The following is a 57,671-nucleotide window of genomic DNA, read 5'->3' as shown; positions in this document are numbered from 1 at the left end:
TCGAGACCACGGCGGCTCACGAGCACGACGTGCTCCGCGCCGCGCTCGACCAGCCATCGCGCCGCGTACGCACCCAGCTCACCGGTGCCTCCGGTGACCAGCGCCGTCCCGGACGTCGTCCACGACGGCGCATCGGATCCGGTCACCGGCGCGTGGACGAGTCGGCGACCGAAGACACCTGACGGGCGCACCGCGATCTGGTCCTCGCCGGTCGCCCCGGGCAGCGCGGCGGCCAGCCGGCGCGCGCTGCGCGGGTCGAGCACCTCGGGCAGGTCGGCCAGCCCGCCCCACAGCGCGGGCAGTTCGAGTGCGGCGACCCGGCCCAGGCCCCACACCCCGCCCTGTGCCGGGGCGGTCACCGGGTCGTGGGGCCCGACGGACATCGCGCCGCGGGTCACCACCCAGGTCCGGGCGGCGAGGCCGCTGTCCGGCACGGCTCGCAGCAACGAGGCCGTCGCCGCCAGTCCGGCGGTGATGCCCGGCTCCAGGGCGGCGGCCAGCGACACCACACCGGTCACGTCGGCACCGGACTCACCGGCCTGCTTCAGCTGCTCGGCCAGCTCGGCCCCGCCGTGGTCGAGCACGAGTGTGCCCGCGCCCAGGGCGTCGGCCACCTGCGCCGCCCAGGCGTCGTCGCGCGCGCCTTCCGGGACCACGACCAGCCACCGTCCGGCTTGCGGCGCTCCCGTGACGGCCAGCCGTTTCCACGCCTCGCGGTAGCGCCAGCCGTTCACCAGGGACTGTTCGTGCCGGCGGGCCCGCCATGAAGCCAGCGCGGACACGACCGGCGCCACGACACCGCCGTCGAGTCCCAGCATCGTGGCCAGATCCGGCACGTCCTGGTGTTCGACCGAAGCCCAGAACCGCCGGTCCGTCCGGTCCTCGGCCGGTCGCGGGGCGGCCTGCGCCCTGTCGGGCCAGTACCGCTGGTGTTGAAAGGCGTACGTCGGCAGCGGGACCCGGACCGCGCCACGACCGGCGAACGCCGTGGTCCAGTCCACTGCCACGCCGTGGGCGGACAACTGCCCGATCGCCGACAGCACCAGGCCCGAGTCGCACTGCCCGCCGGCCTTCTGCCGGCGCAGCAGCGGCACGGCGGCCACGGTCGAACTGTGCTGCGCCAATGCGCAGAGCGCTCCGTCCGGACCCAGCTCGACCATCGTGGTGACGCCCTGCTCGCCCAGCCAGCGCACGCCGTCGGCGAAGCGCACCGCCGACCGCACCTGCCGCACCCAGTACTCCGGCGAACACAACTCTTCGTCGGACGCCCGCATCCCCGTCAGGTTCGACACGATCGGGATCCGCGGCGGCCGGAACTCCACCGACTCCAGGACCGTGGCGAACTCGTCGAGCATCGGTTCCATCAACGACGAGTGGAACGCGTGCGAGACCCGCAACCGCGTCACCTTCGCACCGCGCTCGACCGCCACCTCGGCCACCCGGTCGACCTCGTCCCGGGGCCCCGAGACCACCACCGAGTCCGCGGTGTTCACCGCCGCGACCGAGACCCCGCCGGGGAGCAGGTCCGCGACCTCGGCCTCGGACATCCCGACCGCGGCCATCGCCCCACCCGACGGCAACGCCTGCATCAACCGGGCCCGCGCCGCCACCACCCGGCACGCATCACCCAGCGACCACACCCCCGCCACGTACGCAGCCGTCACCTCACCGATCGAATGCCCCAGCAGGTAGTCCGGAGTCACACCGAACGCCCGCAGCACCGCGAACAACGCCGCTTCCACGGCGAACAACGCCGGCTGCGCCCAACCCGTCTCATCGATCGACTCCGTGTCCTGACCCCACATCACCTCGCACAACGGCCGGTCCAGCAACGGATCCAACACCGCGAGAACCCCGTCCAACGCCGCCGCGAACACCGGCGACTCCGCATAAAGCCCACGCGCCATCCCCACCCGCTGCGCACCCTGCCCCGTGAACAACACGCCCAGTCGCTCCCCGCTGCGAGCCGGGCCCCGCACGACACCGGGCGCACCGCCGGCGACCGCACGCAGTGCGCTGATCAGCTCCTCCCGGTCGCCGCCCACCACCACGGCCCGGTGGTCGAACGCGGTACGCGAGACGGCCAGCGACCAGCCCACGTCGACGGGACGCAGCGCGGGGGCGCCCTCCACGTACTCCAGCAACCGGGCGGCCTGCGCCCGCACCGCCTCGTCCGACCGGCCCGACAGCGCCCACGGCACCACACCGCCGGCGCCGACCACACCGGTACCCGGCGCGGTCTCGTGCGGCGTGTCGGTTGCGGGCGGGGCCTCAAGGATGACGTGGGCGTTCGTGCCGCTGACGCCGAACGACGACACCCCGGCCCGGCGCGGACGCCCGGTCTCCGGCCACGGGATCGCCTCGGTCAGCAGCCGCACCTCGCCCCGCGTCCAGTCCACCCGCGTGGTCGGCCGCTCGGCGTGCAGGGTCTTCGGCAGTACCGCGTGCCGCATCGCCTGGACCATCTTGATCACGCCCGCGACACCGGCGGCCGCCTGCGCGTGCCCGATGTTGGACTTCAGCGAGCCCAGCCACAACGGGCGGTCTTCCGGCCGGTCCTGGCCGTACGTCGCCAGCAGCGCGTCGGCCTCGATCGGATCACCCAGCCGCGTACCGGTGCCGTGCGCTTCGACCACGTCGACGTCCGAGGTGGACAGCCCCGCCGCGGCGAGGGCCTGCCGGATCACCCGCTGCTGGGACGGACCGTTCGGCGCCGTCAGACCGTTCGACGCACCGTCCTGGTTCACCGCACTCGACCGGAGGACCGCCAGCACCTCGTGGCCGTTGCGCCGGGCGTCCGACATCCGCTCCAGCACCACCACGCCCACGCCTTCGGACCAGCCGGTCCCGTCGGCGTCGTCCGAGAACGACTTGCACCGGCCGTCCGCGGACAGCCCGCCCTGCATCGTGAACCCGACGAACGCCTCCGGGGTGGCCATCACCGTGACACCGCCGGCGAGAGCCAGCGAGCACTCACCGGCGCGCAGCGCCTGCGCCGCCAGGTGCATGGCGACCAGCGACGACGAACACGCCGTGTCCACGCTCACCGCCGGCCCCTCCAGGCCGAGCGTGTAGGCGACCCGGCCCGAGATCACGCTGGTCGCGCCGCCGGTGATCTGGTGTCCTCGCAGCTGGTCGTCGGACCGGGCGACCAGTTCGCCGTAGCCCATCTGGTAGGCGCCGGTGTACACCCCCGTCCGGCTGCCCGCCAGCGTTTCGGGGAGGATGCCCGCTTGCTCGAGCGCCTCCCACGACACCTCCAGCAGCAACCGCTGCTGCGGGTCCGACGCCACCGCCTCGCGGGGCGAGATGCGGAAGAACGGCGCGTCGAACTCGTCGGCGCCCGCGAGGAAGCCGCCCTCGCCGGTGGCCGACCTGCCGGTCCCGGCCGGGCCCACCAGCTCGTCCAGGTCCCAGCCGCGATCGACCGGGAACGGGCCGATCCCGTCCCCCGCCTCACTGACGAGCCGCCAGAGATCGTCCGGCCCCATGACCCCGCCCGGGAGCCGGCACGCCATCCCGACCAGCACGATCGGGTCGTCGGCCACCGACACCGGCTCCGGCACGGCGGTCGTCCCCGTCGTGGGCGGGTCGCCGAACCGGTCGGCCAGGTGCCCGGCGAGCCGGGTGACGGTCGGGTAGTCGAACACCACGCCTGCCGCCAGGGCGATCCCGGTCCTGGCCTGGAGCAGGTTCCGCAGCTCGACGGCGGTCAGCGAGTCGAACCCCAGGTCGCTGAAGAGCCGGGCCGGATCGATCCCGGCGCCCGAGCTGTGCCCCAGCACCGCGGCGGCGGATTCGCGGACCAGCTCGGCCAGCGCCCGCTCCCGGTCCACCGTGGACATCGAAGCGAGCCGCCCGCCCGGTCCCCCGCCGGCGAGGCGGCGGTTCGCGGCGGGCCGGCGCCTGCCCGTCAGCGTGCGCCACACGGGCAGGTCCTGCTGCTTGCGCAGGGCCGGCAGGTTCAGGCGGGCGAGTCCCAGTACCGGCTGCGCGGAACGCGCCGCCCGGTCGAACAGGTCCATGCCCTGCCGCGTGGTCAGCGGTGGCACGGCCGACCGCGCGAGCCGCTGGAGGTCGGTCCGCGACAAGGCGCCGGCCATACCGATCTCGGTGGTCCACGGGCCCCACGCCATCGACACTCCGGGCAGTGCGAGGTTCCGCCGCCGCTGCATCAGCGCGTCCAGGAACACGTTGCCGGCCGCGTAGTTCGCCTGGCCGGCGCTGCCGAGCACGCCGCTGAGCGACGAGAACACCGCGAACAGCGAGAGGTCCAGGTCCCGGGTCAGCTCGTGCAGGTGCCAGGCCGCGTCCACCTTCGGCGCCAGCACCCGGTCCAGCTGGTCCTGCGACAAGGAGCCGATCACCCCGTCGTCGATCACACCCGCGGTGTGCACCACCCCGGTCAGCGGATGCTCCGGGGCCACGGATGCGAGCGCGTCCGCCAACGCCCGCCGATCCGTCACGTCGCACGCGGCCACCGTGACCTCGGCGCCGTGGCGGGCCAGCTCGGCGACCAGTTCCGCCGCCCCCGGGGCATCGGGGCCGCGGCGGCTCAGCAGCATCAGGTGCCGGACACCGTGCTCGCCGGCCAGATGCCGCGCCACCACCGCGCCCAGAGCGCCGGTACCACCGGTGATCAGCACGGTGCCCGCGGCGTCCGGCTCGTGCGGGACGGTCAGTACCAGCTTGCCGACGTGCCTGGCCTGGCTCATGAACCGGAACGCCTGCGGCGCCTGCCGTACGTCCCACGTGGTCACCGGCAGCGGCCGCAGGACGCCGGCTTCGAACAGGTCGACGAGCTCGCGCAGCATGCGCTGGACGCGCTCGGCGCCGGCGTCGGTCAGGTCGAAGGCGCAGTAGCTCAGGCCGGGGTAGCGGTCGGTGAGGCTCTCGGCCGAGCGGACGTCGGTCTTGCCCATCTCCACGAACCGGCCGCCGGACGCCAGCACGTCCAGCGAGGCGTCGACGAACTCCCCCGCCAGGGAGTTGAGCACGACATCGACGCCCCGTCCGGCGGTGGCGGTGCGGAATGCCTCGCGAAAGCCCAGATCCCGCGAGGACGCGAGGCGGTCCGGCCGAACACCCCACGCACGCAGGGCGTCCCACTTGCCTTCGCTCGCAGTGGTGTAGACCTCCGCGCCGAGATGCCGCGCGACCTGGATGGCGGCCAGACCCACACCGCCTGCGCCCGCGTGGACCAGGACCGACTCCCCGGTGCGAAGACCTGCGAGGTCGGCCAGGCCGTAGTAGGCGGTGAGGAACGCGATCGGCACGGAGGCGGCCGTGGTGAACGACCATCCGTCCGGCGCCACCGCCAGGAGCCGGTGATCGGTCACCGCGACGGGCCCGAACCCGCCGGGGACCAGGCCCATCACGCGGTCGCCCACGCGCAGACCGGTCACACCGGGGCCGGTCCCGGTGACCACGCCCGCCGCCTCGCCGCCCAGCGGTCCCGCCTCGCCGGGGTACAGGTCCAGCGCGTTGAGCACATCGCGAAAGTTCAGGCCGGCCGCGTGCACCCGGATCCTGACCTGCCCGCGCTCCAGCGGCTCGGCGACTTCGGGGCACGGCAGCAACGCGAGGTTGTCCAGCAGGCCCTTCCCGGTGGACGCCAGCCGCCACGGCGTGTCCTGCGGGGCGGCCAGCTCGTCGGCCGGTCCGGTTCTCGCCAGCCGGGCCGCGAGGAGCCGCCCTTCGCGCACCGCCAGTTGCGGCTCGTCGGCGGCCAGGACCTGCCCCAGCACGTCGGCGTCCACGGCACGGTCGGCGTCGAGCAGGACGAAGCGTCCCGGGTGCTCCGTCTGCGCCGACCGCACCAGGCCCCACACCGCCGCGGCGGCCAGGTCGCGTACCGGCTCCCGCTCCGCCGCGACCGCACCCGAGGTCGCGATCACCAGCGGGACCGAGGTGAACCGGTCGTCCGACAGCCACTGTCGCAACTGCCGCAGCACGTGGCCCGTCAGCTCGTGTGTGGAGGCGACCACCGCCTGCGGGTCGCCGGAAACCGCCAGCACCACCGCCCGGGGTTCGGCGCCGGCCGCTGTCGCGGTCACGTCGGCGGGATCCGCGACCAGCCACTCGTCCACCGCGGCGGCGGCAGCGGTGATCGCGATCCACTCCGGCTTCAGCAAGGTGCCGCCTTCGCCGGCGGTGAGGCTGCCGCCGGCCAGCGGCCGCACGGCGAGCGAGCCGATGGACAGCACGGGCGCCCCGGTGTCGTCCGCGACCGCGAGGGTGACCTCGTCCGGACCCGTCCGGGTCAGCGCCACCCGTAACCGCGAGGCGCCCGAGGCCCGCAGCACGACGTCGGCGAAGCTGAACGGCAGCCAGCCCGCCCCGGCCGACGCCAGGTCCGCGAAGACCATGGCGTGCAACGCCGCGTCCAGCAGGGCAGGGTGGATGCCGAACGACTCCGCCGCACCGCGGCCGGGCTCGGGCAGCTCGATCTCGGCGAGGATCCGGTCGCCGTCCCGCCATGCCTCGCGCAGCCCCCGGAACGCCGGTCCGTAGGCGAACTCACCGCCGCCGAGCCGCTCGTAGAACCGCTCGGTGTCCAGTGGCGCCGCGCCCGCCGGGGGCCACTGCCGACCGAGGCCGTCGAACAGCGCGTGGTCCGCGGGCCCGGTCGCGGCCGGGCTCACGGTGCCTGTGGCGTGCCGGGTCCAGGTCTCTTCGCCGTCCGGCCGGGCGTACACCGCGACAGCGCGCCGGTGCGCGTCGTCCTCGCCGACGACGACCTGAAGCTGGGCTCCGCCGTGCGCGGGCAGGACGAGCGGGGTCTCCAGCACCAGCTCGTCGAGCCGGTCGCAGCCGGCGCTGTCGCCGGCGCGGATCACCAGCTCCACGAGACCGGCGCCGGGGAACACCACGGCGCCGCGCACCGCGTGATCCGCGAGCCAGGGGTGGGCGCGCACCGAGAGCCGGCTGGTGAACACCAGCCCGTCCGTCTGCGGCAACGACAGCATCGCGCCCAGCAGCGGATGCTCCGCCGCCGTCAGGCCGGCCGCCGGGACGTCGGCCGAACCGCCGGAGGTGCGCCAGTACCGCTGGTGCCGGAAGGCGTAGGTCGGCAGCGGCACCCGCGTGACGGCACGGCCGGCGAACAGCGTGGTCCAGTCCACCTCGACGCCCTGCGCGCACAGCCGAGCCAACGCCGACGCCAGGGCCGGCACGTCGTCCTGTTCGCGGCGCAGCAACGGCACGACGACGGTCTGCGGCGGGCAGCTCTGCCGTGCCAGGCCCGACAGCACCGCGTCCGGCCCGAGCTCGACCAGCGCCGTGACACCTTGTTCGCCCAACCAGCGCACGCCATCGGCGAACCGCACCGCCGACCGCACCTGACGGGTCCAGTACTGCGGGGAACACAACTCGCCGTCCGTCGCCCGGACCCCGGTCAGGTTCGACACCACCGCGATCCGCGGCGGCGCGAAGCTCACCGACTCCAGAACCTGCTGGAACTGCGCCAGCATCGGCTCCATCAACGACGAATGGAACGCGTGCGACACCCGCAGCCGCGACACCCGGTGCCCCTGCCCGGACACGACCTCGACGACACCGTCCACGGCTTCGCGCGGCCCGGAGACCACCACCGAATCCGCGGTGTTGACCGCCGCGACCGACACGCTCTCCGGCAGCAGCCCGACGACTTCGGCCTCCGGCAGCGACATCGCCGCCATCGCCCCACCCGACGGCAGCGCTTGCATCAACCGCGCCCGCGCCGCGACCACCCGGCACGCGTCACCGAGCGACCACACCCCGGCGACGTAGGCGGCCGTCACCTCACCGATCGAATGCCCGAGCAGAAAATCCGGGGTCACGCCGACGGCGCGCAGCACCTCGAACAACGCCGCCTCGACCGCGAACAACGCCGGCTGCGCCCACCCCGTCTCATGGATCAGCTCCGCGTCCCGGCCCCACATCACCTCACGCAACGGCCGGTCCAGCAACGGATCCAGCGCGGCGAGAACCTCGTCCAACGCTCCCGCGAACACCGGCGAACCGTCGTACAACTCACGGGCCATCCCCACCCGCTGCGCACCCTGCCCCGTGAACAGCACGCCCAGCCGGTTGTCCTCGGCCGCGATGCCGACCGTCACCCCCGGAGCGGATTCACCGGCCGCGACAGCCCTCAGCCCGGTCAGCAATGTGTCGCGCTCGGTGCCCAGCAGCACGGCGCGGTGCTCGAACCTCGCCCGTGCGGTGAGCAACGACCAGCCCACGTCGACCGGATCCGGCGCCGGATCCGCTGTCAGATGCGCCAGCAGTTTCGCCGCCTGAGCGCGCAACGCGTCCTCGGTCTTCCCCGACACGATCCAGGGCACCACGCCCGCGGCGCCGAAAACACCGGGGCCAACCGGGGCGGCGGCGGACGGGCCGGCGCCGGCGGGCGCTTCGAGGATCACGTGCGCGTTCGTTCCGCTGACGCCGAACGACGACACCCCGACCCGCCGGGGGTGGCCGCTTTCGGGCCAGGGCCGGGATTCGGTCAGCAGGCGCACGTCGCCCTGGGTCCAGTCGACCTGGGTGGTCGGCGCGTCCACGTGCAGCGTCTTCGGCAGCACTGCGTGCCGCAGCGCCATGACCATCTTGATCACGCCACCGACACCGGCGGCCGCCTGGGTGTGGCCGATGTTGGACTTCAGCGAGCCGAGCCACAGCGGCCGGCCCTCGGGGCGGTCCTGACCGTAGGTCGCCAGCAGCGCCTGCGCCTCGATCGGGTCACCCAGTCTCGTTCCCGTGCCGTGGGCCTCCACCGCGTCGATGTCCGAGGTGGACAGACCGGCGGCGGTCAGCGCCTGCCGGATCACGCGTTGCTGCGACGGACCGTTCGGCGCGGTCAGGCCGTTGGAGGCGCCGTCCTGGTTGGTCGCGCTCGAACGCAACACCGCCAGCACCTCGTGGCCGTGGCGGCGGGCGTCGGACAGCCGCTCCATCACCACGATCCCGACGCCCTCGGACCATCCCGTTCCGTCGGCGGCGTCGGCGAAGGACTTGCACCGGCCGTCGGTGGCGAGGCCGCCCTGCGCCGTGAACCCGACGAACGCGTCGGAGGCGGCCATCACCGCGACCCCGCCGGCCAGCGCCAGTGTGCACTCCCCCGCCCGCAGTGCCTGGGCGGCCAGGTGCATCGAGACCAGGGACGAGGAGCAGCCGGTGTCCACGCTGACCGCGGGGCCCTCCAGCCCGAGGGTGTAGGAGACCCGGCCGGAGATCACGCTCGGCGCGCCACCGGTGATCTGGTGACCGCGCAGTTGCTCGTCGGCACGCGAGAGCAGTTCGTTGTAGCCGGACTGGTAGACGCCGGCGAACACCCCGGTCCGGCTCCCGGCCAGCGACAAGGGATCGATCCCGGCGTGTTCCAGCGCCTCCCACGAGACCTCCAGCAGCAGCCGCTGCTGCGGATCGGTCGCCAGCGCCTCCCGCGGCGACATCCGGAAGAACGCCGCGTCGAAGTCACCCGGCCCGTCGAGGAACCCGCCCTCGCCCGTCGCCGAGATCCCGGAGCCGGGGCCGTCGGTGCCCAGCAGGGCGTCGAGGTCCCAGCTTCGGTCCCGGGGGAACGGGCCGATGCCCTCGGCTCCGTTGGCGACCAGCCGCCACAGGTCCTCCGGCCCCCGCACACCGCCCGGGAACCGGCACGCCATCCCGACGAGGACGACCGGGTCGTGCGCCACCCCGGTCAGGGTTTTGTTCTCCTGCTTCAGCCGTTTGTTGGCCAGCAGTGAAGCACGCAGGGCCTCCGTCAGTTTCTCCACAGACGCGGTCATCGTGAACTCCAGGTTCCGGTCAGTCCTCGCGCAGTGCGAGGTCGATGAGGTCGTCCGCGTTCGCGGTGAGCAGGGCCTTCTCGTCTTCGTCCGGCAGGGTCGGCGGCTCCGCGACGGCTTCGGCCTCCCCGGCCGTACCCAGTCCCAGGGCGCCGCTGAGGTAGTGGGCCAGCCGGGCCGCCGTCGGATAGTCGAAGACCACACTGGCGGGCAGCGCGGCTGCCGATTCCGATTGCAGCAGGTTCCGCAGCTCGACCGCGGTCAGCGAGTCGAAGCCCAGCTCGCTGAAGGGTTTCTCCCGCGGAATCCGCGTGCCCGAGCCGTGTCCGAGCACGACCGCGGCGGAAGCGCGAACCAGCTCGAGCACCGCCCGTTCACGGTCCGCCCCGGACAGACCGGTCAGCCGGCCCCGCAACCCGCCGGGTGCTTCGGCGTGCTGCCCGCCACCGTTCAACGCCGCCCGGACCTCCGGCAGGTCCGACAGGAGCGCGCTCGGTCGCATCGCGGTGAACACCGGCGCGAACCGCGCCCAGTCCATGTCCGTGACCACGAGCGAGGTCTCGCCCTCCCGCACGGCGTGCGCCAACGCGGTGACGGCGAGCTCGGGCCGCATCGGCAGCACGCCCAGTGCGGCCAGCCGGTCCCGTTGCGCCACACCCGAACCGCTCAGCATGCCGACCTCGTCCCACGACCCCCAGGCGATCGATGTCGCGGTCCGGCCCTGCGAACGGCGGTGCTGCGCCAGCGCGTCGAGGAAGGCGTTGCCCGCGGCGTAACCCGCCTGCCCTCCGCTGCCCCACGCCGCCGCGCCGGAGGAGAACAGCACGAACGCGTCGAGGTCCAGGTCACCGGTCAGCTCGTCCAGATGCCGTGCACCGTCCACCTTGACCCGCACCGGCCACTCGAGCTGGTCCCGGGTCATCGACGGCAGCGGCGCCGTTGCGCCCACGACACCCGCGGCGTGCACGACTGTCCGCAGGGGACGGTCCTCGGGAATGGCGGCGAGCACGTCGGCCAGCGCCGCCCGGTCGGTCACGTCGCACGCCACCACCGTCACGTCGGCGCCGGCGACCTCCAGTTCCAGCCGTAGTTGTTCCACGCCCTCGGCGTCGGGGCCGCGCCGGCTCACCAGCACCAGGTGGTCGCTGCCCCGCTCCACCAGCCACCGGGCCACGTACGCGCCCAGCCCGCCGGTGCCACCGGTGATCAGCGCCGTCCCCGAGGTCGTCCACGCCTCGGCACGGGGCCGGGGCGCCGGCGCGTGGACCAGCCGTCGGCCGAACAACCCCGACGGGCGCACGGCCACCTGGTCCTCACCCGAGGTGCCCGACACCACCGCGGTGGCCAGGCGCGCGCTTCGCTTGTCCAGGATCTCGGGCAGGTCGACCAGACCGCCCCACAGACCGGGCTGGTCCAGCGCGGCGACGCGGCCCAGGCCCCACGCGGCGCCCTGCCCCGGGGCCGTCACCGGATCCTGGCTGCCGACCGAGATCGCACCGCGGGTCGCCACCCACAGTGGCGGCGCACCGGTGTCGCGCAGTGCCCGCAGGAGGGCGATGGTGTCCGCGAGCGCGGTGGTCGGATCCGGTTCCAGCGCCGCGGTGAGGGACAGCACGGCGGTCACCGGGACGTCGGCGTCGAGCGCGGCCCGCAGCCCGCCGCTCAACGCCGCGTCGTCGCCGTGCTCCACCACGACGGTGTCCGTGCCGAGCGCGGCGGCCACGTGGCTCGCCCAGGCGTCGTCGCTCTTGCCGGCCGGGACCACGACCAGCCGGCGTCCGGAGATCACCGGGAAGTGGTTGCCACCGAGTGGTTTCCACGCCTCCCGGTAGCGCCAGCCGTCGGCCGCGTTCTCGTCCCGGCGGCGGGCACGCCACGACGCCAGCGCCGGCACCATGGCCGCGACCACGGTGCTGTCCAGCCCGAGCGTCTCGGCCACCGACCGCAGGTCCTGCTGCTCCACCGAGGCCCAGAACCGCTCGTCGGCCGGATCCACCGCGACCTGCGCGGCGAGCGGTTCGGGGTCGGGCCAGTAGCGCTCGTGCTGAAACGCGTACGTGGGCAGCGGTACCCGCACGGCGTCCCGGCCCGCGAACACCTTGGTCCAGTCCACGGCCACGCCATGGGCGAATACCTGGCCGGCCGCGGTGATCATGCGGTGCAAAGACCCCTCACCGCGCCGCAGCGTACCCACGACGGGTACCGCGCCCTCACGGCCGTCGACCACGTCCTGCATGGCCGGCACCAGAACCGGATGCGGACTCACCTCCACCACCACACGATCACCCACATCCAACGCAGCCGACAACGCCTCCTCGAACCGCACCGTCTCCCGCAAATTCCGATACCAATAACCCGCATCCCACTCCCCGGTATCCACCACCCCACCCGTCACCGAAGAAAACACCGGAACAACCGACGACCGCGGAACAACCAAAGCCAAATCCGCCAACAACCGCTCCTCAACCCCCTCCACCACACTCGAATGCGACGCATAATCAACCGCAATACGCCGCACCCGAACCCCCAACCCCTCACAATCAGCAACCAGACAATCCAACGCACCCGACTCACCCGACACCACCACCGACCCCGGCCCATTCACCGCCGCCACCGAAACCCCCACCCTCCCCACCAACAACTCCTCAACCCGACCCACCGACAACGGCAAAGCCACCATCCCCCCACCACCGGCAAGCTCCTCAGCAATCACCCGACTGCGCAACGCCACCACCCGCGCCCCATCACCCAACGACAAACCACCAGCAACACACACCGCCGCGATCTCACCCTGCGAATGCCCCACCACCGCCGCCGGCTCAACACCGAACGACCGCCACAACACCGCCAACGACACCATCACCGCCCACAACACCGGCTGCACCACATCCACCCGCCCCAACGCCACCTCATCACCCAACACCTGCTCCAACGACCAATCCACGAACGGCGCCAACGCCTCACCGCACTCACGCATCGCACCCGCGAACACCGGCGACGACACCAACAACTCCCGACCCATCCCCACCCACTGCGCACCCTGACCCGGAAACACGAACACCGGCCTGCACCCCACCCCCGCCACACCCCGCACCACACCCACACCCGACCCACCAACAGCACCCACACCCAACCCCGCCAACAACTCACCCCGACCAGCACCCACCACCACCAACCGATGATCGAACACCGCCCGCGAACCCACCAACGACCACCCCACATCCACCCCACCCACCAACGGACACCCCTCCCAGAACTCCACCAACCGCGCCGCCTGAGCCCGCACCGCACCCTCCGACTTACCCGACACCACCAACGGCACGACAGGGTCCGCGGCGAAGTCGCCGACACCGGACGGCTCCGCGGGCGGGGCGCCCGGTCCGGATCCGTCGCCGGCGGGCGCTTCGAGGATGAGGTGCGCGTTGGTGCCGCTGACGCCGAACGCGGACACCCCGGCCCGTCGCGGGTGATCGGTCTCCGGCCACGGGACGGACTCGGTCAGCAGCCGCACCTCGCCCTGGCTCCAGTCGACCTGCGTGGTCGGCTCGGCCACGTGCAGCGTCTTCGGCAGCACCCCGTGCCGCAAGGCCATCACCATCTTGATCACGCTCGCCACGCCGGCGGCGGCCTGGGCGTGCCCGATGTTCGACTTCAACGACCCCAGCCACAACGGCCGATCCGCCGGCCGATCCTGACCGTAGGTCGCCAGCACCGCCTGCGCCTCGATCGGATCACCGAGCTTCGTCCCCGTACCGTGCGCCTCCACCACGTCCACGTCCGACGTGGCCAGACCCGCCGCCGCCAACGCCTGCCGGATCACCCGCTGCTGCGACGGACCATTCGGCGCCGTCAAACCGTTCGACGCACCATCCTGATTCACCGCACTGGACCGCAACACGGCCAACACCTCATGGCCGTTGCGCCGGGCGTCCGACAACCGCTCCAGCACCACCACGCCCACACCCTCGGCCCACCCGGTCCCACCCGCATCATCCGAGAACGACCGGCACCGACCGTCCGCCGCCAAGCCACCCTGCATCGTGAACAAGGCGAACGCGTCGGCCGACGCCATCACGGACACGCCGCCGGCGAGGGCGAGCGAGCACTCCCCCGACCGCAACGCCTGCGCCGCCAGGTGCATCGACACCAACGACGACGAACACGCCGTGTCCACACTCACCGCAGGACCTTCCAGCCCAAGGGTGTAGGACACCCGGCCCGAGATGACGCTGGTCGCGGCACCGGTGATCTGGTGGCCCTGCAGTTGTTCACCGCCGCGGGCGACCAGTTCGCTGTACCCCATGTGATACGCGCCGACGTACACCCCCGTCCGGCTGCCCGCCAGCGAGTTCGGGTCGATCCCGGCACGTTCCAGCGCCTCCCAGGAGGTCTCGAGCAGCAGCCGCTGCTGCGGGTCGGTGGCCAGCGCCTCCCGCGGGGAGATCCGGAAGAACGCCGCGTCGAACTCGCCGACGCCGGCCAGGAAGCCGCCTTCGCCCGTCGCCGAGGCGCCGAGCGCCGCGTCGAGGTCCCAGCCGCGGTCGGCGGGGAACGGCGTGATGCCCTCGGCTCCGTCGGCGACCAGCTGCCACAGGTCGTCCGGATCCGCCACCCCACCGGGGAAGCGGCACGCCATCCCGACGAAGACGATCGGGTCGTCGGTGACGGGGACCGGTAGCGGCAGCGGAGCCGGGCCGGCCGGGCGGGTGTCGTCGAACCCGCCCGCCAGATACCTCGCGACGTGACCGACGGTCGGGTAGTCGAACACCAGGCTCGCGGGCAGGCTCGCTCCGGTCCTGGCCCGCAGCAGGTTGCGCAGCTCGACCGCGGTCAGCGAGTCGAAGCCCAGCTCGGTGAACGGCTGCGCGGTATCGATCTGCGTGCCCGACGCGTGGCCGAGCACCGCTGCCGCGGCCTCGCGGACCAGCTCGACGAGGGTCGCCAGCCCGTCCGCGGTGGACATCCCGGTGAGCTGCCGCGCCAAGTCGTCGCGGCCACCCTGCGTGTTGTCGGCGGAGCGCCGCGCCGCGTGGCCGGCCAGCGACCGCCACAGCGGCGCGATGTCCCGCTGGGCGCGCAGCGCCCGGACGTCGAGCCGGGCCAGCCCCAGCACCGCGGCGCCCGAGTCCCACGCCCGGTCGAACAGGTTCATGCCCTGCTCCACACCCAGCGGCGGCATGGCCGACCGGGCGATGCGGCGCAGATCCGTATCGGACAGGGTCCCCACCAGGCCGACGTCGGTCGTCCAGGCGCCCCAGGCCATCGACTGCCCGGGCAGCCCCTCGGCGCGGCGGCGCGCCATCAGGCTGTCGAGGAACACATTGCCCGCCGCGTAGTTGCCCTGCCCGCTGTTCCCGACCTGTCCGGCCAGCGAGGAGAACACCACGAACCGGGACAGGCCGTGCGCGCGGGTCAGTTCGTGCAGGTTCCAGACCGCGTCGACCTTCGGCGCCAGCACCCGATCGAGCTGCTCCTGCGACAGCGAGCCGATGATCCCGTCCTCCAAGATCCCGGCTGTGTGCACGACGGCGGTCAGCGGATGCTCCGGTCCCACGGCGTCGACCACCGCGGCCAGCGCCCGCCTGTCGGTCAGATCGCAGGCGGCGAACGTCGCCCGGGCCCCTTGTCCCGCCAGTTCGGCGGTCAGCTCCGCGGCGCCCGGCGCGGCGGCGCCGCGGCGGCTGACGAGCAGCAGGTTCCGCACCCCGTGCTCGGTCACCAGGTGCCGCGCCACCACGCCACCGAGACCACCGGCGCCGGTGATCAGCACGGTGCCGGCCTGCGCCAGGGGCTGCGGGACCGTCAGCACCAGCTTGCCGACGTGCCTGGCCTGGCTCATGAACCGGAACGCCTCCGGTGCCCGGCGCACATCCCACGCCGCCACCGGCAGCGGCCGGATCACGCCGGCCTCGAACAGCGCCACCAGCTCCCGCAGCATCTGCTGGATCCGGTCGGCGCCGGCCTCCATCAGGTCGAAGGCCCGGTAGCTCGACGGCCGGTCACGGAAGTCCTCCGGCGATCGGATGTCGGTCTTGCCCATCTCCAGGAACCGCCCGCCCGCAGCCAGCAGATCCACCGACGCGTCCACGAACTCCCCCGCGAGGGAGTTCAGGACCACGTCCACACCCCGATCCGCGGTAGCGGCCCGGAAACGCTCCCGGAAGGTGAGATCCCGGGACGACGCCAGCCGCTCGGCCGGGACTCCCCATTCCCGTAGAACACCCCACTTGCCCTCGCTCGCCGTGGCGTAGACCTCCGCGCCCCGGTGGCGTGCCAGCTGGATCGCCGCGAGTCCGACACCGCCGGCGCCGGCGTGGACCACCACCGACTCGCCGGGCTCCAGCCCGGCGAGATCCAGCAGCCCGTAGTAGGCGGTCAGGAACACGACGGGAACCGACGCCGCGGTGGCGAACGACCAGCCCTCGGGGATCCTCGCCAGCAGCCGGTGGTCGGTCACCGCCACCGGACCGAACGCGCCGAACGCCAGGCCCATGACCCGGTCGCCGGGCCGCAGGTCCGGCACACCGGGACCGACCTCCGTGACGACACCGGCGACCTCACTGCCCAGCGGGCCCGCCGCGCGCACGTCGCTGACCATGTCGAGCGCGTTGAGCACGTCGCGGAAGTTGAGGCCCGCCGCGTGGACCTGGACGCGAACCTGCCCGTGTGCCAGCGGATCGGCCGACTCCGGAGCCGGTGCGAGCACCAGGTTCTCGAGCATGCCCTTGTCCGTGGAGTCCAGCCGCCAGGGCACGTCTGCCGGTGCGACCAGTTCGTCGGCCGGCCGGACCCGGACGAGCCGTGCGGTGTGGAACCGCCCGCCGCGTACCGCCCACTGCGGCTCGCCGGACGCCAGGATCGCGCCCAGCGCACCGGCGTCGAGCCCGGTGCCGGTGTCCGTGCCGGTGCCGGTGTCCGTGTCCGTGCCTGTGCCGGTGCCGGTGTCCGCGCCGGTGCCGGTGTCCGTGTCCGTGTCCGCGCCGGTGCCGGAGCCGGAGCCCGTGCCCGTGCCGATGTCGACCAGCACGATCCGGTCCGGGTTCTCCGACTGCGCCGACCGCACGAGACCCCACACCGCGGCCGCGGCCAGGTCGGTCACCGGCTCGCCCGTGTGCACGGACACCGCGCCCCGGGTCGACACCACCAGCGGGATCGACGCGAACCTCGCCTCGCCCAGCCAGTGTTGCAACTGCCGCAGCACCCAGCCGGTGAGCTCGTGCGTGGAGCGAACCACCGGGTCCGGTCCGCCGGCCACGGCCAGCACGACCGCTCCCGGCGCCGGCCTTCCCGCGTCGAGCGCGGCACCGACCGCGCTCAGGTCGGGGTGGTCCGCGCCACGGGGGGCGACGGTGACCCAGTCAACCGTCGGGTCGCCCGCGCCGGGCCCGGTCTCGAGCCACTGCGTCCGCAACACGGCCCCGTCGCCGGCGCCGGCCGTCAAACCGTCCGAGGCGAACGCCCGCACGGCCAGCGACCCGATCGACAGCACGGGAGCGCCGGCGCTGTCCGCGACCGCGATGGCGACCTGGTCCGGGCCGGTCCGGGTGAGTACGACCCGCAGCCGCGACGCACCCGAGGCGCGCAGCCGTACGTCGGTGAAGCTGAACGGCAGCCCGCCCTGCTCGGCCGCGTCGAGACCGGCGAAGACCGTGGTGTGCAGTGCCGCGTCCAGCAGCGCCGGATGAATGCCGAACGACTCCGCCGAAGCACGGGCGGACTCCGGCAGCTCGACCTCGGCAAGGATCCGCTCCCCGCTCCGCCATGCCTTGCGCAGCCCCTGGAACACCGGGCCGTAGCGCAGGAACCCGCCGTCGGCCAGCTGCTGGTAGAACTGCTCGGTCTCCAGCGGTACGGCGTCCGCAGCGGGCCACTCCCGGGTGAAGGGTTCGAACGCGTCGTCGGCCCCGTCGCCGGCGGCGGACGCGCTGACGACACCGGTCGCGTGGCGGGTCCAGGTCTCCTCGCCGTCGACCCGCGCGTACACCGTGACACCGCACCGTTCCGCGTCGTCCGCCCCGGCCACCACCTGCACCTGCGCGCCGCCTGAGGCAGGCAGCACGAGCGGCGCCTCAAGGACGAGCTCGTCGAGCCGGTCGCAGCCGACGCTGTCGGCCGCGCGGATCGCCAGCTCCACGTACCCGGCGCCGGGGAAGAGCACCGCATCGCGCACGGTGTGGTCCGCCAGCCAGGGATGCGTCCGCACCGACAGCCTGCTGGTGAAGACCACCTCGTCGTTCTGCGGCAACGACAGCATCGCCCCCAGCAACGGATGCTCCGCCGCCGTGAGCCCGGCGGCGCCGACGTCGGTCGTCCCGCCGGCGCTCTGCGGCCAGAAGCGCTGATGCTGGAAGGCGTAGGTCGGGAGCTGGACGCGCCGCGCGCCGGAGTCCGCAAACATGGTCGTCCAGTCCACGGCCACGCCATGGGCGTATACCTGGCCGGCCGCGGTGATCATGCGGTGCAAAGACCCCTCACCGCGCCGCAGCGTGCCCACGACCGGCACCGCGCCCTCACGGCCGTCGACCACGTCCTGCATGGCCGGCACCAGAACCGGATGCGGACTCACCTCGACCACTACACGATCACCCACATCCAACGCGGCCGACAACGCCTCCTCGAACCGCACCGTCTCCCGCAGATTCCGATACCAATAACCGGCATCCCACTCCCCGGTATCCACCACCCCACCCGTCACCGAAGAAAACACCGGAACAACCGACGACCGCGGAACAACCACAGCCAAATCCGCCAACAACCGCCCCTCGACCCCCTCCACCACACTCGAATGCGACGCATAATCAACCGCAATACGCCGCACCCGAACCCCCAACCCCTCACAATCAGCAACCAGACAGTCCAACGCACCCGACTCACCCGACACCACCACCGACCCCGGCCCATTCACCGCCGCCACCGAAACCCCCACCCGCCCCACCAACAACTCCTCAACCCGACCCACCGACAACGGCAAAGCCACCATCCCCCCACCACCGGCAAGCTCCTCAGCAATCACCCGACTACGCAACGCCACCACCCGCGCCCCATCACCCAACGACAAACCACCAGCAACACACACCGCCGCAATCTCACCCTGCGAATGCCCCACCACCGCCGCCGGCTCAACACCGAACGACCGCCACAACACCGCCAACGACACCATCACCGCCCACAACACCGGCTGCACCACATCCACCCGCCCCAACGCCACCTCATCACCCAACACCTGCTCCAACGACCAATCCACGAACGGCGCCAACGCCTCCCCGCACTCACGCATCGCACCCGCGAACACCGGCGACGACACCAACAACTCCCGACCCATCCCCACCCACTGCGCACCCTGACCCGGAAACACGAACACCGGCCTGCACCCCACCCCCGCCACACCCCGCACCACCCCCACACCCGACCCACCAACAGCACCCACACCCAACCCCGCCAACAACTCACCCCGACCAGCACCCACCACCACCAACCGATGATCGAACACCGCCCGCGAACCCACCAACGACCACCCCACATCCACCCCACCCACCAACGGACACCCCTCCCAGAACTCCACCAACCGCGCCGCCTGAGCCCGCACCGCACCCTCCGACTTACCCGACACCACCAACGGCACCACGCGATCGGCCTCGGCCGCTTCCTCCCCCGCCACGGTTCCGACAGCCGGGGTTTGGACAGCCGGGGGTTCGACAGCCAGGGGTTCGACAGCCGGGGGTTCGTCCGCGCAGGCTTCGGCAGGTGCCTCGAGGATCACGTGCGCGTTGGTCCCGCTCACGCCGAACGCCGACACCCCCGCCCGGCGCGGGTGATCGGTCTCCGGCCACGGCATCGCCTCGGCGAGCAGCCGCACGTTGCCCTGGGACCAGTCGACCTGCGTGGTCGGCTCCGCCACGTGCAGCGTCTTCGGCAGCACCCCGTGCCGCAACGCCATCACCATCTTGATCACGCCACCGACCCCCGCCGCGGCCTGCGCGTGCCCGATGTTCGACTTCAACGAGCCCAGCCACAACGGCCGATCCGCCGGCCGGTCCTGACCGTACGTCGCCAGCACCGCCTGCGCCTCGATCGGATCACCCAGCCGCGTACCCGTACCGTGCGCCTCGACCACGTCCACGTCCGACGTGGCCAGACCCGCCGCCGCCAACGCCTGCCGGATCACCCGCTGCTGCGACGGACCATTCGGCGCCGTCAAACCGTTCGACGCACCATCCTGATTCACCGCACTCGACCGCAATACGGCCAACACCTCATGGCCGTTGCGCCGGGCGTCCGACAACCGCTCCAGCACCACCACACCCACACCCTCGGCCCACCCGGTCCCACCCGCATCATCCGAGAACGACCGGCACCGACCATCCGCAGCCAGACCACCCTGCATCGTGAACCGGACGAACATGTCCGCCGCGGCCATCACCGTGACACCGCCGGCGAGGGCGAGCGAGCACTCCCCCGACCGCAACGCCTGCGCCGCCAGGTGCATCGACACCAACGACGACGAACACGCCGTGTCCACACTCACCGCAGGACCTTCGAAGCCGAACGTGTACGCCACGCGCCCCGACACCACGCTTCCGGCCGCGCCGGTGAGCAGATGGCCTTGCAGCTGCTCCTCGCCCCGCGCGACCAGTTCGGCGTAACCGGTCTGGTAGACGCCCGTGAACACGCCGGTCGCACTGCCCGCCAGCGAACTCGGGTCGATGCCCGCGTGTTCCAACGCCTCCCACGACACCTCCAGCAGCAGCCGCTGCTGCGGGTCGGTGGCCAGCGCCTCCCGCGGGGAGATCCGGAAGAACGCCGCGTCGAACTCGCCGCTCTCCGGGAGGAAGCCGCCCTCGCCGGTCGCGGACGTCCCGGTGCCCGGGCCGCCGCTGCCCAGCAGCGAGTCCAGATCCCAGCCGCGGTCGACCGGGAACGGCGTGACCCCGTCGGTCCCCTCGGCGACCAGCCGCCACAGGTCGTCCGGGCCCGAGACGCCGCCCGGGAACCGGCACCCCATGCCCACCAGCACGATCGGATCGTCGGTGACGGACACGAGAGCCGGCGCCACGACGGCCTCGGCCGGTTGCGTGCCGAACTCGGCTGCCAGGTACCTCGCGACGTGACCGACGGTCGGGTGGTCGAACACCAGGCTGGCCGCCAGGGCGACGCCGGTTCTGGCTTGCAGCAGGTTGCGCAGCTCGACCGCGGTCAGCGAGTCGAAGCCCAGCTCGCGGAACGGCTGCGCGATGTCGAACCGCTCGCCCGGGGCGTGTCCCAGCACCGTCACGGCGGCCTCGCGGACCAGGTCGGCCAGCGCCTCCAGCCGGTCCGCACCGGACAGTCCGGCCAGCCGACGGCCCAGGCCGTCCCCGCCGCCGTCGGTGTTGTCCGCCACGCGCCGCGCCGCGGCCCCGGCCAGGGAACGCCACAGCGGCGTGATGTCCCGCTGGGCCCGCAGCGTCGCCATGTCCAGCCGGGTCGGCGCCAGCAGCGGGCGGTCCGCGCGCAACGCCCGGTCGAACAGCTCCATGCCCTGCTCCACCGACATCGGCGGGGTGGCCGAGCGCGCGATCCGGCGCCGGTCGGTGCCGGACAGGGAGCTCACCATGCCGTGCTCCGTCGACCACGGTCCCCAGGCCAGCGACATGCCCGGCTGCCCCTGTTGGCGGCGCTGCTGCATCAGTGCGTCGAGGAACGTGTTGCCCGCGGCGTAGTTGGCCTGGCCACCGCCGCCCAGCAGGCCGCCGAGCGACGAGAAGGCCACGAAGAACGACAGGTCCCGGGTGAGCGAGTGCAGGTTCCAGGCCGCGTCCACCTTCGGGGCGAGCACCCGGTCGAGCTGTTCGCGCGACAGCGACGCGAGCACACCGTCGTCGACGACGCCCGCGACGTGCACGACCCCGGTCACGGGGTGCTCCGGCGGGACCTCGGCGAGCACCTCGGCGAGCGCCTGCCGGTCGGCCGCGTCGCAGGCCGCCACCACCACCGTGGCGCCGAACGCGCCGAGCTCCGCCAGCAGTTCCTGCGCGCCCGGGGCGGTCGCACCGCGTCGGCTGACCAGCAGGAGGTTCCGCGCGCCGTGCCCGGTCACCAGGTGCCGCGCCGCCAGGGCGCCCAGCCCGCCGGTGCCACCGGTGACGACGACGGTGCCCTCGGGGTCCAGCACCGGCGCCGGTCCGTCACCCGCGCCGGCCCGGATCAGGCGGGCCGCGAGGAGCCGGCCGCCGCGCAGCGCCAGTTGCGGCTCACCCGCGGCCAGTACGTCGCCGAGCACCGTCGCGTCGAGTGGGCCGGAGTCGGTGTCGGTGTCGAGCAGTACGAACCGGCCCGGGTCCTCCGTCTGCGCCGACCGGACCAGGCCCCACACGGCCGCCGCGGCCAGATCCGTGACCGGGTCACCGGGTGCGGTGGTGACCGCGCCCCGGGTCCACACGATCAGCGGCGAGCCGGCGGGGTCCGTCGGCCACTGCTGAAGTCGCCGGAGAACCTCGGCGGTCAGCTCATGCGTGCTGTCCACCACCGGGGCCGGGTCCCCGGACGCCCGCAGCAGCGCCACCGCGCCCTCCTCGGGAGCGGGCACGGGGTCCGCGGGTCCGACGACGGTCCAGCGGTCCACCGGGGCGGCGCCGCCAGGAGTCGGCACCCAGCTGACCTCGAGCAGCGAACGGTCCCCGGTGTCCGCCACGGTGCCGAGTGCCTCGGGCGGTCGCAGCGTCACGGAGCCGATCGACAGCACGGGTGAGCCGGTCGAATCGGCGACCGCGAGCGACACCTCGTCCGGCCCCTGCGGGGTCAGTGCGACCCGGAGCCGGGCCGCGCCGGAAGCGAGCAGATCCACGTCGCGGAACCCGCACGCCACGCCCTCCCCGCCCGCGAGCGCCCTCGTCTGCAGTGCCGCGTCCAGCAGCGCGGGGTGCAGCCCGAACGACTGCGCCGCGTCACGGCCGGACTCGGGCAGTTCGACCTCCGCGAGGATCCGGTCGCCGTGGCGCCACGCCTTGGTCAGCCCCTGGAACACCGGGCCGTACTCGGCGCGCTGCTCGTAGAACCGGGACACGTCGATCTCCTCGGCTTCCGGCGCGGGCCAGACCTGGCCCAGCGGGCCGAACGGGTCCGGGCCGGCCCTGCGGGCGGACGTGCCCAGCCGACCGGTGGCGTGTTGGGTCCACTCCTGTGCGCCGTCCACCCGCGCGTACAGGGCGAAGCTCCGCCGCGCGTCCTCGTCGGCCGCACCGACCAGGACCTGGACCTGGACGACTCCCGTGGCCGGCAGCGCCAGCGGCGTCCGAAGCACCAGCTCCTCGACCCGGTCGCAGCCCACGCTGTCGCCGGCGCGGATGGCCAACTCGACGCCGGCGGTGCCGGGCAGGACCGCGGCGCCGCCCACGGTGTGGTCGGCCAGCCACGGGTGCGTGCGCAGCGAGAGCAGGCTGGTGAACACGATCGCGTCGTCCGTGGGCGAAGGCACCACGGCGCCGAGCAGCGGGTGCTGCGCCGGGTTCAACCCGGCCGAGGTCACGTCGGCGACAACGGCGACCGTGTCGGGCCAGAAGCGCTGGTGCTGGAACGCGTAGGTCGGCAGCGCCACCCGCACCGCGCCCCGGCCCGCGAACACCGCGCTCCAGTCCACCGCCACACCGTGCACGAACAGGCGCGCCACCGCGGACAGCACCGCCGACGCGTCGTCCTGCTCGTGGCGCAACACCGGCGCCACGACCGTGCCCGGTGCGCAACTGTGGTGCGCCGCACCGGAAAGCACACCGTCAGGACCCAGTTCCACCAGCGCGGTCACACCCTGGTCGGCGAGCAGGCGCACGCCGTCGGCGAATCGCACCGTGCCGCGGACCTGCTCCGTCCAGTACCGCGGGGAGCACAGCTCCTGCGCGGCCGCGATCCCACCGGTCAGGTTCGACACGATCGGGATCCGCGGCGGCCGGAACTCCACCGACTCCAGGACCGTGGCGAACTCGTCCAGCATCGGTTCCATCAACGACGAGTGGAACGCGTGCGACACCCGCAACCGCGTCACCTTCGCACCACGCCCGGCCGCCACGGCGGTCACCCGCTCGACGTCTTCTCGCGGACCGGAAAGGACGACCGAGTCGGCGGTGTTCACCGCCGCGACCGACACCCCGCCGGGGAGCAGATCCGCGACCTCGGCCTCGGACATCCCGACCGCGGCCATCGCCCCACCCGACGGCAACGCCTGCATCAACCGCGCCCGCGCCGCCACCACCCGACACGCATCACCCAGCGACCACACCCCCGCCACATAAGCCGCCGTCACCTCACCGATCGAATGCCCCAGCAGGTAGTCCGGAGCCACCCCGAACGCCCGCAACACCTCGAACAACGCCGCCCCGACCGCGAACAACGCCGGCTGCGCCCACCCCGTCTCATCGACCAACTCCGCGTCCTGACCCCACATCACCTCGCACAACGGCCGGTCCAGCAACGGATCCAACACCGCGAGAACCCCGTCCAACGCCGCCGCGAACACCGGCGACTCCGCATAAAGCCCACGCGCCATCCCCACCCGCTGCGCACCCTGCCCCGTGAACAACACCCCGAGCCGCGCGTCGGCCTGCGCGGCGCCCGAGACGGTCCCGGCGCCGGGCTCACCGGCCGCGAGCGCACGCAACCCGCTGATCAGCTCCTCCCGGTCGCCGCCCACCACCACGGCCCGGTGGTCGAACGCGGTACGCGAGACGGCCAGCGACCAGCCGATGTCGGCCGGTCGCGGCGCCGGGTCCGCCTCCACGAGGTCCAGCAGCCGCGCGGCCTGCGCCCGCAGGGCCTCCTCCGTCCGGCCCGACAGCGCCCACGGCACCGCCGCCGTGAGCACGGCGGGCGTTTCCGGGGCACCACGGCGCTCGTCGCCAGCCGCCGCCTCAAGGATGACGTGGGCGTTCGTGCCGCTGACGCCGAACGACGACACCCCGGCCCGGCGCGGACGGCCGGTCTCCGGCCACGGGATCGCCTCGGTCAGCAGCCGTACGTCGCCCTGCGTCCAGTCGATCTGCGTCGAGGGCTCGTCCACGTGCAGGGTCCTGGGCAGGATTCCGTGGCGCAACGCGAGCACCATCTTGATCACACCACCCACGCCGGCCGCGGCCTGGGGGTGCCCGATGTTCGACTTCAACGAACCCAGCCACAGCGGTTGCCCGTCCACGCGGTCCCGGCCGTAGGTCGCCAGCAACGCCTGCGCCTCGATCGGATCGCCGAGCTTCGTACCGGTGCCGTGCGCCTCGACCGCGTCGACGTCCGAAGCGGACAGCCCGGCCGCGGCGAGGGCCTGCCGGATCACGCGTTGCTGGGACGGACCGTTGGGTGCCGTCAAGCCGTTGGAGGCGCCGTCCTGGTTGACCGCACTGGACCGCAGCACCGCGAGCACCTCGTGGCCGTTGCGGCGCGCGTCCGACATCCGCTCCAGCACGACGACACCGACCCCCTCCGACCACCCGGTCCCGTCGGCCGAGTCGGAGAAGGACCGGCACCGGCCGTCCTGCGACAGTCCGCCCTGCGCGGTGAACCAGACGAACGCGTCAGCGGTGGCCATCACCGTGACGCCGCCGGCCAGCGCCAGCGAGCACTCACCCGCCCGCAACGCCTGCGCGGCCAGGTGCATCGCCACCAGCGACGACGAGCACGCGGTGTCCACGCTCACCGCGGGGCCTTCCAGCCCCAGCGTGTAGGACACCCGGCCGGAGATCACACTGGCCGCCCCGCCCGTGATCTGGTGCCCCTGCAAGTGCTCACCACCGCGGGCGACCAGGTTGGCGTAGTTCGAGGAGTAGACGCCCGCGAACACCCCGGTCGAGCTGCCCGCCAGCGAGGTCGGATCGATTCCCGCCTGCTCCAGGGCTTCCCACGACACCTCCAGCAGCAACCGCTGCTGCGGATCGGTCGCCACCGCCTCCCGCGGCGAGATCCGGAAGAACGCCGCGTCGAACTCACCGGCCCCGTCGAGGAAACCACCGCGGCCGGTGGCCGACGTCCCGGTGCCGGGCCCTTCGGTGCCCCGCAGTGCCTCCAGGTCCCAGCCGCGGTCGGCGGGGAACGCGGTGATGCCGTCGGTCCCGCCGGCCACCAGCCGCCAAAGACCGTCCGGATCGGTCACTCCGCCGGGGTACCGGCAGGCCATGCCCACCAGCACGACCGGATCATCGGCCACCGGGGCCGCCGCCACAGGCCGCGTCACGCCGTCGGCCGCCGGGGCGGGAGCCGTGTCCCCGAACTCCTCGGCCAGGTGCGCGGCGAGGCGGGTGACGGTCGGGTAGTCGAACACCAGGGTCGCCGGCAAGGTGGCGCCGACGCCGGCCTGCAACGAGTTGCGCAGGTCAACCGCCGTCACGGAGTCGAAACCCAGCTCGCGGAACGGCTGGTCCGTGCCGATCTGCGCACCGGACGGGTGGCCGAGCACCGCGGCGGCCGACTCGCGCACCAGCTCCACCAGCAGGCGGTCACGTTCCGCGGCGGACAGTCCGGCGAGCCGCCGCGACAGTCCGTCCCCGCCACCGCGCGAGTTGTCGGCCGCGCGCCGGACCGTGGTGCCGGCGAGCGAGCGCCACACCGCGGGCATCTCGGCCTGGGCCCGCAGCGCCGGCAGGTTCAGCCGGGTCAGCACGAGCGCCGGGTGCTGTGAGCGCAAGGCCCGGTCGAACAGATCCATGCTCTGTTGCGCCGACAACCCGCGCTCGCCGTCCCACGATCCCCAGGCCAGCGACAGACCGGGGAGTCCGTCGCGGCGGCGCTGCCGCGCCAGCGCGTCGGCGAACGCGGTTCCGGTGACGCCGTCGAGCGACGAGAACAGCACGAAGAACGCGAGATCGAGGTCCCCGGTCAGCTGGTGCACATTCCAGGCGCCCTCGACCCGCGGCGCCAGCGCCCCGTCGAGCTCCTGCTGGGACAGCGTCTCCACCGCGAAGTCGTCGTCCGCGTCCGCGGCGTGCACGACCCCGGTCACCGGGTGCTGCACGGCCACGGACGCGAGCACGTCGGCCAGCGCCGCCCGGTCGGTCACGTCGCACGCCACGACCGACACGGTGGCGCCGCGCTCCGCCAGATCCGCGACCACCGCCTCGGCCTCGGGCGTGGCAGGGCCGCGCCGGTCGACCAGCAGCAGGTGCCGTACCCCGTACCCGGCGACGAGGTGCCGGGCGAGCACGCCACCGCGGCGGCCGGTGCCGCCGGTGATCACGACCGTCCCCGCGGGATCCAGCGCCGGGGCGGCTGCGGCGGCGCCGGTGACGCGGTTCAGCCGGGCGGCGTGGAGCTGCCCGGCGCGCAGGGCGAGGTACGGCTCGCCGGTGGCCAGCACCAGGCCCAGTCCGGCGGCGTCCAGTTCGGTGTCGGTGTCGAGCAGGACGATCCGGCCCGGGTACTCGGCCTGCGCCGAGCGCACCAGAGCGTGCACCGCGGCGGCGGCCGGATCGGTCACCAGTTCGTCCTGGCCGGTGCTCACGGCCCCGGTCGTCACCACGACCAGCGCGACATCCGCCGAGCGCCCGTCGGCCAGCCAGTCCCGCAGCCGGCTCAGCACCCGGCCCGCGACCTCGTGCGCGGCGTCCGGCACCGTGCCCGGGCCCGCGGACACCGGCAGCACCACCGCGGCCGGCGTCGGCTCACCGTCGAGTGCCGCGAGCACCGCGTCATCGGGCAGGGCGAGACGCCACCGGTCCACCGGGGTCGCGGCGGTCGCGGGCACGGCACTCCACCGCAGTTCGAGCACCGCGCCGTCGCCGGTGGCCGCGCTCAAACCGCCGACCGTCAGCGGCCGCATGACCAGGGAGCCGATCGACAGCACGGGAAGCCCGGTCGAGTCCGCGACCACGAGGGCGGCCGCGTCCGGGCCGACCCGGGTGAGCGCGACCCGCACCCGGGAGGCACCGGAGGCCTGGAGCACCACGTCGGTGAAGCTGAACTGGAGCCCGTCCAGCCCGGCGAACGCCGATATCTGCAGCGCGGCGTCCAGCAACGCGGGGTGGATGCCGAACGACTGCGCAAGGCCGCGGCCGGCCTCGGGCAGCTCGATCTCGGCGAGGATCCGGTCGCCGTCCCGCCAGGCCCGGGTCAGCCCCCGGAACACCGGGCCGTAGGCGAACCCGTCGTCACCGAGTCGCTCGTAGAAGCCCGCGGTGTCGAGCGGTGTCGCCCCGGGCGGCGGCCATGCCTGGGTGACCGGGTCGAACGCCGTCCCGGTGAGGCCCCGGCCACCGGCGCTCAACTGGCCGCTGGCGTGCCGGACCCACTCCTCCTGCCCGTCGGGACGCGCGTACACCGCCACGTGCCGCCGGCGTGTCCCGGGATCGGCGTCGCCGACCACGACCTGCGTCTGCACGCCGCCCTGGCCGGGCAGCACCAGCGGTGCCTCCAGGACCAGTTCCTCCAGCCGGTCGCAGCCCACGCTGTCGGCCGCGCGGACAGCCATCTCGACGTACGCGGTCCCGGGCAGCACCGCGACGCCGCACACGGTGTAGTCGGCGAGCCAGGGGTGGGTGCGCAGGGCCAGCCGGCTGGTGAACAGCACGCCGTCCGTCTGCGGCAGCTGCACCGTCGCGCCCAATAACGGATGCTGCGCGGAGCTCAGACCGGCCGCGGTCACGTCGGCGGGCGCGGTGGCCGGTTCCGGCCAGAAGCGTTCGTGCTGGAACGCATACGTCGGCAACGCGACGCGCCGGGCGTCGCAACCGGCGAACAGCGCCGCCCAGTCCACCGGGACGCCGTGCGCGTACGCCTGCGCGAGCGCCAGCACCATCCGGGGGAAGCCGCCTTCACCGCGGCGCAGGGTGCCCATCACGACGGCGGATTCGCGACCGTCGACGATGTCCTGGACGGCGGGCGCCAGCACCGGGTGCGGGCCGACCTCGAGCACCGTGTCCGCTCCCGAGTCGAGGGCGGCCGTGAGCGCGTCCTCGAACCGCACGGTTGTCCGCAGATTGCGGTACCAGTACCGCGCGTCCCACGACGCGGTGTCCGCCCGCTCCCCCGTCACGGACGAGAAGACCGGGATCGCCGCGGGCCGCGGCGTGATCGGCGCCAGGTCGGTCAGCAGCCGCTCCTCGATCCGCTCCACCAGCCGGGAGTGCGACGCGTAGTCCACGGCGATCCTGCGCGGCTGGATCTCCCGCTCGCGGCAGTCGGCCAGCAGCCGCTCCAGGGCGCCGGCCTCGCCCGCGACGACGGTCGACGACGGCCCGTTGATCGCGGCCAGCGACACCTCCGGGTGATCCGCGAGCAGATCGCGCACCTGTCCGGCCGGCATCGGCAGCGCGACCATCCCGCCGCCGGTGAGCTGTTCGGCGATCGCGCGGCTGCGCAACGCCACCACCCGCGCCCCGTCCGCCAACGACAGACCACCGGCGACACACGCGGCGGCGATCTCACCCTGCGAATGCCCCACCACCGCCGCCGGCTCGACACCGAACGACCGCCACACCGCCGCCAGCGACACCATCACCGCCCACAACACCGGCTGCACCACATCCACCCGCCCCAACGCCACCTCGTCACCGAGCGCCTGCTCCAGCGACCAGTCCACGAACGGCGCCAACGCCTGCCCGCACTCACGCATCGACCCCGCGAACACCGGCGACGACACCAGCAACTCCCGGCCCATCCCCACCCACTGCGCACCCTGGCCCGGAAACACGAACACCACGCCACCGCCGGAGCGGGCGACGCCTCGGGCCACGCCCGGCGACGGCCGGCCGGCAGCCGCCGCGCGCAGACCGGCCAGCAGTTCGTCCCGGTCGGCGCCCACGACCACCGTCCGGTGGTCGAACACCTCCCGCGAGCCGAGCAACGACCACGCCACGTCGACGGGACGCAGCGACGGATCGGCGCCGACGTGCTCCAGCAACCGGGACGCCTGCTCCCGGACGGCCCCGGCCGACTTCCCGGACAGCACCCACGGCACGACACCGTCCTCGGCGGACGGCTGCCGCGCCGGGACGCCGGACTCTTCGGGCGGGGCTTCGAGAATCACGTGCGCGTTGGTGCCGCTGACCCCGAACGCGGACACCCCGGCCCGTCGCGGGCGGCCGGTCTGCGGCCACGCGACAGCCTCGGTCAGCAACCGGACGTCGCCTCGCGCCCAGTCCACCTGGGCCGACGGTTCGTCCACGTGCAGCGTCTTCGGCAGCACCCCGTGCCGCAGCGCCAGCACCATCTTGATCACGCCGCCGACGCCGGCGGCGGCCTGGGCGTGCCCGATGTTCGACTTCAATGACCCCAGCCACAACGGCCGGTCCCCGGGCCGGTCCTGACCGTAGGTCGCCAGCAGCGCGTCGGCCTCGATCGGGTCACCCAGCTTCGTCCCCGTGCCGTGCGCCTCGACCGCGTCGACGTCCGAGGTGGACAGACCCGCCGCCGCGAGGGCCTGCCGGATCACGCGCTGCTGCGACGGACCGTTCGGCGCCGTCAGACCGTTCGACGCACCGTCCTGATTGACCGCACTCGACCGGAGGACCGCCAGCACCTCGTGGCCGTTGCGCCGGGCGTCCGACATCCGCTCCAGCACCACCACACCGACGCCCTCGGACCAGCCGGTCCCGTCGGCCGCGTCCGCGAACGACTTGCAGCGGCCGTCCGCCGCCAGCGCGCCCTGCGCGGTGAAGCCGACGAACGCTTCGGGCGTGGGCATCACCATGACCCCGCCCGCCAGCGCCAGCGAGCACTCGCCCGTCCGCAACGCCTGCGCGGCCAGGTGCATCGCCACCAGCGACGACGAGCACGCCGTGTCGACACTCACCGCGGGGCCTTCCAGCCCGAGGGTGTAGGACACCCGGCCGGAGATCACACTGCCCGCGCCACCGACGATCAGATGCCCCTGCGACTGCTCGCCGGAGTGGGACGCCAGTTCGGTGTAGCCGGTCTGGTAGGCGCCGACGAACACACCGGTGGGACTGCCCGCCAGCGACGAGGGCGTGATCCCGGCCTGTTCCAGCGCTTCCCACGAGGTTTCGAGCAACAACCGCTGCTGCGGATCGGTGGCCAGCGCCTCCCGCGGCGACATCCGGAAGAACGCCGCGTCGAAATCGCCGACGCCGTCGAGGAAACCGCCTTCGCCGGCCGCCACGAGGCCGTTCGTCCCCAGCAGTTCGTCCAGGTTCCAGCCGCGATCGGCCGGGAACGGGGTGACGGCGTCGGTCTCGTCGATGACCAGCCGCCACAGGTCGTCCGGCCCCGCCACCCCGCCCGGGAACCGGCACGCCATACCGACCAGGACGACGGGGTCGCCGGTGACCGGGACGAGCGCGGGCACCGCGGCCGCCTCTGCCGCGCGGGCCTGGCCGAACTCACCGGCCAGGTGCGCCGCGAGCCGGCTCACGGTCGGGTAGTCGAACACCAGGCCGACGGGAAGGCTCGTCCCCGTGCCGGTTTGCAGCAGGTTGCGCAGTTCGACCGCCATCAGCGAGTCGAAGCCCAGGTCCTTGAACGGCTGGTCCTGATCGATCCGCGTGCCGGCCGCGTGCCCCAGTACGGCCGCCGCCGACGCGCCGACCAGATCGAGCAACGCGGCCCGGCGCCGCTCCTGCGACAGGCCCGCCAGTCGCGCCGCCGGCCCCTCGGAACTCGCGTCGTCCACCCGCGAGCCGCCCAGTGCCTCGGCGACCTCGGCCAGCTCCGACAGCAGGGCGCTCGGCCGGACCGCGGTGAACACCGGAGCGAACCGGCTCCAGTCGAGGTCGGTGACGACGACTGTCGTGTCGTTCTCGTGCAGCGCGCGTTGCAGCGCGGCGATCGCCAGCTCGGGCCGCATCGGCACGACACCCAGCAGGTCCAGGCCGTCCCGCTCGGCCGCGGTCAGGCCCAGGGCCATGCCGGTCCCGCCCCACGAGCCCCAGGCGACCGAGGTCGCCGTCCGGCCCCGCGCACGGCGGTGCTGCGCGAGCGCGTCGAGAAAGGCGTTGCCCGCCGCGTACGCGGCCTGCCCGCCGCTGCCCCACGCCGCCGCCCCGGAGGAGAACAGCACGAACGCGTCGAGTTCCTGATCACCGGTGAGCTCGTCGAGATGACATGCCCCGTCGGCCTTCACCCGCAGTTGACGCGCGAACCGCTCCGGGGTCGTCGCCGCCAGCGCCACGTCGTCGTCCATGACCCCGGCGGCGTGCACCACCGTCCGCAACGGCCATGCGTCCGGCAGGTCCGCCAAAACCTCGGCCAGCGCGGCGCGGTCGGCCACATCGCAGGCCACCACGCTCACCCGCGCGCCCGCGGATTCGAGTTCCCGCCGGATCCCGTCGGCGCCCTCGGCCGCCGGTCCGCGCCGGCTCAGCAGCACGAGGTGTTCGGCGCCCCGCTCGACCAGCCACCGGGCGGTCCGGGCGCCCAGGCCACCGGTGCCACCGGTGACCAGCGCCGTCCCGGACGTCGTCCACGACGGCGGACCGGTGGTCTTCGCCGGGGCGTGCACCAGCCGGCGCCCGTAGCGGCCGGAGGAGCGAACCGCGATCTGGTCCTCGCCCGCGCTGTCCGACACGGCGGCGGCGAACCGGCGCGCGGTTGTAACGTCCGGTGCTTCGGGCAGGTCCACCAGACCTCCCCACAGCTCGGGCTCCTCCAGCGCGGCGACCCGGCCGAGCCCCCAGAACGCGCCCTGCCCCGGAGCGGTCACCGGGTCGTGGTGCCCGATCGAGACGGCGCCCCGCGTCACCACCCACAGGCGGGCGGGCAGACCGGTGTCCCGCAACGCCCGCAGCAGCAGGGTGACCGACACCAGCCCGGTCGCCGTGTCCGGCTCGAGCGCCACCGGCGCCAGCACGCCGGCCACCCGGACGTCCGGCCCGGCGGCGTCGCCCAGTTTCCCGGCGAGCGCCGCGCGGTCGGGTCCGCTGTGTTCGAGCACCCGCGTCCCGGCGCCCAGGGCGTCGACGATCTCCCGGGTTCCCGCGTCGTCACCGGTTCCGGTCGGTACCACGACCAGCCAGCGGCCGGGCGCCGGCGCCGTGGGAGCCGCGCTCCCCAGCGGTTTCCACGTCTCCCGGTACCGCCATCCGTCCACTGTCGACTCGTCGCGGCGACGCGTACGCCACGACGCCAGTGCCGGCAGCACCGAGGCGGCCGCGGCGCTGTCGAGGCCGAGCGTGTCCGCCAGCGCCTCGACGTCCCGGTGCTCCACCGACGTCCACAGCCGCTCGTCGGCCGGGTCGGCAGACGCCCGGGACGTGACCGCAGCCGGCTCCGGCCAGAACCGCTGCCGCTGGAAGGCGTAGGTCGGCAGCGGAACGCGGGTGGCACCACGGCCGGCGAACACCCCGGCCCAGTCCACGGACACCCCCTGCGCGTACACCTGCCCGAGCGCAGCGAGCACGGTGAGCACGTCGTCGTGCCCGCGCCGCAACATCGGCGCCACCGCCGTACCCGGAGCGCAACCGTGCTGCGCCGGCCCCGACAGCACCGCGTCCGGGCCGAGTTCCAGCAGCGCCGTCACACCCTGTTCGGCCAGCCGGCGCACCCCGTCGGCGAACCGGACCGTGCCGCGCACCTGCCGGACCCAGTACGCCGGCGAGCACAGGTCCTCGGCGGCGGGTTCGCCGGTCAGGTTCGACACGATCGGGATCCGCGGCGGCCGGAACTCCACCGACTCCAGAACCGTGGCGAACTCGTCCAGCATCGGATCCATCAACGACGAGTGGAACGCGTGCGAGACCCGCAACCGCGTCACCTTCGCACCACGCCCGACCGCCACGGCGGTCACCCGCTCGACGCCTTCTCGCGGACCGGAGACGACGACCGAGTTAGCGGTGTTCACCGCCGCGACCGAGACCCCGCCGGGGAGCAGATCCGCGACCTCGGCCTCGGACATCCCGACCGCGGCCATCGCCCCACCCGACGGCAACGCCTGCATCAACCGGGCCCGCGCCGCCACCACCCGGCAGGCGTCAGCCAGCGACCACACCCCCGCCACATAAGCCGCCGTCACCTCACCGATCGAATGCCCCAGCAGGTAATCCGGAGTCACACCGAAAGCCCGCAGCACCGCGAACAAGGCCGCTTCCACGGTGAACAACGCCGGCTGCGCCCAGCCCGTCTCGTTGATCAGCTCCGCGTCCTGGCCCCACATCACCTCACGCAACGGCCGGTCCAGCAACGGATCGAGCTCGGCCGCGATCAGGTCGACGGTGGACGCGAACACCGCGGACCGGTCGTAGAGGTCCCGCGCCATCCCGATCCGCTGCGCGCCCTGACCGGAGAACAGCACGCCCACCCGGTGCTCGGGCCGGACCGTGTCCCACGCCGCTCCCGGGGCCGGGCCGCCGGCCGCGACCGCTCGCAGCCCGGCCACCAGTTCGTCGCGGTCCTCGCCCACCAGGACGACGCGGTGGTCGAACGCCGACCGCGAACGGGCCAGCGACCAGCCGACATCCACCGCGTCGTGCGCCGGGTCCGCTTCCACGCACTCCAGCAGCCGGGCCGCCTGCGCCCGCAGCGCCTGCTCGGACTTGCCGGACAGCACCCACGGCACGCCGCCGGCCAGGACGCTCACCGCACCGGTCGCCGCGGGTTCGTCCGCCGCAGGCCCGGCCGGAGGGCCGACGGGGGCTTCGAGGACGGCGTGCGCGTTCGTGCCGCTGATCCCGAACGAGGACACGCCGAACCGGCGCGGATGCCCGTTCTCCGGCCAGGGCATCGCCTCGATCAGCAGCCGCACGTCGCCCTGGGACCAGTCGATCCGCGCCGAGGGCTCGTCGACGTGGAGGGTCCTGGGCAGCACGCCGTGCCGCATGGCCATGACCATCTTGATCACACCGCCCACGCCGGCCGCGGCCTGGGTGTGCCCGATGTTCGACTTCAGCGATCCCAGCCACAACGGCCGGTCCCCGGGGCGGTCCTGACCGTAGGTCGCCAGCAACGCCTGCGCCTCGATCGGATCGCCGAGCTTCGTACCGGTGCCGTGCGCCTCCACCACGTCGACGTCCGAAGCGGACAGACCCGCCGCGGCCAGGGCCTGCCGGATCACGCGTTGCTGGGACGGACCGTTGGGCGCCGTCAGGCCGTTGGAGGCGCCGTCCTGGTTCACCGCGCTGGACCGCAGCACCGCGAGCACCTCGTGACCGCCCCGGCGCGCGTCCGACAACCGCTCCAGCACCACGATGCCGACACCCTCGGACCAGCCGGTGCCGTCGGCGTCGTCCGAGAACGACTTGCACCGGCCGTCGGCGGCAAGGCCGCCCTGCGCCGTGAACTCCACGAATCCCTCGGAGCCGGCCATCACCGTGACCCCGCCCGCCAGCGCGAGCGAGCACTCCCCCGCCCGCAACGCCTGCGCCGCCAGGTGCATCGCCACCAGCGACGACGAACACGCCGTGTCCACACTCACCGCCGGCCCCTCCAGGCCCAGCGCGTAGGACACCCGGCCGGACAGCACACTGGCCAGGTTGCCCGTGAGCAGATGCCCCTGCGGGCGCTGGGCCGAGCGGGAGACCAGATCGCCGTAGCCGGACTGGTAGACGCCGGTGAACACACCGGTCGCACTGCCCGCCAGCGCGGCGGGGTCGATCCCCGCGTCTTCCAGCGCCTCCCAGGAGACCTCGAGCAGCAGCCGCTGCTGCGGATCGGTGGCCAGCGCCTCCCGCGGCGAGATGCCGAAGAACGCCGCGTCGAAGTCTGCGACCCCGTCGAGGAATCCGCCCTGCTCAGTGGCGGAGCGGCCGGGCCCGTCGATGTCCCGCAGCGCGTCGAGGTCCCAGCCGCGGTCGGCGGGGAACGGTGTGATGGCGTCGGCTTCCGCCAGGACCAGCTGCCAGAGACCGGCCGGATCGGTCACCCCGCCCGGGTAGCGGCAGGCCATCCCCACCAGCACGACGGGGTCGTCGGCCACCGGCGCCGGTATCACCGTCGGCAGTGCCGCCGGCTCGGCGGCGGGGGCCTGCCCGAACCCGCGGGAGAGGTACTCGGCCAGCCGGGCCACGGTCGGGTAGTCGAACACCACACCGGTCGGCAGCCCGAGCCCCGTCCTCGCCCGCAGCAGGTTGCGCAGCTCGACCGAGGTCAGCGAGTCGAACCCGAGCGCCTTGAACGGCTGCGTGGTGCTGATCGCCGTACCCGCGTCGTGCCGCAGCACGGCTGCCGCGGCCTCGCGCACCACATCGACGAGCGCCCGTCGGCGCTCCGCATCGGACAGTCCTGCCAGCCGCGTGCCCAGCCCGTCCTGGCTGTCCACGGTGTTGTCGGCCGCGCGGCGCCGGGCGCCGCCGGCCAGGGACCGCCACACGGCCGGCAGGTCCGCCTCAGCGCGCAACGCTCCCACGTTCAGCCGGGTCAGTCCCAGTACCGGCGCACCGGCGCGCAGCGCGCGGTCGAACAGTGCGAGGCCCTGCGCCACCGGCAACTCCGGCGTGGCCGAGCGCGCGATGCGCCGCAGGTCGGTGTCGGAAAGGCTGCCGACCAGGCCGACCTCGGTCGTCCACGGACCCCAGGCCATCGACACAGCCGGCAGTCCCGCGTCGTGGCGCTGCTGCATGAGCGCGTCCAGGAACGCGTTGCCCGCGGCGTAGTTGCCCTGCCCGCCGTTGCCGAGAAGACCCGCGACGGACGAGAAGACCGCGAACAGGGCCAGGTCGTGGTCGCGGGTCAGCTCGTGCAGGTACCAGGCCGCGTCGGCCTTCGGGGCGAGCACCCGGTCGAGCTGTTCGCGCGACAGCGAGCCGATCACCCCGTCCTCGAGCACCGCCGCGGTGTGCACGACACCTGTCAGCGGGTGCTCCACGGCCACGGACGCCAGCGCGTCGGCCAGAGCCCGCCGGTCGGTCACGTCGCACGCCGAGACGGTCGCCCCGGCGCCGAGCCGCGCCAGGTCCGCCACCAGTTCGCTGGCGCCGGGTGCCTCCGGGCCGCGCCGGCTGAGCAGCAGCAGGTGCCGGACGCCCTGCTCGGTCACCAGGTGCCGGGCGAAGAGACCGCCCAGGCCGCCCGTGCCGCCCGTGATCACGACCGTGCCGTCGGCGTCCAGGACCGGCCCCGCCGCGTCGGCCGGGCTCACGCGGGTCAGACGAGCGGCGTGCAGCCGGCCGGCGCGCAACGCCAGTTGCGGCTCGTGCGCGGCCAGGACCCGCCCCAGCACGGCGGTGTCCGGCTCGGTGTCGGTGTCGAGGAGGACGAACCGGCCGGGGTTCTCGGTCTGCGCCGATCGCATCAGGCCCCACACCGCGGCCGCGGCCGGATCGGTGACCGTCTCCCCCGGCCGGGCGGCGATCGCGCCCGTGGTCGCCACCACGAGCGGCGTGGCGGCGAACCGCTCGTCGCTCAACCAGTGCTGTACCTGCTCCAGCACCCACCCGGTGACGTCGTGGACGGACTCCACGACCGCGTCCGGGTCCCCGGACACCGGCAGCACCACCACCGGCGGCAGCGGGACCGCCGCCACGGCGGCCGCGATCGAACCGGGACGACCGACCACCAGCCGGTCCGTCACCGCGGCGGCGGTGCCGGCGCCGGTGATGCCCGGCCAGTCCAGCTTCACCAGTGCGCCGTCGCCGAGACCGGCGCTCGACGTCTGCGCGGCCGGCGGCCGCACGGTCAGCGACCCGATCGACAGCACCGGAAGGCCGGTGGTGTCCGCGGCGGCCAGCGCGACCTCGTCCGGCCCGGTGCGGGTCAGTGCCACCCGCAGCCTCGACGCTCCCGAGGCCCGCAACACCACGTCGGTGAAGCCGGCCGGCAGCCCGTCCACTCCGGCGAGGTCTCCCGCCCGCATCGCTGATTCGAGCAGCGCGGGGTGGATGCCGAACGACTCCGCGCCGGTGTCCGCGGGCAGGCCGACCTCGGCCAGAATCCGGTCGCCGTGGCGCCAGGCACGGGTCAGGCCCCGGAACAGGGGACCGTGACCGAACCCGGCCGCGTCCAGCCGGTCGTAGAAACCCGAAGTGTCCACTTCGGTCGCGCCGGGCACGGGCCAGACCCCGGTCACGACGTCGAAGTCCGCGTCCGCGCGAACGCCACTGCCGAGCACGCCGGTGGCGTGCCGGGTCCACACCTGTTGCCCGTCGGGGCACGCGTACACCGCCACGCTCCGGCGGGAATCCGCGTCGGCGTCCGCGACCACCACCTGGACTTGTACGCCTCCTTGCGCGGGCACCACCAGCGCGGTGTCCAAGGTCAGCTCGTCCAGCCGGTCACAGCCCACGCTGTCACCCGCCCGGACGGCCAGCTCCACGTAGCCGGCGCCGGGGAACAACACGGTGTCCCGCACGGTGTGGCCGGCCAGCCACGGGTGCGTCCGCAGCGACAGCCGGCTTGTGAACAGCACGCCGTCCGTCTGCGGCAACGGCACCATCGCGCCGAGCAGCGGGTGCTCGGCCGGGCTCAGGCCCGCGGCGGTGACATCGGCGGGCGCCTCGGCGGTGTCGAACCAGAAGCGCTTGCGCTGGAAGGCATAGGTCGGCAGCGGCACGCGCTGCGCGCCGGCGAACACGGCGGCCCAGTCGGCTTCGGCCCCCGCGGCCACCACCTCGGCGAGCGCGGCGAGGAAGCGGGCCTCGCCGCCGTCGTCGCGGCGCAGCGTACCGGCCACCGCGACGCCCGGGTCCTGCTGCGCCTCCGCCACCTCGCCGATCGCGGTGGTCAGCACCGGGTGTGTCGAGACCTCGACGAAGACCCGGTGGCCCGACGCGATCAGCGCCTGCGTCGCGTCCTCGAAGCGGACCGCGTCGCGCAGGTTGCGGTACCAGTAGCCGGCGTCCACCCGGCAGGGGTCGGCCCATTGCCCGTCCACCGTGGACATCCACGGCACGTCGCCCGGTCGCGCGGTGATGTCGGCCAGCTCCGCGCGCAGCCGTTCCTCGATGGCGTCGACGTGCCCGGAGTGCCCGGCGAAGTCCACCCCGGGCAGCTGCCAGCGGTGGACCCGGGCTTTCGACAGCACCCGGCCGAACTCGCCCAGCGCCTCGGCGTCACCCGAGACCGACACCGAGGCCGGCCCGTTGACCGCCGCGATCCACAGGCGGCCCGCCCACGGCCGCAGGGCTTCGGTGACCCGGTCCACGCTCATGAGCACGGACAGCATCCCGCCGCGCCCGGTCAGCTCCTCGGCGATCATCCGGCTGCGCCGTGCGACGATCCGCGCCGCGTCGCCAAGGGTGAGGTACCCGCCGACGACCGCGGCCGCGAGCTCGCCCTGGGAATGCCCGACCACCGCGGCGGGCTCGACGCCGAAGGACCGCCAAAGCGCCGCGAGCGAAACCGCCACGGCCCACGACGCCGGCTGGAGCACGTCCACCCGCTCGAACCCGGGAGCGCCCTCGGCGCCGCCGATCACCTCGGCCAGGTCCCAGTCGACGTAAGGGGCCAGCGCGTCGGCGCACTCCCGCAGCCGCGCGGCGAACACCGCGGACGAGGCCATCAGGTCACGGCCCATCCCGGCCCACTGCGCGCCCTGGCCGGGGAACACGAAGACGGTCTTCACCCCGCCGGGCCGCGCGACGCCCCGCGCCACTGCCGGCGCGGACTCGCCGGCCGCCGCGCTCCTCAGGCCCGCCAGCAGCTCGTCGCGGCCCGAGCCCGCCACCACGGCCCGGTGCTCGAACAGCGACCGGGAGCCGACCAGCGACCAGCCCACGTCGGCGGTGCGCAGGGCCGGGTCCGCCTCGACGAACTCCAGCAACCGGGCGGCCTGCGCCCGGACCGCCTCGTCCGACTTCCCGGACAGCACCCACAGCGCCGCACCGGAATCGGCCGGCGCCTCGTGCGCCTCGTCCGGCGCCGCTTGTTCGGGGGCTTCGAGGATCACGTGGGCGTTGGTGCCGCTGATGCCGAAGGAGGAGACCGCGGCCCGGTGCGGGCGGTCGTCGTCCGGCCAGGGGGTGGGGTCGGTGAGCAGCCGGACGGCCCCGGCCGACCAGTCGACGTGCGGGGTGGGCTCGTCGACGTGCAGGGTCCTGGGCAGCAGACCGTGCCGCATCGCCTGGACCATCTTGATGATCCCGGCGACCCCGGCCGCGGCCTGCGTGTGCCCGAGGTTGGACTTCACCGAGCCCAGCCACAGCGGACGCTCGCGGTCCTGTCCGTAGGTCTCCAGGATCGTCCGGGCCTCGATCGGGTCCCCGAGCCTCGTGCCGGTGCCGTGGGCCTCCACCACGTCCACCTCGGACGGTGCCAGGCCGGCGTCGGCCAGTGCCTGCCGGATCACCCGCTGCTGCGACGGGCCGTTCGGCGCCGTCAGGCCGTTGGACGCCCCGTCCTGGTTGACCGCCGAACCCCGTACCACCGCCAGCACCTGGTGCCCGTTGCGCCGAGCGTCCGACATCCGTTCCACGAGCAGCAGGCCCACGCCCTCGCCCAGGCCGAAGCCGTCGGCGGCGGCCGAGAACGCCTTGCACCGGCCGTCGCCGGCCAGCCCGCCCTGCCGGGAGAACTCCACGAACATGCCGAGGGTCGGCATCACCGTGGCCCCGCCGGCCAGGGCGAGGTCGCACTGGCCCGCGCGCAGCGCCTGCACCGCCAGGTGCAGGGCCACCAGCGACGAGGAGCAGGCGGTGTCGATGGTGACCGCCGGACCCTCCAGGCCGAGGCTGTACGCGATGCGGCCGGAGTGGACGCTGCCGGTGGTGCCGGTGAACACGTACCCGCCGAAGCCGGTGTCGTCGCCCGTGCCGGGCCCGTACTCCAGCGTCATCGCGCCGATGAACACGCCGGTTCGGCTGCCGCGCACCGACGTCGGGTCGATGCCCGCGTGTTCGAACGTCTCCCACGACGTTTCCAGCAGCAACCGCTGCTGGGGGTCCATCACGGTGGCCTCGCGGGGCGAGATACCGAAGAAGTCGGCGTCGAACAGGTCCGCGTCGTGCACGAACCCGCCCTCGCGCTGGTAGTGGTGGCCGGTCCGGTCCGGCTGGGGCGCGTACGTCCCGGTGACGTCCCAGCCCCGGTTGGCGGGGAACGGCGTCAGCGCGTCGGCGCCGCTCGCGACGAGCTCCCACAGGCGGTCGGGGCCGTGGGCGCCACCGGGATACCGGCAACCCATGCCGACGATCACGATCGGGTCCTGGGGGGCAGGCGCGAACCGGTCCGGATGGTGACCGGCGCCCGGATCAGGACCGAAGAGCCGCTCGGCGAGGGCGGAGGCGAGCGCGGCGGGCGTCGGGTGGTCGAAGGTGACGGTGACCGGCAGCGTCAGCCCGCTGGCCGCCGACACCCGGTTGCGCACCTCGACCGCGGTCACCGAGTCGAACCCCAGATCGCGGAAGGGCCGGTCCGGATCGACCGCGTCCGCCCCGCCCCCGCCCCCGTCCCCGCCCAGGGCGAGGACGACCTCGCGGCACACCAGTTCCGTCAGCGCCGCCTGCCGGCGGGCCGGCGCCAGGCCGGCCAGCTCACCACGCAGCGACGTGTCCGCGGTGGACTGTCCGGTGCCGAAGTCGGGCACGGGCAGGTCGGTCGGCGGCGCCGGCGTGCGGCCGGCGTACAGGGCATCGCCGCCGGGCTCGGCGCCGCCCACGTACGCCTCGCCGAGTGACAGCAGGAACCTGCGCAGGTCTCCCTGGTCGCGGCGCAGCGAACCGCACACCGTCGCCGGGACCGCTCCGGATTCCACGGTCTCCTGCATCGCCGCGGTCAGCACCGGGTGCGGGCCGACTTCCACCAGCACCCGGCAGCCGTCGGCAAGCAGGGCCCTGGTGGCCTCCTCGAACCGCACCGGGTGGCGGAGGTTCCTGCACCAGTACTCGGCGTCCAGCGCCACCTCGTCCCCGGGCAGCCGGGCACCGAGGTGTGCCGAGTAGAACGGGAGCCGCGGCGGCCGGGGCCGGATCGGTTCGAGGTCCCTCCGCATCGACGGCAGGATCTCGTCGATCTGCGGCGAATGCGCGGCCAGCCGTGCCGCCACCCGGCGGGCCGGGATCCCGTCGGCGGTCAGGGCCGCCACGAGTTCGGCGGCTGCCGCGGTGTCCCCGGACACCAGCACCGTGGCCGGCCCGTTCAGCGCGGCCACCACCAGCGCGTCCGGCCAGGCTGCCAGCCGCTCGCGCACCAGTTGCTCGGGCGCGCGCACCGACACCATCGCGCCCCGGCCCTCGATGGTCGCCTGGGCCTGGCTCCACAGGGCCGCCACCCGCGCGCCGTCGTCCAGCGACAGCGCGCCGGCGACAACGGCCGCAGCCACCTCACCCAGGCTGTGCCCGGCCACCGCGGCGGGCTCGATCCCCTGGAAGCGCCATACTTCGGCGAGCGCCACCATCATCGCGAACAGCGCGGGCTGCACCACATCGACGCGGTCGAGCGGGGACGGATCGCGCAGCACGTCCAGCAGGGACCAGTCCAAGAAGGGTTCCAGTGCCTGCGCGCACGCGTCGAGCCGGGCCCGGAACACCGGGGACTCGGCCAGCAGGTCCCTCGCCATCCCGGGCCACTGCCCGCCCTGGCCGGGGAACACGAATGCGACCGGCCCGCCGGGAGCGGCGCCCTCGACCAGCCCGGGCGCTCCGCGGCCGGCCGCCAGCGCCCGCAAGCCGTCGGCGAAGCCGGCTCGATCGGCGGCGACGACGGCGGCGCGGTGCGGCCCGGTGGCGGCCATCGCACGCAACGCCGCGCCGACATCGGCCGGCCGCACGTCGGCCCGTTCGTCCAGGTACTCGGCCAGCCGCCCGGCGTGGGCGCGCACCGACTCGAGGTGGCCTCCGGGCAGCAGCAACGGCAACCAGTCCTGGCCGGAGCCGGCCGTCCGCTCAGCGCGCGCGGAACGCATCGAAGACCTCCGCCCGGGAGGCATCCGCCGACGAGTCACGAAAATCGACTTCGGAAACTTTTCGCCGAGTGCGCACGAAGTCCCTCTCATTCACCCTGCAACGGAAGCGGTCGAGCAGATCGGCCGCCGTCCGCGAAACCGGCGGGCCCGAAAATCAAAACTATCGCCGCGATCCGCGACATCAACTCCCCAACCTGGTAGTCGGGTCCGGATACCGGGGAGGCCGCACGACCACCAGAATTGGTGATACCCCGCCGGAAGGATCCGTGCGAATCTCGGCAGGTATTTTGCCGACGAGAATGGCGCCGCCGTCCGCCCTCACGATTCGGAGCAGGCACATCACATGCGCGAGGAAACCGATTACGACCTGACCGATGACGACCTGGTGGTGGAAACGTCGTCCGGCTCGATGCGGGGCTTCCTGGACCGGGGCGTTCCGAACTGGCGCGGCATGCCGTACGGCCGGGTCGGGCAACGGTTCAGGCCACCGGCGCCGGCCGTCCCCGCCGGTCGGATCGATGCGCGCCACTGGGGCCCGGTCTCCTGGCAGTTGCCGATCATCCCCGGCCAGACGCCCTCGACGGTGTCCCCCGACGCGACCGAGAGCGAAGACTGCCTCAACCTCAACATCTGGTCGCCCGACCCGAACCCGCACGCGCGCCGGCCGGTGCTGGTGTGGCTGCACTTCGGCAGCCGGGCCTACGGCAGCGGCAGCACGTCGACCAACGACGTCTGGCACTTCGCCGCCCGGCACGACGCGGTCGTGATCACCGCGAACTACCGGATCGGGGCCTGGGGTTGGCTCTATCTGGGCGCGCTGGACCCGGACTTCAAGGACAGCGCCAACCTGTCCATGCTCGACCAGATCCAGGCGCTGCGCTGGGTCAAGGAGAACGTGGCCGCCTTCGGCGGCGACCCGGACAACGTCACGTTGTTCGGCCTGTCCTCCGGCTCGTCGGACGTGGCGGCGCTGCTGGGCGCTCCGGCGGCCAAGGGGCTGTTCCACAAGGCGGCGCTCTACAGCGGCGCCCAGCCGCCGATGGCCGAGGAGCGGGCCGCCCGGTTCGCCAAGGACTTCCTTGCGGCCGCCGGACCGCTGGCGGCGACGCCGACGGATCTCGCGCGGCTGCCCAACGTGGGGCTGCGCACTATCCACCGGCGGATGCTGAAGCAGGCCACGTCCACCTCGAACGGCCCGGCCATGATCCGGTACGGACCGTTCGTCGACGGCAGCGTCCTGCCCCGCAGCCCGCTCGCCTCGCTGGGGGCGGGGCTCATGGCCGGCGTTCCGCTGCTTGTCTCGAACGTCACCGAGGAGAGCGGGGCGTGGGACGCCTGGAACGCCGTCGACACGGCCTACCTGCGCGCGTTCCCCGAGCACGACCAGTCGCTGCCGCACCGGGAGAAGATCGACGCGCTGTCCGAGCTGATCTGGGTGGGGCCGGCCAAAAAACTGCTCGCCGCCCAGCACAAGGGCGGCGCCCCGGTGTGGTACCAGCAGTTCGACTACGCGCCGTCCACCAACTGGCGGACCGTGCTCGCCTATCCCGAGCTGGCGAACCGGCCGGTCCACGGCGCCGACGTGGCCTGCCTGTTCCTCGACCCGGAAGGCACCGTCGGCTCCGAGGAGGACCGTGCGGTCGGCGCGCAGGACCAGGCGGCGCTGCTCGCCCTGGCCAGGGACGGGCGGGTGCCGTGGACGCCGTGGACGCCGGAATCACCCGCCCCGCACCGGATCGGCGTACCGGCGCACTGATCACCGCCGGCCGCCGGGCATCAGGGGTTCTCGTACAGGCCGTCGATCCGGCCACGCGCGAGGACCTCGCCGGCGGCGTCGAGCACGGCGCGTGGTTTGGCCGATTCCAGGTCCGCGCCGCCCGCCGAGGCGGTGATCGGCTGCGCGAGCGCGAAGAGCTGGAAGGCGTACCGGTGCGGGCCGTGCCCCTTGATCGGGTCCGCCCCCAGGTAGCCGCGTCCCTTGCCGGACCGCAGCACCCGCACCCCCGCGGTGGCGCTGTTCTCGTCGAGCGCACCCCGCGCGACTTCGGTCACCGCAGCGTCGAGAAGGAAGACTCCGTGGACGAACGGCTTCGGCAGGGGTACATCCAGGTCCTCGACGACCAGGAGCAGTTGCGTGGCGCGGGCGGGGGTTCCGGTCCAGCTCAGCGCCGGCGAGGTGTTTTGGCCGCCGGACCGCTTCCCGGCGTGCGCCACCGGCAGCGTCGCCTCGTGCTCGAAGTCCGCACTGGTCACCCGCAGGGTCTCGGGCCCCGCCAGGTTCGGCGTGTTCCAGGCCAGGCCCGCCTCCCCGGCCCGCCGGTTCTTCAGCAACCTACCGAGCACTGCCATGAATTCTCCTCGTCTGGACACTTCGGACCTGCGGACCGGTCCGCCAGGACCACCCGGCGCCGGTACCGGCCGGCACCTCGTGGTATCCGTGGTTTCCGGCGGGCGGTTCTTCGGCGGTCCGGTGGCCGTCGGCCGTTTCCGCCGCGCGGCGCACGTGCCGCGCGATGCCACCCGGTCCTGCGACGGGATCGGCAGCACCGGTTCTGGCGCGTTTCGCCGCTGCGGGCCCGGCCAGACACCCTATACAGGATCAGGACGCCGCCGACCGGCCTCGTGGTGACTGCGCGGCATCAGGCGCACATATCGGCCATTGCCTGCAAAGGTTCCGAAGATGACGCGTTCACCGTCACCGAGCGCCGCACCTCTTGGCGCGGGGGACTCTTCAGCGGAGGGGCAAGGTGAACCGGGCCGTCGAGCGCGCGGACTCGATACTCACCCGGATGCTGTCCGCAGCCGGCGATGCGGCCGGCGGTGGGATTCTCCTGCTGGACGGCCCCTGGGGCTGCGGCAGGACCACACTTCTCACCCACTGCGTCGGCCGGGCCGCCGAGTCCGGTGTGCGCACCCTCGTCGCGGCCTGTTCACCTGCCGAGCGCGACGTCCCGTTCGGTGTGCTGACCCAGCTCGTCCAGGGTGTGAAAGCCGGCCCGCAGGCGGCGTCCGTTCCGGGCGACGTGACATCCGTGGCGCAGCGGGTCCTCTCCACCACGGACGCCGGTGAGGCCGACAACGATCTGCTTTCCCGACGGCTGTACGGGGTGCTGCTCGAACTCGCCGGGCAGCGGCCCCTTATGATCGCGGTCGACGACATCCGCCACGCCGACCTCCCGTCCCCGCGCTGTCTGTCGCAACTGGTGCGACGGCTGCCGGCCACGCGGATGGTCGTGGTCCTCACGGACGACCGGAACGTGCGGGCCTGCTCGCTGCCGCTGCGGGCCGAGGCGCTGCGCAGTCCCGGCCTGCACCGGATCACCGTGGCGCCACTGGACCCGCGGACGGTCGGACACCTGGTCGTCGAGCAGTCGGGTGCCGGGGTGGACCACGACAAACGCAGGTGGTTCCACGAGGCCACCGGCGGCAATCCGGTGCTGCTGCGGGCTTTGCTGGCCGATTGCGAGACAGCCGGCGAAGTCCTGGCCCAGGGGTACGGTCAGGCATTCCTCGGTTGTCTCCACCGCACCGGGCCGACGCCACTGGCGGTCGTGCGCGGACTGGCCGTGCTGACCGACGCCGCCACCGTGCCCGCCCTCGAACACCTCGCCGGCGCCGACATCGAGCCGACCGGGCAAGCGCTCGCCGCGATGACGTCCGCCGGACTGCTGCGCGACGGGACGTTCCGGCGCAGCGCGGCGCGGCTGGCCGTGCTCGACGATCTTCCGGCGCCGATGCGTGAAGACCTGCACCGTCGTGCCGCCCGGCTGTTGCACGGCGCCGGTCTGCCCGCGCCGGTGGTCGCCCGGCACCTGGTTCGGGCCGGGCGGATGCCGGACCCCTGGGTGGACGAAGTACTGCTGACCGGCGCCTTCGCCGAGGACGAGCCAAGGGTGGCCATCGAACTGCTGAACCACACCCTCGAACACCGGACCGAGGCCGGAGACCGGGCGAGGATCCGGGTGCGGCTGCTCGAGCTCGAATCGAGGATCGACCCGGTCGCCGCCTCCGTCCGCCTCGGACCGCTGCTCGCCGCGGCGGGATCGGGCGATCTCGACGTGCCCGCGCGAGCCGTGCTGGTGCGTCAGCTGCTGTGGCGCGGGAGGACGGACGAGGCCGGGGAGCTGCTGTCGGGCCTGCGCGGGAGAACGGACTCCCCCGTGCTGCGCGACCTCGAACTCTGGCTGGCGGCCACGTTTCCCGCGCTGTCCCGGAAGACGGTCGCCGGCGGAACCGGCGTGCGGGTGGAGACACGGTCCACGGCCGTGCTCGCGGAACTGCTCGGGCGCGGGTGCGGCGCGGACGTCGTCGCGAAAGCGGAGCGGGTGTTGCGGGAGCCGCTCTCCGGCCGGTGCGCGTCCGGGCCGGGCCCGAGCGGGTTGCCCGCCCTGATGACCCTGATCTACGCCGACCGGCTCGGCGCCGCGTCGTTCTGGTGCGACCAGCTGCTCACGAGGGCGGAGTCCCGGGGGTTGCCCGTCGTCCAGGCCTCGGTGCTCGCGGCCAAAGCGGAGATCCTCACCAGGAAGGGCGAGTTCGACGAGGCCGCGACCACCGCGCGGACGGCGCTCACCCTCCCGGCGCCGGGCTCGTGGGGAGCGTTCGTCGGACTTCCGCTCGGCGGTCTGGTCCTCGCGCTGACCCGGACGGGCCGGTACGAGGAAGCCTCCCGGTACGTCGGCCGGACGGTTCCGCCGGCGGTGTTCGACACCCTTGCCGGGCTGCACCACCTCTACGGTCGCGGCCATTTCCTGCTCGCGACGGACCGCGTGCAGGCGGCGCTCGCCGACTTCCTGCGGTGCGGTGAACTGCTCACCGGCTGGGCGCTGGCCGGCGCCGCCCCGGTTCCGTGGCGGACCGCCGCGGCCGAGGCATGGCTGCGCCTGGGCGATCGGGACCAGGCCCGCCGGCTCGTCCTCGATCAGGTGGCCCGAGGCGGCGCCGACGGTGACCGGGCACGTGCCCAGTCGCTGAGGTTGCTCGCGCAGACCCGCTCCGCGAAGCGACGGCACCAGCTGCTGGGTGAGGCGGTCGGTCTGCTCGAGGACGCCGGTGACGACTTCGAGCTCGCGCGGGCCCTGCGTGATCTGGGCGCGTCGCACCACGCCCTCGGCGATGACCGGCGCGCGCGGCGCCTCGCGCGCCGGGCGCGGCAACTGGCGAAGTCCTGCGGTGCCAAGCCGTTCCTCGACGAGCTGGGCGCAGGCTTCGACGATCCCGGGGAACCGGCGCGGCCGGACGGCATCCGGTCGCTCACGGGCTCGGAGCGCCGGGTGGCGTCTTTGGCGGCCGCCGGGTACACCAACCGCGAGATCGCGCTGAAGCTGTACGTCACGCCGAGCACGGTCGAGCAGCACCTCACCCGCGCGTTCCGCAAGCTGTCCGTCAAACGGCGCGAGGAGCTGCCGGGGGAACTGTGTGCGGACCTGCTGCTGCGCGGTTCCCGCTGAGGCCGGGCCCCGGCGTCAGCGGGGCGGTGCGGCGGTCAGGTCGAGCGAGGTCAGGCGCAGTGCGCTCGACGCGGGACGGCCGGCCGGCACGAGGTGCAGGCGCTCGACACCGTCGACGCCCGGCGCCGGCAGACCGGCCGCGCAGGCGCACTCGTGCTCGGTGAATCCCGCGAACCGGTAGGCGATCTCCATCATGCGGTTGCGGTCGGTGCGGCGCAGGTCGGCGACGAGGTGCACGCCGGCGCGGGCGGCCTGGTCGGACAGCCAGTTCAGCAGGGCCGAGCCGGCGCCGAGCGACACGACCCGGCACGAGGTCGCCAGCAGCTTCAGGTGCCAGACCCGCTCGTGCCGGGCCAGCAGGACGATGCCGACGGCGCCGTGCGGACCGAACCGGTCCGCCATCGTCACCACCAGGACCTCGTGGCCGGGATCGGCGAGCAGGCCGCGCAGCGTCGCGTCGTCGTAGTGCACGCCGGTGGCGTTCATCTGGCTGGTGCGCAGGGTCAGTTCCTCCACGCGGGACAGCTCCTGCTCGGTGGCGCGCTCGATGGTCATCTCCAGGTCGAGCGTGCGCAGGAAGCCCTCGTCGGGGCCGGTGAACTCGGCCCGGCTGGCGTCGCGCTCGAACCCGGCGCGGTACATCTGCCGCCGCCGGCGGGAGTCGACAGTGACGACGGCGGGACTGAACTCCGGCCGCCGGACCAGCCCCGCGGCCTCCTCGGCCGGGTAGCACCGCACGTCGGCCAGGTGATGGGCCACCTCGGCACGCTCGACCGGGCTGTCGTCGATGAAGGCGATCGCGGTGTGCGCGAAGTTCAGCCGCTCGGCGATGGCGCGCACCGAGCCCGACTTCGGGCCCCAGCCGATGTGCGGCACCACGAAGTACTCGGCCAGCCCGAACTCCTCCAGCCGCGACCAGGCGTGGTCATGGTCGTTCTTGCTGGCGACGGACTGCAGGACACCCCGTCCGTCGAGGGTGGTGATCACCTCCCGCGCCCACGCGAACGGCCGCACGCCGGCATCCTCGGCCAGGGTGCCGCGCCACAGCGTGTCGTCCAGGTCCCAGATCAGACACTTCACCATCGGCGTCGCGGTCACGGCCGTCCTCTCACAGTGCCCGCCCGGCCCCGCACGTGTTCGGCGAGCAGGAGTTGGCAGATCTCGGTGGTGCCTTCGATGATCTCCATCAGCTTCGCGTCCCGGTACGCGCGGGCCACCACGTGGCCGTCGCACGCGGCGGCGGACGCGAGGAGCTGGACCGCGTGGGAGGCCCCGGCGGCGGCCGCGCGGGAGGCGACGTACTTGGCCTGCACCGCGTCGGTGGCGACCTCGGGCGCGCCCCCGTCCCACGACGCGCTGGCGTGCTCACAGGCGCGGGTGGCGATCTGCTCGCCGACGTACAGCTCGGCGAGCAGCCGGCCGACGAGCTGATGCCCGGCGAGCGGAATGCCGAACTGCTCACGGCCGCCGGTGTGCTCGACGGCCGCCGCCAGGCACGCGCGCAGGATGCCGACACAGCCCCAGGCGACGGACATCCGGCCGTAGGTCAGCGCCGCCGTGACGACCAGCGGGAGCGGCAGTCCGACCCCGCCCAGCACGTGGTCGGCCGGCACGCGGACATGGTCGAGGACCAGGCCGGCGTGCCCGGCCGCACGGCACCCGCTGGGGTGCGGCACCCGCTCGACCCGCACACCCGGCGTGTCCGCGGGCACCACCACGGCGGTGGCGCCGCCCCGGTAGCCGCCGAACACGAGGAGCAGGTCGGCGTAGTGGGCGGCGGTGACCCACACCTTGCGGCCGCGGACCACGACGTCGCCGGACCCGCCGTCGGTGATCGTGGTGGCCATAGCGGCGAGGTCGCTGCCCGCGCCCGGTTCGCTGAACCCGACGGCGGCCAGCTCCCCCGAGGTCAGCCGGCGCAGGAAGTGGTCGCGCTGCCCGGCGGTGCCCAGCCGGCGGATCGCCCACGCGGCCATGCCCTGCGAGGTCATGACGCTGCGCAGCGAACCGCACAGCTCGCCGACCGCGGCGGTCAGCTCGCCGTTGGCCCGGCTGTCCAGTCCCGCTCCACCGTGCTCGACGCCGACCTGGGCGCACAGCACGCCCAGCGCGCCCAGCTCGGCCAGCAGGTCGCGGGGCAGCTCGCCGGCGACGTCCCAGCCCGCCGCGCGGTCGCCCACCCGGTCCGCGACGAGTCCGGCGAGGTCGTCGCTCACTGCTCGGCCTCCCGCAGCCGCAGCACCAGCGCGGTCATGCCGTCGACGGTGCGGAAGTTGTCCAGTGCGAGGTCCGGACCGGCGATCACGATGTCGAAAGTGGACTCCAGGTGCACCACGAGCTCCATGGCGAACATCGACGACACGCCGCCGACGGCGAACAGGTCGGTGTCCCGCGCCCAGGTCTGCCGGGTGCGCTCGGTGAGAAACGCCTGCACCTGCTCGGCCACCGGCTCTGAGGTTGTCGTCACGGTTGTGCCTTCCCGTAGTCGTAGAAGCCGCGGCCCGTCTTACGGCCGAGGTGACCGTCGCGGACCTTGTCGAGCAGCAGCTCGCACGGCGCCGCCCGGTGATCGCCGGTGCGCTCGGCCAGCACCCGCAGCGAGTCGGCCAGGTTGTCCAGGCCGATGAGGTCCGCCGTGCGCAGCGGGCCGGTCCGGTGTCCGAGGCATTCGCGCATCAGGGTGTCCACGGCCTCGGCCGTGGCGGTGCCCTCCTGCACGACGCGGGCCGCGTCGTTGATCATCGGGTGCAGGATCCGGCTGGTCACGAAACCCGGCCCGTCGCCGACCACGACCGGTCTGCGTGCCAGGACGCCGAGCAGCCGGGTGACGGCGGAAAGCGTCGCCTCGCCGGTGCTCGCGCCCCTGACGACCTCGACCGTCGAGATCAGGTACGGCGGGTTCATGAAGTGGGTGCCGATCAACCGGGCCGCGTCCGGCAGGTATCCGGCCAGCTCGTCGATCGGGATCGAGGACGTGTTCGAGACCAGCGCTACCCCGGCGCCGGTCAGTGCGGCGGTCTGCGCGAGCACCTTCGTCTTGAGCGTCAGGTCCTCGGTGACGGCTTCGATCACCACCGTGGCACCGGCCGCCCCGGCGAGCGACCCGGTGACGGTCAGCTCGCCGTACTCACGGTCCGCCGGCAGCGCGTTCATCAGCTGGGCCATGCGCAACTGCGCGGTGACCGCGGCCGGCGCCTGCCGGGCTCTCGCCGCGTCGGCCTCCACCAGCGTGACCGGTACGCCGTGCCCCACCGCGAGCGCGCTGATCCCCAGACCCATTGTGCCCGCACCGAGAACGGCGAGCGAGAAGTCTTCGGCCTCTTCGCGCAACATATGTTTCCTCCCCTGGGAACGCTCGGCCGACGGACCGTCCCGCCCTGTTCTCTTCCCCCACTCTCAGCATGATCCGCGAGCGCGGCGCCCACCCCCCTGAATACCCCCCTATTTCTCCCGGGAAAGTGACACCTGTGCGAGTTCGGGAATCCACCGTTGACACCACCGGGACCATTCGTAGACTGGGCCGCAATCCCCCGCTGCGACATTTCACGAAAGTATCCTCATGGCTCAGCAGATCAATGCGAACCAGGAATTACTCGACTACGTGCGGGCCACCTCCCTGCGTGACGACGAGGTGCTCGCCGGGCTCCGGGCCGAGACAGCGACGGTGCCGGCGGCGCGGGTGATGCAGGTGATGCCCGAGGAGGGCCAGCTGCTCGCGCTGCTCGTCGGCCTCACCGGCGCCCGCGCCGTGCTGGAGATCGGCACTTTCACCGGCTACAGCACGCTGTGCATGGCACGCGCCCTGCCGGCCGACGGACGGCTGGTGACCTGTGACCTCGCGGCGAAGTGGCCCGACATGGGCAGGCCCTTCTGGCAGGAGGCGGGGGTGGCGGACCGGATCGAGGTGCGGGCCGGTGACGCCCGTGCCACGCTCGCGGCGCTGCGCGAGGAGGGCGCCGAGTTCGATTTCGTGTTCATCGACGCCGACAAGTCGGGGTATCTCCACTATTACGAGGAATCGCTGTCCCTGCTGCGCCCGGGCGGGCTGATCGTGGTGGACAACACGTTGTTCTTCGGCCGGGTCGCCGATCCGGCCGTGACGGACATCGACACCGTTGCGGTGCGCGCATTGAACACCCGGCTGCACACCGACGAGCGGGTCGAAATCTGCTTGCTGCCGATGGCGGACGGCATCACGCTCGTCAGAAAGAAGTGAGCAGGCCGATGGCGCGGTTGCGGAAGGTGGCCATGGCGGGGGCGCCGACCCGGCGAATTCGTCGCCGCTCCTCCCTCCCGAACGACCGCGCGGCCACCCATCGGCAGGACCGCTGAGGGCGAGTGCCGCCGACCCCGCCGCGAACGCGACCCGGGCGCCGAGTCCGGGCAGGGCGGCGGCCGGACCGGAGTCGTCCGGGCCGGCCGCCGCTTCGTGGTGTCGGCCTTCCGTCGCGGACGGATGCTCCTGCAGACGTCAGGCGGAGATGACGACCCCGAACGCGTCGGCCTGCCGCCGCTGGAACTCGCCGAACTCCCCGTGCAGTTGCCAGCGCCGAGCCGCGCCGCGCAGCGTGCCGGGTTGCCTGGTGCCCCAGGCCGCCTCGAACTCCGGCGGCAGCAGCCTGCTCGACGGCACCGACCACCACATGCGCAGCAGGTGCCGCCCGGTGTCCGCCTCTTCGCTGTCGAACCTCGTCCGGCCGTGCAGCACCATGTGGTTGTTGATCAGCTGAAGATCACCCGGCTGGAACTCCATGGCGGTGACCAGGTCCGGCCGGGCCGCGATCTCCTCGACCGCCTCCACGGCACGCCGCTGCCGGTCGGTCAGCCGCGGCGCGGCGGGGTTGTCCTGGCTGCGCAGGATCCGGCGGAGGTAGAACCGCGCCGTGGTCCGCCCCTCGTGGCGGCCGAACACCGGGCACAGGAAGAAATCGGGGTGGTGCTCGTCGGGCGAGGCGACGTCGGCGAACGGCAGCGGTTCGTACAGCGCGGGCAGCAGATCGGGGCACACCCACGACATCTCCCGCCGCACCGCTTCGGCGCTCACGACGAGGCTGGTACCGCCGCGGGCGGCGGCTCGCCGGCACAGCAACCCGACGATGTCCGTCGAGTCGATGTGGAACCCGATGTGCTGGTTCGAGCTGTGCACCCGCAGCCGGCCCGCGCGGCCCTCGTCGCGGATGTCGACCATGTGCGCGTCGGAGTTGTTCTGGATGAGCGGCACCCCGAGGTGTATCCCCAGTCCCCAGTAGAGGCGGCGGACCTCCTCCTCGCTCTTGCCGGCGACCGGGATCCCGCGCACCAGCGCGAAACCCGGCTCGTCCTCCATCGACCGCAGGATGCGCCGCAGCTTCGGCCCCACCCTCGGCAACGGGAATTCGGCCGCGCCGGCGGCGAAGTCGGACTTGCCGCTCGCGAGCAGCGTGGCGAACGCCTCGTCGATCTCGGCCGCCTCCGACACGGTCAGTTCGTGCAGCCACGGTTCCTGGTCCGGCCCACGCGACGCTCCGGGGTCCGCGTTCGGCAGAATCGACATCCCTCTTTCGTCCTTTCGGTAGACGTCGGCCGGCTCAGTAGATGCCCTCGATCACCCGCTCGCCGCCGAACTTCTCGACCGGCCGGGGATCGGCCACCGAATCGCCGAACTGCCCTTCCGGGCCGCGAACCCGGATCGCCGAGTCCCGCTCGAGGTTGTTGGGCAGGAACACGCCCTTGCTGACGTGGCTCATCACGACCTGGCCGCGCCGGCCGTGGTCCACGGTCTCCCCCGTCCCGGGATCGACGACCCGGAACATCACGACCGGGGTGTACGGGTCGTAGATCACCTGGTCGCCGGCGCCGGTCCCGGCGCGTTCGGCCGCCCCTTCCAGGATCATGGCGCTGTTGTACCGGCTCACCATGCGCACCTGCGGGAAGTACACCTGCGACAGTTCGAACCGCTCGTCGGCGGTCATGTGCGCGCCGCCCCAGAACACCACGGCCACCTTGGCGTTGATGAGTTCGACGAGGCGGGGACGGCCGGCGCACGCGCGCAGGATCGGCGGGGTGATCACCACCAGGCCGACGTGCTGGGTTTCGAGCACGTGCTCGATCTGGTCCAGCACGTGGTCCACATAGGACTTCACCTGGTCCTGCTCACCGCGGCTGATCAGCTTCTTGACCCAGCGAGGGTCCACGTCGATGGAGAACTTGATGGTGTTCTGCTTCTTCACCACGTCGTCGTACTGGCCGCCGATCTTGTGCGGCCCGGTCGGCGTCGCGATGAGGATGTTGCCGGGTTCCCGCCCGGCGAACACGGGACCGGCGAGCATCCGGTTGATCGAGCTCTCGAACCAGTCGGGCATGAGGATCACGCGTTTGGGCGCGCCGGTGGTCCCGCCGGTCTCGAACACCTTGGGCGCCGGCGGGTGGGGGCCGTAACCGCGCGGGATGAGGTCCTCGACGGGAATCCCCCGCAGCTCGTCGACGACGTTGGGGAACAACGTCAGGTCCTCGTAACCGCGCACGTCACGGATCGGGTCGAAGTCGAGGGTCTTGGCGCGCTCGAGCCAGAACCGCGAGCCGGTCTCGGTGCCGAAGTGCCATTCGAGTGCGGTCCTGAGGTACCCCTCGGGGTCGGTCGGTCGGACCGCCGGGTCCAGCACCGCCCACCGCTTGTCGGCCAGGACGCCGGTCATGTAGAACCTCCGTTGTTCCGGATGTGACCCACCGATTCCCAGGTCCGGGCCCGCTCCGCCGGCCACGCGACGTCCGTGACCAGGTTGAGCGCGGTGGCCAGCTCCAGGACCTGCTTCGCCCGGGCGAGCATGGGCGGGCCGATCATCTTCCCCTGCGACGTGATGCTGATCGACCTGCTCTCCAGCGCTGCGAGGTCCACGGCGGCGCAGATCTCCAGCGCGTCGTCGATCTCGTTCGTGGTCGGGGTGTAGACGTCATGGATGACGGGGATCTGCGCCGGGTGGATCGCCATGCGGCCGAGGAACCCGAGCCGGCGGCCGTGCTTGCTGGTGACCAGCAGCCCGCGCAGATCGCGGGGCTCGGCGTACACGCTCTGGCACGGATTGGGCAGTCCGGCCGCCCGCGCGGCGACGATCACCCGGGCCCGGCTGGTGTCCATGGTCGGTCCCTCGGCGGTGGTGCTGAGGTCGGCCCGCAGATCGGACTCGCCGAGGCCGAGCATCGTCACCTCGGGCGACGCGGTGGCCAGCGCGAACGCGTGTTCCAGCGCGACCGCCGATTCGATGAGCACGTGGATCCTCGCCGGGTGTCCCAGCTCCCGCAGCACCGCGGCGACGCGCCGGACGTCGGCGGGCGAGTCCACTTTGGCCACCCGTACCCCGGCGAGCGCGGGACCCGCGACCGCGCGGACGTCGTCCTCACACAGGCCCGACGACATCGGGTTGACCCGCACGTAGGTGGGCTTCGCGGCGGGCGTGGCCATGGCCTCGGCGACGATCTCGCGGGCCTCGAGCTTGCGCGGGCCCGGGACGGCGTCCTCCAGGTCGAGGATCACCGCGTCGGCCTCGGTGTCGTAGGCGCGCACGATCCGGTCCGGGTGGTGACCGGGCACGTACAGGCAGCTGCGGAACACCCGGTGCCTTGCGTGGTCGTCGGTCATGCTCCGGCCTCCCCGGCCGTCGGGCGGGCGGGCGTGACGGAGCCGCACACGTCCTCGGTGTGAGCGCCGATCGGCGGGCCGGCCCAGTCGATCCGGCCCGGAGTGGCCGACAGACGGAACGGGACCCCGGGCATGCGCACCGAGCCGAGCTCGGCGTCGGGCACGTCCACGGTGAGACCGCGGGCCCGGAACTGCGGATCGGCCAGCACGTCGTCGACCTCGTAGACGGGGGCGACGGCCGCTTCGGCCGCCTCGAAGGCGTCCACGACCTCGTCCCGGCCCCGGGCGGCGATCCACGGCCGGATCGCGTCGTCGATCACCGCACGGTGCTCGGCCCGGCCGACCCCGGTGGCGAACCACGGCTCATCGCCCAGATCGGGGCGGCCCACCAGCCGCACGAGGCGTTCGGCGACCGAGTGCGCCGGGGCGGAGACCGCGACCCAGCGGTCGTCCGCGCAACGGTAGACACCCCGGGGCGCGCTGTTGCTGGACCGGTTGCCGATCCGTTCGGGCTTGAGGCCGAGGTGTTCGTACACGGTGAGTTGGGCTCCCAGTGAGCCGATGAGTGTCTCGGTGATGGCGATGTCCGCGACCTGGCCGGTGCCGATCACGTCGCGGGCGCGCAGTGCGATCAGCACCGCGAGGGCCGCGTGCAGGCCGGCGATGGCGTCGCCGAGCGGGAACGCCGGGAGCGCGGGCGGCCCGCCGGGTTCACCCGACATCGCCGCCAGCCCGCTCATGGCTTCCGCCAGCGTGCCGAAGCCGGGACGGTGGGCGTACGGACCGTCCTGTCCGAAGGCGGTGACCCTGGCCAGCACCAGCCGGGGGTTGACCTCGGCGAGCACCTGCGGCCCCAGGCCCCAGCGTTCCAGGGTGCCCGGCCGGAAGTTCTCGATGAGGGCGTCGGCCCCGGCGGCGAGCCGGCGGAACCGCCGCGCGTCCTCAGGCTCGTGCAGGTCCAGTACCACGCTCTTCTTGTTGCGGCTCAGCACCTTCCACAGCAGCGGGACGTCGTGGTGCGTGTGGCCGAAGCGGCGCAGCGGGTCGCCCGAGGGCTGTTCCACCTTGATGATCTCGGCGCCGAAGTCACCGAGCAGTCTCGCGGCGAACGGTCCCGCGAACAGCGTGGAGGCGTCGATCACGGTGAGCCCGGCCAGTGGCGCCGCGGGAGCGGGCCCGGCCGGCCTGCCGAATTCGGTTCTGCCGCGCGGACTCGTCATGCAGACCCTCCCCTCCCGTCGGTGGATCAGGGCGAAATTACGTAAGTTCGCCGGGAAAGGTCAAGGTCGTGCAGGCCGCATCATTCTCGGGCGCGTTTTCGACTGCGTTTTCCGCGCGGTTGAACACCGGCTTCGGCATAACGGAACATCCGGGCACACGGAGCCGGTTGTCCCCCGGGAGTTCGATTCCACCAGATCGGGTAGTGGCAGCGGCATCACCAATTCTGACTGTTTCGAGTCGCTGGCCCTCGCAGGCGTTGGCGGGTCGCGGTGGCGCAAATAAGCTGGCAACACCGCCACGTCCCCGCAGATCACGCGCGAAACGCCGGCCCTCCGACACGACCAGGAGTCCCATGTCCCAGCACGAGGCGCCCGGCTGGCCGAGCGAAGAACCGCCGGCCTTCGCGGGCTGCGAACCGACTGCCTGGCTGTCGGGACAGCTGGCCGCGAGTACCGTCCGCCGCATCCGCGTCAGCTCACTCAACCTCGATTTCACCTTACGGCAGGACCGGGTGAACATCGAACACGTGCAGATCCTCGCCGGGATCACCGAAGAACTGCCACCGATCGTCGTGCACGATCCATCGGGCCGGGTCCTGGACGGAATTCACCGCGTCCACGCGGCCTTGGCGCAGGGGCGGAGCCATATTTCCGCCATCGTGTACAGCGGTTCGGACGAGGACGCTTTCGCCGTGGCCGTCCGGCTCAACACGGCACACGGGCTGCCGCTCTCGCGCGCGGAGCGAATCGCCGCCGCGCAGCGGATCCTGCGTACCCACCCGCGGTGGTCCAACCGCATGATCGCCGGGGTCACCGGGCTGGCGGAGTCGACCGTCCGGGTGCGGCGCCGCGACCTTCCCGAAGCCGAACCCGGACCCGGGCCCCGCTCCTGCTCCCGGGTCGGCCGCGACGGCCGCGTCCGGCCGGTGAACGCCGCCGAGGGGCGAC

Annotated in this window: 14 protein-coding genes and 1 pseudogene (2 of these 15 cut by a window edge); 4 read left to right on the top strand and 11 right to left on the bottom strand. The window is 73.3% G+C overall.

From position 1 onward, the window contains the following. A pseudogene (locus POF43_RS12330) lies at nt 1-9,668 on the bottom strand (type I polyketide synthase); its annotated part reaches 7,363 nt to the left of the window's first position; the annotation flags it as partial. A gap of 121 nt (nt 9,669-9,789) precedes the next feature. Then, complete coding sequence (locus POF43_RS12325) at nt 9,790-42,438, bottom strand: type I polyketide synthase (protein WP_282704553.1); 32,649 nt, start codon at nt 42,436-42,438, stop codon at nt 9,790-9,792. A 343-nt stretch (nt 42,439-42,781) separates the two neighbouring features. On the opposite strand from POF43_RS12325, the gene POF43_RS12320 reads away from it, so the two are divergent. Further along, on the top strand, nt 42,782-44,194 hold the full coding sequence (locus POF43_RS12320; RefSeq protein WP_271322328.1) for a carboxylesterase family protein: 1,413 nt from the start codon (nt 42,782-42,784) through the stop codon (nt 44,192-44,194). 20 nt (nt 44,195-44,214) lie between these two features. Here the strand turns inward: POF43_RS12320 and POF43_RS12315 are convergent, their stop codons facing one another. After that, nucleotides 44,215-44,787 (bottom strand): YbhB/YbcL family Raf kinase inhibitor-like protein, encoded by a 573-nt coding sequence (locus POF43_RS12315; protein WP_271322327.1) that lies wholly within the window; start codon nt 44,785-44,787, stop codon nt 44,215-44,217. Between the two features lie 440 nt (nt 44,788-45,227). On the opposite strand from POF43_RS12315, the gene POF43_RS12310 reads away from it, so the two are divergent. Then, entirely contained in the window at nt 45,228-47,888 is a 2,661-nt protein-coding gene (locus POF43_RS12310; RefSeq protein WP_271322326.1) for a helix-turn-helix transcriptional regulator, read from the top strand. 15 nt (nt 47,889-47,903) lie between these two features. Here POF43_RS12310 and POF43_RS12305 read toward each other — a convergent pair whose 3' ends face one another. Genes POF43_RS12305 through POF43_RS12290 form a run of 4 tightly spaced genes read right to left on the bottom strand, consistent with a single transcriptional unit; the run spans nt 47,904 to nt 51,221 of the window. Beyond that, complete coding sequence (locus POF43_RS12305; RefSeq protein ID WP_271312216.1) at nt 47,904-48,971, bottom strand: HAD-IIIC family phosphatase; 1,068 nt, start codon at nt 48,969-48,971, stop codon at nt 47,904-47,906. A gap of 11 nt (nt 48,972-48,982) precedes the next feature. After that, nucleotides 48,983-50,104 carry an acyl-CoA dehydrogenase family protein gene (locus POF43_RS12300; RefSeq protein ID WP_271312215.1) on the bottom strand — a complete coding sequence of 374 codons (1,122 nt, stop codon included), beginning with the start codon at nt 50,102-50,104 and terminating at the stop codon, nt 48,983-48,985. Beyond that, nucleotides 50,101-50,355, bottom strand: coding sequence for an acyl carrier protein (locus tag POF43_RS12295; RefSeq protein ID WP_271312214.1), 255 nt, complete (start codon nt 50,353-50,355; stop codon nt 50,101-50,103). The genes POF43_RS12300 and POF43_RS12295 overlap by 4 nt, the downstream gene beginning before the upstream one ends. Further along, nucleotides 50,352-51,221 carry a 3-hydroxyacyl-CoA dehydrogenase family protein gene (locus POF43_RS12290; protein ID WP_271322325.1) on the bottom strand — a complete coding sequence of 290 codons (870 nt, stop codon included), beginning with the start codon at nt 51,219-51,221 and terminating at the stop codon, nt 50,352-50,354. Before POF43_RS12290 ends, POF43_RS12295 begins: the two co-directional genes overlap by 4 nt. A 226-nt stretch (nt 51,222-51,447) precedes the next feature. Here POF43_RS12290 and POF43_RS12285 point away from each other — a divergent pair, with 226 nt between their 5' ends. Next, nucleotides 51,448-52,104, top strand: a complete 657-nt coding sequence (locus tag POF43_RS12285; RefSeq protein ID WP_271312212.1) for an O-methyltransferase — start codon at nt 51,448-51,450, stop codon at nt 52,102-52,104. Between the two features lie 255 nt (nt 52,105-52,359). On the opposite strand, the gene POF43_RS12280 is transcribed toward POF43_RS12285, so the two are convergent. Genes POF43_RS12280 through POF43_RS12265 form a run of 4 tightly spaced genes read right to left on the bottom strand, consistent with a single transcriptional unit; the run spans nt 52,360 to nt 56,723 of the window. After that, nucleotides 52,360-53,421 carry a TauD/TfdA family dioxygenase gene (locus tag POF43_RS12280; protein ID WP_271322324.1) on the bottom strand — a complete coding sequence of 354 codons (1,062 nt, stop codon included), beginning with the start codon at nt 53,419-53,421 and terminating at the stop codon, nt 52,360-52,362. 34 nt (nt 53,422-53,455) lie between these two features. Next, on the bottom strand, nt 53,456-54,562 hold the full coding sequence (locus POF43_RS12275) for a phenazine antibiotic biosynthesis protein (RefSeq protein ID WP_271322323.1): 1,107 nt from the start codon (nt 54,560-54,562) through the stop codon (nt 53,456-53,458). Next, on the bottom strand, nt 54,559-55,503 hold the full coding sequence (locus POF43_RS12270) for an HpcH/HpaI aldolase/citrate lyase family protein (RefSeq protein ID WP_271322322.1): 945 nt from the start codon (nt 55,501-55,503) through the stop codon (nt 54,559-54,561). The genes POF43_RS12275 and POF43_RS12270 overlap by 4 nt, the downstream gene beginning before the upstream one ends. Next, entirely contained in the window at nt 55,500-56,723 is a 1,224-nt protein-coding gene (locus POF43_RS12265) for a CaiB/BaiF CoA transferase family protein (RefSeq protein ID WP_271322321.1), read from the bottom strand. The genes POF43_RS12270 and POF43_RS12265 overlap by 4 nt, the downstream gene beginning before the upstream one ends. Nucleotides 56,724-57,076: 353 nt before the next feature. On the opposite strand from POF43_RS12265, the gene POF43_RS12260 reads away from it, so the two are divergent. Beyond that, a protein-coding gene (locus POF43_RS12260; RefSeq protein WP_271322320.1) for a ParB/RepB/Spo0J family partition protein crosses the window boundary here: on the top strand, nt 57,077-57,671 show its 5' portion. The gene runs 485 nt beyond the window's last position; 595 of the gene's 1,080 nt are visible here — the first part of the coding sequence; it begins with the start codon at nt 57,077-57,079; its stop codon lies off the right edge, out of view.

It is taken from the genome of Streptantibioticus silvisoli (assembly GCF_027947535.2).
Lineage (GTDB): Bacteria > Actinomycetota > Actinomycetes > Streptomycetales > Streptomycetaceae > Streptantibioticus_C > Streptantibioticus_C silvisoli.
The sequence above is the reverse complement of the archived record's forward strand: the minus strand, read 5'-3'. Positions and strand labels throughout refer to the sequence as shown.

Bases quoted from the DNA above. Each gene is read 5' to 3' on its own strand.
- POF43_RS12290 (WP_271322325.1), bottom strand. From the start codon at position 51,221: ATGTTGCGCGAAGAGGCCGAAGACTTCTCGCTCGCCGTTCTCGGTGCG.
- POF43_RS12325 (WP_282704553.1), bottom strand. From the start codon at position 42,438: ATGCGTTCCGCGCGCGCTGAGCGGACGGCCGGCTCCGGCCAGGACTGG.
- POF43_RS12285 (WP_271312212.1), top strand. From the start codon at position 51,448: ATGGCTCAGCAGATCAATGCGAACCAGGAATTACTCGACTACGTGCGG.
- POF43_RS12265 (WP_271322321.1), bottom strand. From the start codon at position 56,723: ATGACGAGTCCGCGCGGCAGAACCGAATTCGGCAGGCCGGCCGGGCCC.
- POF43_RS12310 (WP_271322326.1), top strand. From the start codon at position 45,228: ATGCTGTCCGCAGCCGGCGATGCGGCCGGCGGTGGGATTCTCCTGCTG.
- POF43_RS12275 (WP_271322323.1), bottom strand. From the start codon at position 54,562: ATGACCGGCGTCCTGGCCGACAAGCGGTGGGCGGTGCTGGACCCGGCG.
- POF43_RS12320 (WP_271322328.1), top strand. From the start codon at position 42,782: ATGCGCGAGGAAACCGATTACGACCTGACCGATGACGACCTGGTGGTG.
- POF43_RS12280 (WP_271322324.1), bottom strand. From the start codon at position 53,421: ATGTCGATTCTGCCGAACGCGGACCCCGGAGCGTCGCGTGGGCCGGAC.
- POF43_RS12305 (WP_271312216.1), bottom strand. From the start codon at position 48,971: ATGGTGAAGTGTCTGATCTGGGACCTGGACGACACGCTGTGGCGCGGC.
- POF43_RS12270 (WP_271322322.1), bottom strand. From the start codon at position 55,503: ATGACCGACGACCACGCAAGGCACCGGGTGTTCCGCAGCTGCCTGTAC.
- POF43_RS12315 (WP_271322327.1), bottom strand. From the start codon at position 44,787: ATGGCAGTGCTCGGTAGGTTGCTGAAGAACCGGCGGGCCGGGGAGGCG.